A 57671-nucleotide genomic window follows, 5' to 3' on the forward strand; every position below is an offset into this window, starting at 1 on the left:
AATTCAGTACGATAATTAAGCGCAGGTCCTACAGCGACAGGATCGAGTACCCATGGGGTTTGTGTTTGCTGAGCTTTAGCTGCTGCTAATAACATACTTGTGGCTATGCTGCTGTGAATGGTGCCAATATTAATCAGTAAACTATCGGCAATGGTAACAAATGCCGCAACTTCTTGCTCGGCAATAACCATTGCCGGTGATGCACCAATAGCAAGTAGTACATTGGCGGTGAAATTTTGGACTACATCATTGGTTATGCAATGCACGAGTGGGCGTTGTTGTTTAATGTGATGGATAAAAGCAGTTGCTTGGTTGGTTTTGAATGACTTGACTGCTGGCATATTTCTCCCCTCCTTATATTTTATATATGTTGGGAAGAATTGACCAATTTAGTGAATTTATGGCTTAGACTTCCCTACGCTGGCATAATCCAGATCAGGTTCAACGGGTAAAATCTCAGTTTTTTGTTGAAACAAAAAACACCCCGAGTCGAAATTTATTTAATTATTATGGACTGATGATCTATTTTTAACAAGTTATTGTAATAATTTTTCAATGTCCGTAATTGCCTTTCTATCTGGCAAAAATATGATTAGATGATCATTGTCTTCTATCATTAAATCGGTATTAACGATAATGACATCTTCACCGCGCACTACAGCTCCAATGGTTGCACCAGAAGGCAGTTTTAAGCCATTAATATTTTTGCCAACGAGTTTTGATGTTTCACTACGACCAGTGGCAACAATTTCGACAATTTCGGATTCACCTTGTCTTAATGATACGACTTTAACAACGCCTGTTTGTCTTACATGACTTAACAGCTCTGAAATCGTAGCGTGCTGTGGGGAAATTGCAATATCAATCACACTATCATTAATCAGTTCAAGATAGGCTTGGCGTTGAATCAATACAATCACTTTTTTAGCTCCCATCCTTTTAGCAAGCATGGAGGACATGATATTGGATTCATCATCATTGGTAACAGCAATAAACAGATCAGTAAGTTCGACTTGTTCTTGTGAAAGTAATTCTTGATCTGATGATTCACCATGTAATACTGTTGTATTAACGAGTTGCTCAGCGATTAATTCGGCTCGCTCAGCATTTCGCTCAATTAATTTGACGTGATAGTCATTTTCTAAACGTTTTGCTAAAGCGACAGCCACGCCACCACCACCACTAATAATGATACGTTTATAGGGCTTTTCTAACCGTTGTAACTCACTGGTCACCGCTTTGATATTGACGGGTGGGGTTATAAAGTAGACCATATCACCGGCTTCAATAAGGGTGGAACCAAGCGGGCGGATAAAGCGATTTTTACGATAAATTGCCACGACACGAGCTTCAACATGTGGTAAATGCTCTTTAAGTCCAGATAATTCACTGCCAACTAACGCACCGCCATAATAGGCAGTCACAGCCACTAAACAGACACGATTATGATAAAAAGACGCAAATTGTAGCGAACCAGGATATTGTACTAATTGACTAATATGATTAGTGATAAGGTTTTCTGGGGCAATGATATGATCGATATTAATACAATCTTTATTGAACAGCGGGTAATTTTCGTCATTGTATTCAGGCGCTCGAATGCGTGCGACCTTTTGTGGGATTTTAAACATAACATGACCAATTTGGCAGGCCATCATATTGACTTCGTCAGAATTCGTTACAGCGACAAGCATATCCGCTGATTCAGCACCGGCATTTTCTAATACTTGAGGATAGGATGATTTCCCACAAATCACCTGTAAATCGAAACGTTCTTGTAGAGATTGTAATTTGTCATGGTTTTCATCAACCACAGTAACATCGTTTTGTTTTTCGGTAACGAGATATTCAGCAAGCGCACTACCTGTTTGTCCGGCACCAAGAATAATAATCTTCATAACTAACCTGTATAGTTAAATGGCTTTAATTGTTGCCAATTTATTTAGTCTATTAAAGCCATTGCATACTGTTTTATTTTTAGTAATAATCAATTATTGATTTGGCAATTATACAAAACCGATTGCATCATAGACTTTTTTCAAAGTTGGTTCGGCCTTTGAACGTGCTTTTTCGGCACCTTCTTGCATGATTGAAAACAGATAACTTTCGTCATCCCGGTACTGATGATACTTGGCTTGTAAAGTAGTTAGCATATCGATGACTTGCGTTGCAACTTCGGTTTTGAGATGGCCATACATTTTGCCTTCAAATTCTTTTTCAAGCTCGGCAATCGGTTTACCTGTCACGCCAGTTAAAATATCAAGTAGGTTTGAAACACCAGCTTTATTTTTTATGTCGTAACGTACCACTGGCGGTTCGTCAGAATCGGTCATCGCACGTTTGATTTTTTTCTCAATATCTTTAGGATTTTCGAGTAATCCAATCACATTATTGCGGTTTTCATCTGATTTAGACATTTTTTTAGTTGGCTCTTGCAGTGACATAACGCGGGCGCCCACTTTGGCAATAAATGGCTCAGGAACAGTAAATATATCGCCATAAAGTGCATTAAAGCGCATAGCAATATCACGCGATAATTCAAGATGTTGTTTTTGATCGTCGCCAACAGGTACTAAGTTGGCTTGATAAAGCAAAATATCGGCAGCCATCAGCACTGGATAATCAAACAAACCGGCATTAATGTTTTCAGAATGACGAGACGATTTATCTTTAAATTGAGTCATACGACTGAGCTCACCAAAATAGGTGTAACAATTTAATGCCCAGCCTAATTCGGTATGTGCTGGGACGTGTGATTGTACAAAAATAGTGCTCTTTTGGGGATCAATGCCGCAAGCTAAATAAAGCGCTAATGTATCTAATGTGGCTTTGCGTAGTTTGTCGGGATCTTGGCGTACAGTGATCGCATGTTGATTGACGATACAATAAACGCAATCATATTCACCTTGCAGAGCCACCCAATTTTTTAACGCACCTAAATAGTTGCCAAGTGTTAATTCTCCTGAAGGCTGAGCGCCACTAAATACAATCGGTTTACTCATAATTTGTTCCTAATTTATGCTAATTATTTTTTTGCATCAGCTTTTGGCTGAGGTAATAATGTTAATATGTCTTTAAAATCATCTAATAAAAAATCAGGGTTGCTGGTTGCGATCGAAATACCATAGTTATAGCCATAGCTTAAGGCGATGGTTGGACAGTTAGCATTTTGAGCGGCGGTAATATCATTTTTAGAATCGCCAACAAAAAGTAACTGATCACTAAACAATCCAAATGTAGCCATTACTTGATACAACGGCGCTGGGTGTGGTTTTAATTTAATCACATCACCACCACCAAGTACTAACGAAAAGTACTCTTTTATACCTAAGGAAGTCAGCAAGGCCGGTAAAAATTGAGCAGGTTTATTGGTCACTAATGCCAGCGGATAATGATTATCATGAAGCACTTTTAGGGTTTCTTTAACATTGGGAAACAGTTTCGTTTCTGCATCAATAACTTTATCATAATGCTGGTTAAATAGATTTTTAGCTTTTGCAAGTAGCTCAGTTGATGGATCAACTTGAATTGCTTGAAATACTCGCTCGAGCATGATATCAATACCATTACCGACAAAATTTTTGACTTGTTCATTGCTAATTGTCGGTAGATTCAGCTCTGCCAACATATTTTGTGTAGCCAGTGCCAGCCCCGGCACACTATCAACCAATGTACCATCTAAATCAAATGCGATTGCTTGAATATCTTTTAGTTTATTCATGTATAACTCCTGCTAACTCTTTACGCATGGCATCAATGACGGTTTTATAATCAGGCTGGCTAAATATGGCGGAGCCTGCAACAAACATATCGGCACCTGCTTTGGCTATTTCCGCAATATTTTCAACTTTTACGCCACCATCAACTTCTAAACGAATATCGCGCCCAGATTCAATAATACGCTGTTTGGTTTGTTGTAATTTCTTAATTGTGGAAGGTATAAACGATTGTCCTCCAAAACCTGGATTAACACTCATTAATAAAATAATATCAATTTTATCAATAATATAATCTAAACAATCAAGCGGTGTGGCAGGGTTAAGCACAATACCTGCCGTGCAGCCGTGATCTTTAATTAATTGTAAAGAGCGATCCAAATGAATAGTCGCTTCTGGGTGGATAGAGATATTGGTTGCGCCAGCTTTGGCAAAAGCGGTGATGAGTTCTTCAACCGGTGATACCATTAAATGGACGTCAATAGGTGCGGTAATGCCATAGTCTCGCAGTGCTTTACAAAACATAGCTCCCATGGTTAGATTTGGTACAAAATGGTTATCCATGACATCAAAATGGATAACATCAGCACCAGCATCAAGCACTTTTTGAGTGTCCTCACCAAGACGAGCAAAATCAGCTGATAATATTGATGGGGCAATAATAAATTTTTTCATAACCTACCTCTAATAACTCACCTTATATTCAAGCCTGATTATGACTTTTTATATAATGCTAAGATCTCGTCGATTTTTTTACGACCTTCACCTGCACAGCTAATTGAACGTCGCATTTCTGCTTGATAAAGATGACTAGCTTTACTATAAAGGCTCATTGTGTAATCAGTATAATGATTAGACACTAATACCGGTATATCTTTTTTATATGCCATGGTTTCAGCCAATTGTGACAAGTTTTTATGTTCTTCAAATCCAAAAATATTTGAATAATAAGCAGTAAAACCCGCTGATTCATTTGGAGATACATAGGGCGGATCACAATAAATGACCGAATTTTTTTTCGCTTTCTTCATCACCTCGTGATAAGGTGCGCAAATAAACTGTGCTTTTTGCGCTTTTTCCGCAAAAAAATAGAGTTCTTTTTCAGGAAAATAAACGGTCTTGTAACGCCCAAATGGTACGTTAAATAGTCCTTTGTTGTTATAACGACATAAGCCGTTATAACCATGCCGATTTAGATAGACAAATAATAGTGATCTAAAATACTGGTCTTGGCTGCGATTAAATACTTCTCGAAGCTGATAAAACGCTTCAGGTTGATTATTTTGAGCGACAAATAGCAATTTCAAGTCATGGATAAATTGATCAGGACTTGATTTTAGCAATTTGTATAATGAAATTAAATCATGATTAATATCCGCTAAAATATAACTTTTGTAGTTGGTATTCAAAAATACGGAACCAGCGCCGACAAAAGGTTCAATCAGTTGATCACCTTCTGGCAGATATTGTTTAATTGTTTCCACTAGCTCATATTTTCCTCCAGCCCATTTTAAAAAGGCTCGGTGCTTCTTCAACGGATGCTCCTATTTGTCGTTGATCGGATAAATAAACGATATTCTTTGCTATTTTGATGCTTTTTCTTTATTAATCGTTGCACCCGATTTAACCCATGGTTTGTCTTTTTGTAGTGCACTTGGTAAAGCCTTGATTGCTTTATGTGCTTCATCTACTGATGAATAGTTGCCTTTGATTAAAATAAACCATGAACCATCTTTATGTTTAGTTTCATAAATATGGTAATCCGTTATATTGTTTTGTTTAACGAATTTTTTTAAACCTTCAACTGATTTAGATGCACTAAGCTGAATGACATAACGATCATTTTTTATCTTAATGTTTTTTCCTAAATCACTATTTTCATCTTTACGACTAGCTGAGTTTTTATTATGGCTATTTTTTTTTGTATTGGTTGATTGTGTAATATTTGTATTACTAGACTTATTAGTATTAGCTCTGCTATTTAATATTGTCGCAGAATGACCATTTACTCTATAACCCCTATTTTGATTATTTGCTGATGAAGTTAGGCTATCATTTGTCTCATCATCGGATTCAAGTGGCTGTTGCATATTCGCTTGATTTAATGCATTGTCTGAAAGCACTTCCTCTATCGAATCAGCAATTCTAGTTTGATTTTCACTAATCCCAACATTATTGGTTTCTTCTGTTGAAGTGACACCATTAACCTCTGGTGGCGTTAATGGTGTTGCTTCTTTTTTACGAGCAGAATGAAAGATAATCAAGCTAAGCAATAAAAGCATCACAATTGCTAAACAAAAAATAATTAATTTTTTCTTTGGAAAATCTTTAAAAAGGTTTGGCAATTTTAATGAAAGCGTAGAGTCCTTACTAGGTTGTTCTGATATATAACGGTCATCTTTATCTACACGCATACTTACTCCTTAACCTATCAAAAGATTTATTGCTTTATGATTAGCCATTATCCCTAAAATAAATGACTTAAATCTGCTCTATTTTATCAATAATATAACTTGCAACACCTTTAGCACTTTGTTCATCGGTTTTAATTGTAATATCGGCAATTTCTTCGTAAAGTGGTTCGCGCTCACCGGCAAGCTCTTCGTAAAGCTCTCGAGGTGTGTTACCACCTTGTAATAAAGGTCGACGTTTATCTTTTTGTGTTCTTGCCATTTGTTTTTCAATGGTTGTTTCAAGATAGACAACAATTCCTCGAGCGGATAATCGATTGCGTGTCTCTTTAGATAAGACAGAACCTCCGCCAGTTGCAAGAACGACACCCTGTTTTTCAGTCAATTCATTAATGACTTTTTCTTCTCTGGCACGGAATCCGTCTTCCCCTTCTAGGTCAAAAATCCATGCAATATCGGCGCCGGTACGTTTTTCAATCTCTTGATCCGAGTCAAAAAAATCCATACCTAGTTGTTGTGCAATTTGTCGGCCTATTGTGCTTTTTCCTGCCCCCATAGGGCCAATTAGAAAGATATTTCGCTTTTCTGCCATTGTAGTTTCATCATCTATTAATTTTGGTTAAAATATACAACACAATATCAATTTGATGTGATTCAAAAAACCAAACCAGAATTCAATTGTGTAACTTTTCTTTGATCTCCGTCTAACGACAAAAATTTAGGACGGTAATTATCTCAATAGATAGCACCTTTTGGCAATAGGTATTTATCAATAGTTTTAGCTAATACCAGCTTGATGCAAATCATGGATGTTTAACGCGCCTACTAATTCACCTTCACTGTTAACCACTGGAGCGGCGGTAATATTATGATCATTAAATGATTTTAACGCTTCAACCGCTTTCCATTTTTCAGGGATGCGATGCCCTGGGCTGGTCATAACGTCCATAATGCTATCTTGTAATGTACCATTTTTTAATAATAATCGGCGTAGATCGCCATCGGTAAATACACCCGTTATTTTATTATTATCCTGACAGATTGCAACTAAACCTACACCTGTTCGACTTAATTCTAGCATGGCATCTAACACCGTTGCCGTTTGTGAAACTTTAGGAATTTGATCGCCAGTTCGCATTACATCCCTCACATGATTGAGTAATTTGGCACCTAAGCTACCAGCAGGGTGAGAGCGTGCAAAATCTTCTTCTTTAAAGCCTCGTGCGCGCATGACAGCAATTGCTAGCGCATCGCCCATTAATAACGTGTTGGTTGAACTTGATGTTGGTGCAAGCCCCATTGGACATGCTTCTTTTTCAATTGAAATATCAAGAATGGCTTGGGCTGATTTAGCCAGCGGTGAATCTAATCCTCCAGTAATAGCAATAACGGGTACTTTCATTTCGGCAAGAATAGGTAAAATTAAATTAAATTCCTTGGCTCGGCCTGAGTAAGAAATTAAAACAGCTACATCGTTTGGTGTTACCATTCCTAAATCGCCATGCAAGGCTTCTGATGGATGCATAAAAAATGCTGGACTGCCTGTACTGGCTAATGAAGCCGCAATTTTTTTACCTATATGCCCAGACTTGCCAATACCTGAAACCACAACTTTACCTTTGGTGCTTAAAATAAGCTGACATGCGTTAACAAAATCGTTGCCTAGTCGATCTGGTAATTTTTGTGCTTCGTGTATCTCTAATTCAAGAAGCTCTCGACCATATTGTAATAATTTATCCATTTCAATTAGCCTATTGAATAAAAAAGTGAACGGTTAATCTATAATCGGTAAATAAAGGCAAAATGATTATAAAGCTAAATTAGTATCAGTTTAACAATTAACGGGGGAATATTCAAAGAAGAAAGCCTATTTGTAAAAAACTTTCAGGAAAGTATGCTTTTTAGTATGAATATCTATCCCTCCCTTAAACTTTAATCATTTAAACTCCCAAAATAACTTTAATTCCCAAGATAATTAAAATGATCCCAAGTAATTTATCAATTATAAATTGAATTCTAAAATAACGCCGTTGCACGCTTTGCGTTTGAAAAATAAACACCACAAAAGGCCACCAAAAAACGGCTTCAATCCCAATAATCATTGCAACGATAAGCTTATCCATCGTTGAGGATTCGGCATCAAGTACTTGAGTAAAAATAGCTAGAAAAAATAAGGTTGCTTTAGGATTAAGTAAATTACATAAAAATCCTTGTATAAAGGCTGATTTAGCCGAAATTGACGGTTTGTTTTGTTGCTTACCTATATAGGTCGTATTTGGTTTTGAGGTAATTAATGCCTTTATACCAAGCCATATTAGATAAGCAGCACCTGCATAACGTAAAGCATTATAAAGTAGCGGTGTGGTAGTGATGAGTACTGCAATGCCTGCAACACAGTAGCTCATATGAACTAAAATGGCTGTGATGACACCTAAACAGGTGAGTAAAGCCAATTTACGGTTATAACTCAAACTATTTTTTAGTATTAAAAAGAAATCAGGTCCAGGTGAAATCATTCCTAAAAAGCTGATTGTGGTGACTAAAATGAATGTATCAGACGTCATTTTGTTTGCCTATTTGAACACTTGGGCTGAATTATTGATTGTTGCAATGGTGGATTTATTTTGTTCAATAAACTGTTTTTTATCAAAATTAGGCTCGGTTAAATAGTCTGTCAAAAATTTGGCGTTACTTTCAACTTGTGCGCCGTTTAAAATTAAACGCGGCAAATCTATTTGATAAATGGTTTGATCAGACGTTTTTTGTAGATCTTGTGTGCGTGCATTTGTTAATAAATAAAGTTTGCGCTCTTTTTTTGAAAGACGATTGATTGTTGGTGTGCCAGAACCCATCATTAAATGATCTGGAAAAATGTAAAATACCGTGTTTTCCAATAATCCTTTATCTTTTAATTGTTGGATAAAAAGTCCTAAGTTATGATCTAACGAAGCTGCAACAAACGACATATTATCCGTCTTTGGTGAAATAACCGATCGCATTCGTTCATCAGCAAAACCATTTGGTGCATGGGTTGAAACAGTTGAAACAAACAAAGCAAAGGGTTTATTTGTTTGGCGCATGTCGCTAATTTGTTTTTGTGCAACATCGAAAATATCTTTGTCATACAACCCAAAAGGTGCCGGTGGATATTGTCCAACATAGTTTTTTTCGGAAATAACTTGCATACCAAACAGCTCAGCAGTATGACCAATGCCAGCAAAATCAGGGCTTGCCATGACATAACGGGTTTGATATCCCGCTTGTTTAAGCACATCCCCCAAACTGACTAAGTTTGTTTTATCTGCACGCATTAATGGTGATGTGGTATAGCCGCCAATTAAAAAAGGCATACCGGTCATATAAGTGTACATTGATGCGGTAGTCCAAGTGCTACCAGGGCTCATTGGCATATTAGCGAAAAAGGTATAATTTTGACGTAGTTGTCGTAAATTTGGCGTTATATCTTCAACATCAAAAAAGCCTTGTTCAAACGATTCCAAAGATAGCACAATAATATTTTTACCCTGATGGCTAACAAGCTGATTTTTGTTGGTATAGTTAGTCATGTTGAGCGATTGTAACGCTTGTTCAAATGGCTTACGAGGTGCGCTCGTGACTTGATAGATTTCGTATAAACGGCTGAATGGGCCATTGTGATAACTAATTGATGCTATTGCTAAAAAGCTTAATAACAAGCGGACTGCTAAATGACATTTGCGTTTGCACAAATCAGCGAGTTTTGTTAGCAAAAATATAAGGGTAAAAAAGACAACAATAACCAATACAGCTTGCAATTTAAAAATAAATAGCCCTTCGATGATGTCATTAATGTTTAAATTTACATAAAACTGATAATCAATAAAGCCACCACTAAAGTAGATAGAAGTGAGCTCCATTACAATAAAAACCGTCAGCAAAGTTATGGTTAAAAGTTGCCAATTTTTCTGTTTAAAAAGCGAGGCAAAAACAATTGTAATAATAAAAAGGGGTAAAATAATTAATGTCGATAATGGCATACGATCTGTTACTCAATTTATTCAAAAATCAATTTTGCCAAAGTATATACTTAATACACAAAAAATAAAAATATCGGCTAATATGTAGAAAAACACCGAGTTGTTTACGCTGCATGATTAAAATAATTTGCTAAAACTGCATAAGGCATTTTACCAAAAATCGCTTTATGCGTTTTTATTTAATTATGATTATTAATAAATAACTTAAGTTTTAATTTCCTATCTTTTGAACCGCTAAATATTTGCGGATAATGCCATATAACTATTAAGGGAAGTATTACGCTTTCTGCTTTTCCCCAGTTGTGTGAGTGAGTTTTTCATTTATATAAGAATTATCCCTTATTTTATTGGTGCAAAATTAGAGTAATTTTTGTAAAAAATATTCAGGATTCTATACCGTTTCATTGTAAAATTATTTTAAATTTAACTAGTTATAGATTTTAATCGATAAAGCATCAGGTTGCTTAAATGACTTGTTTAGCAAAGGTGTTTAGCCGCTATCAGTTACTGGTTTAAATAACATAACTAATTAATATTAAACAATATTTATTTAACAATTTTTTAAAACAGGTTAAATTTTACATTAAAACAGGGTATACTTTAAGGCAGCAATTCACTACCTAATTTAATGGCACTTGACTATATCCAATCACTCTTTTATCTAATCAAACGCCCAAATCAAACTAGCTTAAGTGAGGCAAAAAGTCTGCTTGAAAAAGCTAAAATAAGTCACCGACAAGATGCCTATCCTGTCATATGTCTGGTGGTGAAATGCGCCGTATTGCGATATTGTGAGCACTAATTTGTAGACCTCAAATAATTATTGCCGATGAGCCAACCAGTGATCTTGATGAAGAGAGTGCAACCGAGATTATGCAATTACTTACTCAAATTCATCAACAAGGTACAGCGTTATTGATTGTTGCTCATGATCATGATATTGCTGGTTATAGTCAAAAATTGATGAAAATATCAGCCGGACAGTTTGTTGATTGAGTTAGTAATTTATTAATTCAATTTATCCTATATTAACAGCGGATTGCAACCCATTTCGATCATAATTTTATTGAGTTTTAGTAATGGCAAGCCAACCAATGAATTAATATCATCGCCTTCTAGTTTATCAAACAGAGTAATGCCCAGTTCGTCACATTTAAAACTGCCTGCGCATTGTAGTGGCATCTCTTTAGCAATATAAGCATCAATTTCCGCATCGTTTAATGAACGAAAGGTCACTTTAAATGGTTCGCAAATGCTTGTTGATTGCATTGATTGCGTATTAATAACGGTCATTCCCGTATAAAAATAAAAGGCTTTACCACTGCTGTTTTTGAGTTGTGTGCGTGCGTTTTCAACAGTATGTGGTTTGCAAACGATTTGATTATCTAAGACACCAACTTGATCCGATCCGATAATTAAGCTATTCGGGTAGTCTGTCACTAATGATTGTGCTTTAAGTTTTGCTAGCCGAACCACCAATTGCTGAGCTGATTCGCCGACTAGCGGTGTTTCATCGCATATAGGTGGCACACAATCGAAAGGGATAGCTAATTTTTCAAGTATCTTTTTACGTGATGGTGAAGTCGAGGCTAATATGATTCTCATTTTAATTATCTCTTAAAATCCAAGCTGAAGGATGCGCATTAAAACCGATATGGGCATAATAATCAACTGCCTGTGGTGCAGCTAGTAGAGTAATTGAACATGATTTGTCAGTATTGTTTTTCACTTCTTTAATTAATTGCTTTCCGATGCCTTGTCGTTGATAATTTTCATCCACCGCGAGATCTGCCAAATAAGTGATATAAACAAAATCCGTTAAACAACGCGCAATGCCAATCAATTTATCATCATGCCAAGCAGTTACCACCAAATTAGCATTATCTAACATAGCTTGAAAGCGTACGGTATCGGTAAGTGGACGACGCTTGCCTAATGAACAATGACAATAAAGGGTGGTGGCTTGTTCGAGTGTCGGTTTGACATCAGAACGATAAATAATGCAATTCATGTTGATCTCCATCATAAAACGAATAAAAATAATTAAGGATTACATTTAAAATTAGTATCATACTAGCTAGGTAAAACCTATTCTAGTTTCGCTGAATATATAATCTAATCTATAACAAAGCAAGGAGGGGGTTATGTACAAAAAAATTTTAGTTCCTATCGATGTGCTTGAAGATGAATTAACTAAAAAAGTCATTCCACATGTAGAGTGCTTAGCCAGATTGTCTAATGCTGAAGTCATCTTTTTTCATGCCTTGCCTGTTTCATCGGCTATTATCAATGCTTATTCTTTTGGATTTGATGAATTTAAAGATCATGCAACAGTACAAACAGAACAATACCTCCATCAATTAATGGATTCGATTAATTTGCCGCATGAACATTTATCTTTTTCTATCGCATTTGGTCATCCAAGGGATGAAATCCTTGCATTAGCTGACGAAATCAAACCAGACTTAATTATTTTAGGATCACGCCGTCCTAATATTTCAACGCATCTTTTAGGATCGAATGCTGCTGGGGTGGTTCGTGGTGCTCAAACTTCGGTATTGGTGGTCAGATAGATTTTAGCTTATATGTTGAGTATGATTTTGGTTGTTATTTGCTGTTGTAATCTAAATTATTTTTAATCAGTATAGCTAGGCAAACGGGGGGAATGTACAGTAAAAATGACCCCCGTGAAAATGATTAAGTTTTTAATTTTTAGTCAATTAACGTTTAATGTTTAAAAAAAATAATCAACCAATTCACTTTATAAGGCGCTTATATCACTGCAAAAGAATTTCAATATGCTTTGAATTTTCAGGTGGTGAGTCGGTTATTAACGACGTTTGATGTTAATAGATAATTGAAAAAATAAATTAAATAAAAATATTAACTAAATTTTTGTGTGACTTTGGGTTGATATTTTATTAAGTTAGTATAAAACTCTGATATTTTTTAGTATTCAAAACCGAACTACAATAAAAAACACTAAAGCAGCCACGATGTTGATCCTTTTCTTTGATATAAATTAAAAAATTTTATAAAAGCTACATTTACAAAACCATGGCAACTTATTTATACTTTCCATAGATTTGATGAACAAAAAATTTCCATAAAATAAATATAGATTGTAATCAAGGATTGAAAGCATGCGAAGGAATAGCCGTTTGATGGCCTGTCATAAATTACAGGTAATTACAAAACAAAAACTATCCGTTTTAAGTTTTTCTAATTCGCAAATATTTTGCGATTGCCATTGCTCAAAATCAAGGTTTCTATCTTTCCTTATCAGACGACAATTTATCGGTATTAGCTTGTTATTAATTTTTAATAGCAATGTTGTAAGTGCTGTAAATACGGAAAATACCTATGTTGTAGAAACAGCTAATGTTATTATGGGTAGCGCACCTTATATAAGTTTTGATGGAGGTAGAACCAAAATATCAAGCACTGAAGATACGCTTTGGATGAGTTATAAAATGGGTAATAAAACTTTTCGATATACCCCAGCAAACAATCCCTCGTCACCACAAAATCCTATTTTATTACCAGAGTCGTTCAAAACGTTTGCCGATATTGATTCGGTCGTGCCTAAAAATTAATCAATACCGGATTGGGCAGAACTTCATGAGCAAGAAATACAATTTAATAGCCGTGACAATAGAGAATATTTTTTTGATGATGATGGCGACAAGATTAAGTCAGGAGCCGGCGAGCTAACACTAATCATAGCTGATAACGGAGATCATCTAGTTGATGAAGATTGGTGGATAAGTGAGCCTCAATTTGGTTATAAGCGTAGTGATCCTATTGATCCTTGCCGTTATAGCTATAGATTGATTTTAAAGTCTAGCATTTCATCAGTTACGACCGAATTAGGGATACCATCTGAGTCTTCAGGGGTGCCTGAAAATGTCTGGAAGCAGGACAGATGGTCTTTTGAGAAACTATTTATTGTACATGTTAAACCTACAGTTTCTAATCCCTACGTCTGTTGGGCATTTCCAATATACCAAGATCCAAGAGCTGATCATATAGGAAAGGAGTGGAAATCAGGCACTATTGATATTGACGATCCAAACGATATTTATTTGTATAGAGGGCGAAAGAGAGGGTTTTTACTGCAAAATATTAACCAGCCTTCGTCTAACTTTCCAACCATTGCCGGCGATTCTTTACAGTTTACTTTAACCGTTGCCGGTATCTTGCATAACGAACTAAGTTATAGTAAACAGCCAGCAAATTCGAATATTAATTTAACTATTAATGGCGTGGGTGAATATGATGATATTACGTACTATGGTCGATTCCCTAATGAGGCTATAATTACTCTATTAGGACCCAAAGAAGGGCAATCAGACACATCTTTCACCCCTACAACTTTTATAATTTATGCTGATAAAGCTAAAACTAAACCTATATATAGTTTTACAATCAGTCAATGGATCATTAAATCAAATTACAATCAGCCAACATTTAAAGAAAGTAGTGCATACTGTGAACGTATAGGGTATAGACTTCCGACTATACCAGAGTTAACCAATATGAAAAATCCTAAACTGGATTGGAATCAAGGTTATCCTCCTAGTCGTGAGGAATATGTGGCTCAAGCTCAACTTAAAGGGGGATTCTATCCTGAATGGGGGAGTCGAGAATTATGGCGACTTCCTTGGGGATCAAATACTGAGGTTTGGGTAAGCAATCATCATAAAAATGATAACTATTACTTAGTTGATTCGTATGGACGAATATCTTCAAAGCCAATGACAGCAAAAGCGGGACGGACGTTTTGTATCTCACCGTAATATTGAAAAGGTAGTTTTTCTGCAATAAAAAAAACGAATAAAATTTATTTGGTTATCATTTTAATTTTTAGATGAAATCAACCGCCATGTAGGCGGTTTCATTTATTGATGTTTCACAATAAAACAACAGTGAATCTGTTTGTTACGTTTAAAATCAAGCGATAGCGTTTTATTGGTAATTTCTTGATAGGTTAAACCTAGGTTTTGCATACCAACACTATCCATTTTAAAACCACGCTTATTATTCGAAAAGATAATTGTTCCATTAGGACGTAACAAGCGTTTTAAATCGGTCATCAATTTTAGGTGATCACGCTGAACATCAAAGGTTTCGTGCATGCGTTTCGAGTTTGAAAATGTAGGCGGATCGATAAAAATTAAATCGAATTGCTCATCAGCCTGAGATAAATAGAGCAAACAATCAGCCTGAATTAATCGATGTTTTTTACCCGTTAAACCGTTTTGTTTTAAATTGCGATCAGCCCATTCCAAATAGGTGCGTGACATATCGACCGTGGTGGTTGATTTTGCTCCGCCAAGTCCGGCATAAACTGTTGCGCTACCTGTATAGGCAAATAGATTTAAAAAGTCCTTGCCGGCACTCATTTCACCAATCATTTTTCGTGCTAAGCGATGATCTAAAAACAAGCCGGTATCTAAATAATCGGTCACATTGACCCAAAATGCGGTTTTGCGTTGATTAATTGGGTATTCATGTACTAAAAAATAGTCCTGCTTTTGCCCAAGCTTTTGGTATTGCTGTTTACCTTTTTGCTTTTCACGCGTTTTTAATACTAGCTGATCGGCAGTAAGTTCAAGTACTGACATGGTTGCATTGATAATATCAAAAAGTCGCTGGCGCGTTTTTTGTGGATCAATATTTTTAGGTGCGGCATATTCTTGCATTACTATTTTATCTTTATAACGATCGATAGCAACGTTGTATTCAGGTAAATCCGCATCATAAAGTCGATAGCATTCTAGCTGTTCTTGAGCCGCCCATTTTTCTAACTTTTGTCTATTTTTGCGTAATCGATTAGCAAAGTCTGTAGCTGGCAACGTTGGATTATTGATTGGATGTTCAGTGTTACGCTGAGCAATGACATAATTTTTTTGTATACAGTCCAGCGGACCATTTTTGGCTTTGAATTGTCTGTCTGCTCGCATTTGTAAGCAATCTAATAATTGTGGTGCGCCGCTAAATAGCGATAATTTCCACCCACCAAAATTTTGTTTAATTTGTTGACCGAGTGCCGTATGCAAAGCAATAAGTGCTGGCTCACTTTCTAAGCGTTCGCCATAAGGTGGATTGCTAATAATCATACCGGTTGTTTGTGCTAGTAATGGATTACTTAATTGCGTTACATCTTGCACTGAAAACGTAATTAAATCACCCACACCTGCTTGGATGGCATTTTGTTTGGCTCGTTCAAGTACTGCTGAGTTATTATCGTAACCAATAAAAGGGGTATTGGGTTTGCAAACATTTTGTTTGGCTGAAAATAATAGCTCATTCCATAAAGTTGGATTAAAGCCTTTCCAAGCAAAAAATCCCCATTGTTTGCGTTGTAATCCCGGTGGGATTTTTGATGCAATCATAGCGGCTTCAATCAGTAGCGTGCCCGAACCACACATTGGGTCAAGTAATGGTTCATCACTTTGCCAACCTGAACGCATAATAATGGCAGCAGCAAGGGTCTCTTTTAATGGTGCTTGCCCCGTTTGCTGGCGATAACCACGCTCATGTAAGCTATTACCACTCAAATCTAAAGACAGTGTGACATGGTTTTTATTTAAATAAGCATGAAGCCGAATATCTGGATCTTGCTTTGCTACATTGGGTCGTTGGTTGGTATTACGTAAAAAATGATCGACAATAGCATCTTTGATCTTAAGTGCACCATATTGGCTATTACGAATAAACTCATTAACACCAACAAAGTTAATCACAAAAGCGTTATCGACAGCAAAAATATCAGTCCATTTAATATTGAACACGCAAGAATACAGATCTAAATCGCTATAGATATCAAATTCGGCTATTGGCAATAAAATACGCGATGCTAAACGTGACCATAATAGTGATTGATATAAAGTTGTTTCGTTGGCATCAAAATAGACACCGCCTTGCGTAATCTTACAATTGGTTGAACCAATTTGTTCTAACTCTTTTTTTAATAACTCTTCAAGCCCGCGAGATGTGCTGGCAAATAGCGTTTTCATGCATAATCCACTTTACAATAAAATTGCTGGCATTATACCGACTAATTGCAATAGTGGGAAATAAAGGCTGAATTTAACAAGAATATTGTTTAATGAGTGATAATAATTTTGTAAGGAAGTTTAATGAAATCTATACATTTAAGTACAGATAAAATTTGTAATTTTACTTATCAAAAAATATTTGATAAGTGCATTGATTTTATTTTTTTGTGGATTCTGGAGGTTGCACTGTTTTAGAGAGTAATGACAATACTTTTCCATTCTCAAGATAGGGTGATAGTGGTAGTTTTTATAATTTTGATGACAAATAGTCAAAACAAGCCAAAGCAGAATCAGCCCAATATAAAGCTGATAGGGCTGAATTAGGTTTAGTCAAATATTAAAAAGTCAGTATGAACATTATTGGTTAACCAAACGCCATTATCAGCTAGATAAAACTTAAAGCCTTGTTGATGCATTAGTAAGGCTTTTACCTTTAATACAATAGATTTACCGTGGCGTTTCCCTACAGTATTAGCTGTCTGTTCATTAATAGATAAATGGACATAATGGCGATCACCTGCAATTAATCCTTGTTTTTTTATTGAATCAATAAAGCGCGTTGCTGTACCATGATATAAAAATTCGGGTGGTACTTGTTCAACATACTTAATTTTAACTTGTTGAGTTGAATGTCCTTGTGCTGCGCGTATTTTTAAACCATCTTCTGAAATCATAAAACGTCTTTTATCGCTTGTTTTGACAACTTCTTCGATTAATTCTTTGGTAAGTGATTCACCATGTTGATTAGCTTGTAGGATCAAGATATTAATATCGACCCATCCTTCAGTATCTAAGGTTATACCAATAGCTTCTGGTTGATGTCTTAAAATATAACTTAAAAATTTACTCGTTTTATTTAATTGATTGTTCATGTTTTATATCCTTTATTCTTCCTATCAACTATTATAGATCTTATCAATCCCTTTAAAAACTCGTAAGTCATACCCTTTTATAGCCGATTGTGGTTTAGGGATAGGCTTGTTCCCTTGAGCTATGTAACTGACAACATAAAATTTATACTGATATTAATTGCATTCCTTTTGCAATGGTTGGCTTTTCCTTTTGCATATCCAATCAATAAATCATTTAAAAACAAATATTTTTTATTTTAACGGTATAGAATCCTGAATTATTTTTACATGTGTAGTATCGGAAGGCACGATTGCTATTTGCGGTGAAGACGATCACACGCATTTGGTAAGTAAAATGGGTATGAAACGTTAATCATGCCCAATTGCATAGTTTAAATCTACAAGGCAAGTTCCACAATCGACGTTAATCAAAATAAGTTTAGTAAAAACCGTGCATCTCAAACATTAATAAAACATCGATTCAGCGTTAATGATTGTACAATGTTTAATGGGTTTTATTGTGCCTTTAATAATGTCACACAGTAAGGTAGCTGACTGTTTCCCCATTTTAAACAAAGGTTTACAAATTTTGCATAAACTATCTAATTCATTGTATTTAAGTTCTTTAGAGGCACTAAAATACGATATCGTAAGTGGTTTAGTCAGTTTTGCTTTACTTTCATTGGCTTGATGTAATGTTCCCAAAACCATGCAATCAGGTGAACGATGATGTTGCTCTTTAAAATGATTTTCGTGTAAGTAATTTAAGCTAAAGTTATCGGCACAAATCACAGCAGTGGGTGTTTTTGTGCCGTTTATTAATTTTTTAATAGCTGATCTAGCATGTTGATAGGTAAAGCAGCCTTGAATAATATACCTGGGTTCGATAGTAATATTTGCGCGTAACAAAGCTTGCTTATAACCTTGCTGCAAAAGTACTGAATTCATCGTTTTGTCATCATTAAGTAAAATGGCAATTTGGTTATGATGATTATCAATCAAATATTGCGTCATTTGATACCCAATGAATAAATGGTCAAAGTGAACACAAACAAAATCAAGTGAAAAATGATTAACTAATACAATGGGGGGTAATGTGCTTTTATAAGAGAACAGTGTTTTTAAGTATGGGGCATCATTGATAATAATAATCCCATCAAAGGCATTTTGTGCCACATAACGAATAATATGATGGATATCACTTTTTTTATTATAAGGAAACTGCAGATAAAACAGTTGATACTGTTCTTCTTTTAAAACTTGCTCTAAACCAATATTGATTAAGCTTTTTGAAAACAGTTGGTTATCAATAATTAATATTTTTTTACTATTATGTATTGGTTGATAAGGGTTGAAGTTTTTTGATGTGTCCATATTTAACGCCTCAATAGCTTGATAAACACGTAACTGAGTTTGAGGCGATGTCAAATGTGGCTTTTTTAACACTCGAGAAACTGAAGCAACAGAAATATTGGCTTTTTTGGCAATCGTTGATAGGGTAATTTTTGTCATAATTACGCTTAAAAGTGGATTAAAGTGACTTATTACTTTACCGATATCAGGTTGATTTGTAAGCGATCAAATTTTGTTTTGTCGATCTATGTTCCAAAATATCTATGACAGATATCTAAAGAAGTTTAAATGGATATGTTTTATTAAAGCATGGCATAAATAATATAACCATATTATATAGTGTGGACGATCTACTTACTTGAATAAAAGAATGATTATTAAAAATTTAGATACAGATTAGTGTTTTATTCTATTAACAAAAAAGATAGAATCAAGCCATACTAAAATAAAATGGATAAAAGGAATTTTATATGAAACTGAAATTTTTATTGGGTGCAATTTTATTTATGTTTAGTTATTGTGCCTGGGGGCAATTACTTGATATTAACCCTAAATATTGTGGTGAACCATTTTTTATGAGTGTTGATATGCACCAATTGCAACAAGATTGCGCTAGAAACGAAGATGAATATCATCAACTCGATAAAAAAGAAAAGCTAAAATATGATAGCCGTTGCCCACTCAACAATTTGAAATTTGATTTTAAACAGTTAGATAAATTAATCGATGATGATCCTATTGTCTATAATGGTAATGATTTTCAACTAAAATTAAGCATTAGCCCAACTAATCCTAAGAATAAAAACGAGGAAGATTTACCTAATTCAGGGCGAGATATTACGTTATCTTTAATCAGCAAAAATCAGGTAATTGATAAGCTTTTTTTAGCAAATAACTCTTTTTCTAATAATCCTACTCTTTGGAATGGCTATCAGCATTACTATATTGCCCCAAGTGGCGATATTTACACATTATTGTCAATAAAATCAGAACCGATTGAGTCTGAGTCAGGGACGTTTCCTACATTATGGAAGCATTACAATATTGACTCGAGTAATATGAAATTTGGGCTTAAAGAAATGCAAATTAACATGCCAGAAGCAACTTATCAAATTATTTATCCTAACCAATTTAATACTAAATTTCACGAAGGTGCTGTTGAATATGGTTTAACATTAGAAGAGTCCATTGCACTGTTTAATCAATCAGCTAAAAATGGATCTTCTGATTATAGTCTTGATTTTAGAGTCTATCGTTATTATCAAGATCAGCTAAAAGAGAAAGTAAAGCAGCTTGATAATAAAAAACAACAGCAAGATTCATTGCTGGCATTGGAACAAAATATAAATACAGCGTGTTTAATTACACCAGCGCCGATTTATGAAAGTGATATTGAACCTTATTTAGATAAAGTTTTGACTTGCTTAATTGATCAACATCGGCAGGCAATCAAACACGTGGAAGATGAGTTAGCCAATTAGTATTATTTGGCAATCAATATAATAAGTAAGTATAAATTTTATTAGTAAAGATAATTCGTTATTGGTGAAGACTAAAAAATTCTCTTATTTGTTTGAATAGTCAAATAACCTGTGAAAATGTAAACTGCTAAATTCATTTTCGAGTATTATCAAAAGCTCAGTATCAACAAAGCCATCTTAATGATGGCTTATCGTTTTAATGTTCAGAATCACAGTCAATTAAAATCTATTCATCTAATGCTATTGTCATGTATCTTTTTCCGCTATCTTTGACAATATAGTGATATAATTACCGCTAAATTTTTTATTGGGTTTATAAATATGTCTGCATGGAATATTGCTATTGTGGGGGCGACAGGCCAAGTTGGCTCTGCGCTAGTTGAGTTGCTACAGCAATGTAGTTTACAAGACGGTAGTCTAAAAATTGAAAATCTCTATCTAGTAGGTAGCGATAACAGTGCTGGTGAAATTGTTCGTTTTGCTGGCAAAAATTTAACAGTGATTGACAGTACACAAATGGACTGGAGCGAGTGCCATTTTGCTTTTTTTGTTGCTGATGCTAAAACCAGTGAAAAGTATGCGCAAGTCGCAGCACAATCGGGGTGTATAGTGATTGATGCAAGTGGTTATTTTGCTCAGCAAGATCATATTCCATTAGTGGTACCTAAAGTTAATAATAGTGTATTGACCGAATACCGTAATGAAAACATTATCGCCGTTGCTAGTGCCACTGTATGTCAGTTGTTGCGTTGTGTTGCTTCGTTAACTGATATGGAATTATTAACAAATTTACATGCGACTAGTTTTATCCCAGCATCATTGTATGGCAAATCTGGCGTGGATGAACTGGCAGGGCAAAGTGCTCGCTTGTTAAATGGTATGCCGGTTGATAATCAACTGTTTGATAAGCAATTAGCTTTTAATCTATTACCGGTATCGCACGAACATCACGATGCAATACTCGGAGAAAAATCCCAAGTTGATCAAATCCGTAAAGTATTGAGTAATTATGAACTTCCTGTCTCTATCGAGTCAGTGATTGTGCCCGTGTTTTATGGCGTGTCACAAGCCATTAATGTATCAAGTAGTTTGCCAATTGAATTAGATATGGCACGCTTTGATGAATTTGGTGTTGAAGTGCAAGGCGATAATTTGCCAACGCCAGTGACCGAAGTCAGTACCGAATCAGAACACAATTTGGTTATAAAATTGGCGAATTTAAGACACAGTTATGGTCATTATGAACAAATTCAATTTTGGTCAGTGGCCGATAATATCCGTTATTTAGGGGCATTGATGTTAATTGAGACGCTTGAGATACTGATTAATGACTACCTGTAAAATTGCCCTGGGTATTGAATATGATGGCAGTGGTTATTTTGGCTGGCAACGCCAGCAATCTGTCGATTCTATTCAAGAGCGGCTAGAATCTGCGTTATCCATTATTGCTAATGCGCCAATCAACGTATTTTGCGCCGGTCGAACCGATGCTGGCGTGCATGCGACAGGACAAGTAGTGCATTTTGAAACCCAAGCTGCGCGTTCACCGAGTGCTTGGACAATGGGGGTTAATTCGCATTTACCTGATAATATTGCCGTGCGCTGGTCACAAATAGTTGAGGATAGTTTTCATGCAAGGTTTAGTGCGACAGCTCGACGTTACCGTTATGTGATCTATAATCATCGCTATCGCCCTGCGATTTTAGCTAAAGGGGTGTCACATTATTATTTGCCATTAAACGAAATATTAATGCACCAAGCTGCGCAGTATTTATTAGGTGAAAACGACTTTTCATCATTTCGAGCGGCTCAATGCCAATCAAGAACGCCTTGGCGTAATATTCATCACATTGAAGTGATAAGACAAGGTGCATATATTATTGTTGATATTAAAGCCAATGCATTTGTGCACCATATGGTACGCAATATTGTGGGGAGTTTACTTGAAGTTGGTGCGGGTAATCAGCGTCCAGAGTGGATTGATGAACTTTTGCAAGCTAAGGACAGAACGCAAGCTGCCGCAACAGCAAAACCAGAAGGATTATATTTAGTTCAGGTGGATTATCCATCCGAATACCAAATACCCGATCCGAGTTTAGGTCCATTATTTTTAAAATAAGCAACGTAGCTTAGCAATAAATTCAATTTAGAACAAAAGATGAATGTAATGAATACTGATCGAACAAGCACAAACAAAGATTATAAAAATCAAGATACGAAAAAATCAAATCTGCACAATATCAAGCTTCCACCGCACTCGATCGAAGCTGAACAAGCGGTACTGGGTAGCTTGATGCTTGATAATCAACGTTGGGATGCGGTATCTGAAATGATCACTGAGCGGGATTTTTACTCACGTCATCATCAATTGATTTTTTCTGAAATGCATACCTTGGTCAGCAAAGGGACACCAATTGATTTAATTACCCTTTCTGAAAGTCTTGAAAGTAAAGACCTATTAGCCGATGTAGGTGGTTTTGCTTATTTGGCGGAGCTTTCTAAAAACACGCCAAGTGCGATTAATGTTGTTGCTTATAGCGATATTATTCGCCAACAAGCGATTTTGCGGGAATTAATCAGCGCATCAAATGATATTGCTGATAACTGTTATGCCACCGAAGGGCGCGATAGTACCGAAATTTTAGACTTGGCGGAAAGTAAAATCTTCCAAATTGCTGAAAGCCGGACTAAACAAGGCGAAGGCCCAAAAAGTATTACCGAAGTCTTAGAAGCAACGGTAGCTAAGATCGAAGAATTGTTCCAACGCCCGCATGATGGTGTGACAGGGGTTTCAACCGGTTATATTGATTTAGATAAAAAAACGGCTGGTTTACAGCGTTCTGATTTAATTATTATTGCAGCAAGGCCATCAATGGGTAAAACCACATTTGCCATGAATTTGTGTGAAAATGCTGCCCTAGAGCAAGAAAAGCCAGTATTAATATTCAGCTTAGAAATGCCATCAGAACAAATTATGATGCGTATGTTAGCGTCACTTTCGCGTGTTGACCAAACCCGAATTAGAACAGGGCAACTACAAGACGATGATTGGGCAAGAATTTCAAGCACTATGGGCTTATTGCTGGAAAAGAAAAATATCTATATTGATGATTCATCAGGCTTAACGCCAATGGAGTTACGCTCAAGAGCCAGACGTATTTATCGTGAGCATAAAGGGTTAAGTATGATTATGGTCGATTACTTACAATTAATGCGTGTGCCGAATATTTCTGAAAACCGAACATTAGAAATTGCCGAAATATCGCGCTCACTAAAAGCCTTGGCGAAAGAGTTACAAATTCCTGTTGTTGCACTTTCACAGCTTAACCGTAGCTTAGAGCAACGTGCTGATAAAAGACCGGTTAACTCAGATTTACGTGAATCGGGATCTATTGAACAAGATGCCGATGTGATTATGTTTATCTATCGTGACGAGGTGTATAACGAAGCATCTGAACATAAAGGTATTGCCGAAATCATTTTAGGAAAACAACGAAACGGTCCAATTGGTAAAGTACGATTAAAATTCCAAGGTCAGTTTTCACGTTTTGATAATTATGCAGATAACAGTAAATATCTGGATGATGAGTAAAAATTAAAAGTAATAAGCATCAATAACAGCGTAAATAGGGTTACAACTCTATTTACGCTGTTTTTTATCGCCATTAAAAAGCAGTTTTAAAAGCGGTTTCAATAGTAGAAAAAAAATCACTTTAACGGTGCACTTTTTTGTGAGCAACAAACAGATAAGTTTGGGCAAATAAAAAAAGAGTTGCTTGTAAAATAACGATACAAGCGCTGGTTGACGCATCTACATAGTAACTTATCAAGGTTCCCATCACCGTTGAAAATGTCGAAACCAATACGGCAATCACTAACATCCATTCAAAGCGTTTACTTAACGAAAAAGCAGTTATGCCCGGTGCTATCAACATCGCAATAACTAAAATCATCCCAGCGACTTTTAATGATCCTACAATAGTTAAAGCCAGAACACTCAACAAACCGTAATGTAGTAACTTAACGGGTAGTCCTACAACTTTAGCCTGCACAGGATCGAAGCAATAGAGCATCAGATCACGGCGTTTAATAATAATTAAAAGCGACACAATTACAGCAATAAAGATGATCTGTTTAAGCTCGTCATAACTGGTGCCAAGCACACTACCAAATAGAATATGATTTAAATGTTGCGACGTATCCACCTTAGAAAATAATACTAAACCGAAAGCAAACATCCCTGAAAACACAATCCCCATGACCGTATCTTCTTTGATGCGACTGTTTTCTTTAATATAACCTGTTGCAACCGAGCAAAATAGACCTGAAGCAAAAGCACCAATGATAATCGGGATACCTGCTACATATGCCAGCACAATGCCGGGTAAAACCGCATGCGAAATCGCATCCCCCATTAACGACCAGCCTTTTAACACTAAAAAACAAGATAGTAGGGCACACACAATACCGGTTGCTAACGAAGCTAAGATTGCGCGTTGAATAAGAGGAAGAGTAAGCGGATAATAGATATATTCCCAAAACTCTGTCATACCTGCCTCCCCTTATGTAAACGGCTTTGGCGGATCCTAAGGCGATTTACAATTAACCCTTGCTGCGGAGCAAATAAGAATGCAGCAATAAATATTAGCGTTTGCAACGTAACAATAACGCCACCAGTTTCACCATTTAAAAAGTAACTGATCCAAGCACCAATAGCACTTGTTACAGCGCCAATTAGCACCGAAATAATCAATAAGTGCGAAAATCGGTTAGTCAATAAGTAAGCGGTTGCACCAGGTGTAACAACCATAGCAATTACTAAAATGGCGCCAACAGTTTGCAGTGCCGCAACAGTGCAGGCGCTTAAAATGGTAAAAAATAGGATTTTTAATGGTAGTGGTTTTAATCCAATGGATCGGGCATGGGTTTCATCAAAAAAAACGACTAACAAATCCTTCCAAAAAAAGAAAAGTAATATAAATGACACCAAAATAATGATTTGCACTTGCCACATATCACTATCATCAATCCCTAGAATATTACCAAATATAATGGTTTGCGCATTGATTGATGTTGGATTGAGCGAAATAATTAACAAACCGACAGCAAAAAAGGTTGAAAAGATAAAACCGATAATGGCATCTGCTTTTAATCGCGTAAAGGCACGTACGAGCGTAATTGCCAGTGCAGCGAGTAATCCGGTAAAAAAAGCACCAACAGAATAAGGCACCCCCAACGCATAAGCCCCTGCAACTCCCGGCACAACAGAATGCGAAAGCGCATCGCCCATGAGTGACCAACCTTTTAACATTAAAAAAGCCGATAAAAAAGCACAGGCAGCACCCACAATACTACTTACCCAAATTGCTTTTAACATAAAACCGTAGGTGAATGGTTCAAGTAACAGTTCCATTTATTATTACCCTTTTGGTTCATTATCGTGATGGTTAACTAGCAAATCTCGATGAGGTGAGTCATGCTTACCTTCCCCATAAAAAATTGCAGCACGTTCATCATCGGTTAAGATCGATACTTTACGAGGATCTTCATCATCGTGCAATTGTTCGCCCGACAAACTCAGATAACGCAGCGCACCACCAAAGGTAGTCATTAAATTTTGTGGTGTAAAGGTTGTTTTAGTTGGACCAAAGGCCAAAACAGTTTGATTAATTAATACCACTTGATCGCAAAATTCAGGCACACTACCTAAGTTATGAGTTGAAACTAAAATCAAATGGCCTTCTTTACGCAGATCTTTCAACAGATCAATAATGGCATTTTCCGTTTTAACATCAACCCCAGTAAAGGGTTCATCTAACAACAGCACTTTACCTTGCTGAGCTAACGCTCGAGCTAAAAATACCCGTTTTTTTTGCCCACCTGATAGCTCACCAATTTGACGATGCTTAAAATCGAGCATATTAACGCGTTCAAGGGCAAGATCGACCTGTTTTTTATCTTCTTTACTTGGAATACGCAAAAAGGACATATGTCCATATCGCCCCATCATGACCACATCTGATACGAGCACAGGAAAATCCCAATCGACTTCTTCGGTTTGTGGCACATAGGCAATGATATTTTGTTTTAAGGTCTGCTTAACTGACATATCATTAAATGTGACATGACCACGAGTTGGACGAACCATGCCCATAATGCTCTTAAATAACGTCGATTTACCGCTACCATTAACGCCGACTAACGCGCAAATAGTGCCACCATTTAAGCGAAAGCTAGCATCATAAATTGCGGTATGACCATTATTATAAGTCACGGTGATATCATCAACATTCAAGCAAATTTGAGTCATTATTTTTCAAATCCTTTAGCGATAGTTTCAACGGTCACTTTGAGTAGATCAATATAAGTGGGTACAGGGCCATCTTTAGTTGAAAGTGAATCGACATATAAAACGCCACCATATTTAATATTGGTTTCTTTACTAACTTGTTTGGCGGGCTTATCTGAAATAGTACTCTCACTAAAAATAACAGGAATATCATTTGCTCTAACTAAGTCAATTAAATGCCTAACTTGCTGAGGGGTGCCTTGTTGCTCAGCATTGATTGGCCAAAGGTAAGCTTCTTTCAAATTATAGTCACGAGCCAAATAACTAAACGCACCTTCACTGGTGACTAACCAACGCTTGGCTTCAGGAATTTTAGCTAAACGCTCACGTAATGGTGCATCAAGTGCTTTGATTTTAGCAATATAATCGGCTGCATTTTTATTATAGATCGTGGCATTTTGCGGATCATATTTAACAAACGCTGCACGGATATTTTCAACATAAGTTAAAGCCAACGTTGGTGACATCCAAGCATGCGGATTCGGGTTACCTTTATAACTGCCTTCTTGAATTGGCATCGGCTCAATACCCTCTGTCACGACAACCGAAGGTACATCTTTAACGTCTTCAAAAAAACGTTTAAACCAAAGTTCTAAATTAAGACCATTCCATAATACTAAATCGGCAGAAAGCACTTTAGTAATGTCTTTGGGGGTGGGATCGTATTCATGAATTTCAGCCCCGACTTTGGTAATTGACTCAACATCAGCAGCATCACCAGCAACATTTTGCGCAATATCTTGAATAATGGTAAAGGTGGTTACCACTTTAAATTTTTTTTCTACCGCATGGGCAGATGCGCACACACCCATTAAAATAATCAACGAGGCTAAAATAGCGCTTAAAATTTTCAAAAAATTGAACTTCATTAGCGACTCCTTGCGTTTAACATATAATCAAATAGCGAGACACGAATGATTAGCCGTAACAAATCAAGAAAATATCTTTTTTATTTAATTACTTGTAATGATGAAACATGATGACTAATTCATAATAACAATTAACTTAAACGTTAATGATAATTATTATTATTTGAGAAATAAAAGTCAAATCCTTTTTAAAACTTACTATTTCTATTAACTGGTTACCTAGTTATGTCTTTAATTCATTTTATATAAAACTAAAATAAATAGTAGCTAATTCCATCTATTTAAATGATAGTTACAGTAGAAAAAAATGATCAAATGAATTGGCATAAACCACATATTTTTAACTATGTGGTTTATGGATTTTAGGGAAATGTGAAAGTAATTTTATTGGTAAATCGTTAATTTAGAAAGAAAAACGATATCCTCCATTGACTTGTAATAAATCAAATCGGCTACCCGGTGAGCTTTCTAAATCCAAATAAATATTATGTTGTTGATTCAACTGTGCAGTTATACCTACCCCATTATTCCACCAATTGCCTTTGAATGAATGCTTTTCTTTACTTGTATTTAATTTATAGTAAGTATCACCATTAAATTCTCTAACAATTCCTGTTTTAGCATAGATATTGATATTATTGTTGTCTGAATTGATCTCGTATCCAAATAATGCAGATGCTCGACCAATTAACGAATTATAATTGCCTAATTTTACTTTAAGTCCGTTGGTAGCATTAATTGATGTAGCATTTTGGTGACTGTAAGACAATTGAGATTGGGGTTCAATATAAAAATCATTCAATTTAAATTTCTGACCTAGCTCCAAAGATAAACCAAGTCCATTGGTATGACCTGTTCCTTGAACATGATTATTGGCTGTATCTTTAACCTTAAAGTGATTTTTTTGACGAGCATATTTGGCAACACCATCAACATAAAATCCGTCATTGTTTAAATAAGTTGCGTAAAGACCAGTATTAAATGATTTTAAAGATCCGTCCCCTTTGCGATAATCTGGATCACCATAAGTTTGTCCAACAAAAGCACCGACTACAAAAGGTGAGTCTTCAGATAACTGTTTATCTGCACCAAATTGAAATCCATGATAGCTCATATCAAATTTACTTAATTTACCGCCAGAAAATGAATCCAACTTACCAGAAAAACCGCGTAACCAAACATCACCAAACTGTCCACTTGTTCGAATATCACCAAGGCGTTTGAGTAAAGTTTGGGTTTCAATATAGCTCATTAAATAATTACTGTTAAGAAACCCAGCACTAGCCATTGCTGATGAAGTAATAGTAGGATGAGCTGTTAACACATAATTGTTACCCTCTTTATTTAGGGAATATTGATAACCACCAAGTTCAACATTATGATTTGTCTTAAACTCAGCAGTACTTGTGGCATTATTATCAATTTCGACTAAAGTTAATTTTTCTTTACCTGTGGTATTAGACGCTCCATTATTTGTTAAATTTAGGGTATGAGTTCCCTCTGCGGATATGGGACGGTTTGTGTCAGCTGATTTTGAAATAATAATTTTATCGCTTTTCTCTGCAGCAATGTCGGTACGTAAATCAAAACTTGATTCACCTTTTAAATTCTCAATGGTTAACTCTACATAGTTACCATTAGAATTATCATTAACAAATTTTATCGAACCTTGTCCAGATAGTTCGGTAAGATAAGAATCTTCATCGGTTATTTCCCAAGAAGCGCCTTTGGCAAGATTCATTTTTATAACTCCAGTGGTATCAGGATTACCACTATTAGGATCATCTGGATCGCCAAATCCTGACACTCGACCTACAATTTTGGAACCGGAGGCTAAATCTAATATAATTGTTCCTCCAAAGCTTGCATCGATATCGCCATTAATTATTGATTTATTATTGATTCTTAAGACCCCATTTTCAATAGAACTAATATTACCATCAATAAATGATTTGCCATTTAATGTTAAATTTCCATCAGAAATAAAAATAGTATCTGACCATTCACGATCGTTAACGCTTAATGTTGTTTTTCCATTAACGATGATGGTTGAATCTCCAAGTAAAGAAATTGCATCAGAATCATGTCCTTGCATATGAATTGTAAGATCACCATTAAAAATAGTGGAAGATGTAGAAGGAGTTGAAGGAAAAGAATCTAGCCCTGCAATTGTTACGCCATCTTCTATGCGATTAGCTTCTCTTTGGATATTGATCGTGACATTTTTTTCAAAAACAGTATTGCTATTAGCAAATATAAAGATACCTGAAGATATTTCCCCATTGACTTTGTTTAAATTGTGAGTAACAGGAATATTAACTTCATTTGTATATGTCTGATTTCCTTGTAGCTCAAGTGCATTTACTACTAATGGTGTGGCTAGGGATAATCCTAAAATTATTTTATTTTTCATCTAATAATTTCCTTTCTTCTATAATTAATGGCAGTCTAACAATAAAACAATTATTGTTCAATAATTAATCTCAACAGGATTATTACCTTATAGATTTTTAACAATATCATTAATTAGTCATTTTGACTTGAATCTTTAATTAACGAGAGTATAAGGGTAAATAAATAGTTCCTTTTTAATCCAAATAAAATAGGGGGGGATTAGTATGAAATTACGAAAGGTGATGATTATCGGCGTGGGTAATGTTGGATCAACAACAGCCTATACATTGGTTAACCGAGGTATTTGTGAAGAAATCACACTCGTTGACCTCAATAAAGAGCTAGCCTATGGACATGCGCAAGATTTATTAGATGCCGCAGCTTATCGACAAAATATGGTCAAAGTTAGCTTGCGTGAATCGACTGATTGCGCTGACATAGATATTGCCATTATCACCGTTACATCAGGCATTGCCCAAAAAAGCCGAGCCGAAGAGCTTGCAGGAACCTCAAAAATTATTGCCAGCATAGTACCTAATATGATGAAAAATGGTTTTAAAGGCATATTTTTAATTGCAACCAACCCTTGCGACGCTATCACATATCAAGTCTGGAAACTATCAGGGCTACCGCGTCATCGCGTAATTGGTACAGGGGTATGGCTTGATACGGTACGATTACGTCGATTATTGGGCGAAAAAATGGACATAGGACCACAAAGCATCGACGCCTTTATTGTGGGCGAACATGGTGATTCACAGTTTCCAGTTTGGTCTCATTCATCAGTTTATGGTATTAATTTAAATGATTTACAAAAAAACAAAATAGATTTTGACGAAGTGGGCAGCCAAGCTCGAAAAATGGGCTTTGAAATTGCGAATCGAAAACACTGCACCGAATATGGTATTGCCAGCACTATCACAGAAATCTGCCAACATATATTCACCAATAGTCACCGAGCATTAGCGCTCAGTTGCATTTTAAACGGAGAATATGGCTATAAATATGTTGCTATTGGTGTACCGGCGATTCTTGATCAACATGGAATCAAAAAAATCATAGAGCTTGATTTTACCGAAAGCGAAAAACAGCTATTTGAAAAAAGTATTAATATTGTTAAAGGCTATATTGATCATATCAAATTACCGTAGTACAAGTTGTTTTTATTATTGCTCAATTGGCGCACTAACCTAGCGTTATCCATTGGTGGCGTCATTGTATGCACAATACGCCACGAACAAGGTTTTTATTACTATCATAGAAGAAATAGTTTTGGAGTATAACGGCTAATCTTCTAAGATGATTTTAAGTTGGTTTTTAAGTTGATGATACTCTGCATCACTTAAAAAATGGTAACGGGTATCTCTGATATAGCCGGCAATTTTTTTATATGTATTAAGATGCTCAGATACGGGATAGCAAGCAATATAATCATTAAAAGCAGCAACATCGGCAATGTCTGCAAACTGCTTTTTATCGAGGTTGTTTAAATAGCCTTTAAGGTCAAGGGTTTGGCAGTTTGGCGTATGTTCTTCTCGCCAGAATTGATTGTTTTTAAACTGGTAAGTTAACTTTGCATTCTTTTCATAATCATAATGATTATCTTTGACATCAATAAAATAACCTAGTTCATAATTGGCATTGATATGCACATAAAATAAATTATTAAGCACTAAAGATGAATAAAAGAACAAATGATCTTCATGCCCAGTTTTAGCTGACAAAATAAGCGCATCTAAATATTTTCCGTTTTCATCGAAGGCATTGAGTATGGTTAAATCCTCCATAATGCCTTCACCTTCACTATCAAAGGTAAAACTATAGAGTACAAATCGAATATTATTGATTTCAAAACGACCAATAGCGGTGAGATCTTTTAATGTAAAATAACGTCGTTCTTTATCTAGGGGATTATCATAATATTGATAATCATCATCATCAAAATGAAAAAATTTGCTATCTACAAATTTACCTTTAGGTAGCGAATGAGTATCAAACGGCATAGATAACACAGGTAAACTTTGGTAAAAATCATCAAAAGTGGCAAAATGCTCTCTATGTTTATATTGAGATGATGCAGTTTGAGTATTAGCGAACGTATAATTAGTATTAAACCAACTAAACAACAATATAGTTAATAACAATGGTATTTTTTTCATGGTTGTAGTTTTCCTTGTTATTTCCTTTTATCAGTGGGATATTGCACACTATTATTTCTTATTTTAATTTTGCATATTAAATCGATACTCTGTATAGAGTTATTAAAATCAATCACAATCAACATGCAACCTTTTTTTAGCACATTGCACACACTCAAACAAATAACCAACAAGCGCCCCGTCTTTCGATAAAGACGATTTTATCAATTCATCGGGATAGTCTTGGATGTCATCTAAGATTTCATCAAAATAGGGTTCAATATCTTTGGCACCAACATAACCAATAAAAGCACAAGGTTCATTACAATGTGATAACCAAACTTCTTGTTGCCATGATGAATAACTTGGGGTTTTTAATACTATTTCGTCTAACATTTCGGGCGGGACATCTTCTACACCATAATTATCATTGAATTGACCCTGATATTTTTCTGCAGCCGACCCATCGGCAATACACCATGGGCAGATATAATCAGGATCTTCAACACAATAAGGTACCAAATTATATTTTATTGTTCGTTTTTGATTACAAACGGAACAAATCCCCTCTTCATTAACAAAAATATCGAGTTGATATGCATTTGGATGATATTTAAACGTAGGCAGGCACATCTTAAATTCCTTCAATATTATAATAGTAATTATTATTATATAATTTAAGTGAGTTTGATACAAAATGATAAAATATTACAGCATGTTAATTAATGATTTTATCTAACTGATTATTGTGGAAACAGACGTTTAAACCGTATACTAAGGTTATTTATGAAAAATAGGATATTAGCAATTTACCATTGTTAGTTATTATTCATCAGGAATAGACAACGATTATCTTATGACGTTCCTCATAATCATAGTTTATCATTCTGGGTTGATGATTATGGCGGTGATGCAATCTATTTTTATAGAAAACAAAAAATGAAAAAAGTTAACAGGGAGTTATCTACCCTCAAAATATATATTCTGTAATTAACGTAAAACTTTATCATTTAACTGTTTCGATCATTTTTAACAAGTTAATGCTAAACATCTAATTTGAATTTATATATAATGTTGACCCAATAACTAAGATTTTAGATATTAACTTCGGAGCCCTCTCATGCAGCAGTTTCGTCCTATCCGCCGTGCTTTACTTAGTGTGTCCGATAAAACCGGTATTTTAGAGTTTGCCAAAGCCTTATCAGAACGAAATGTGGAACTTCTTTCAACAGGGAGGACGGCAAAATTGTTAATGGAAAACCAGATACCGGTAACGGAAGTTTCTGACTATACCGGATTTCCTGAAATGATGGATGGGCGAGTTAAAACGTTACATCCCAAAATTCATGGCGCCATTTTAGGGCGACGAGGGATTGATGATGACGTGATGCAACAACATCAAATTACGCCAATCGATATGGTGGTTGTCAATCTTTACCCATTTGCACAAACGGTTGCTAAAGCCAATTGCACGTTAGAAGACGCCGTTGAAAATATTGATATTGGTGGCCCAACGATGGTGCGATCTGCTGCCAAAAATCATAAAGATGTTACCATTGTGGTTGATTGTGATGATTATGCCAATATCATTAACATGATGGATGATAACCAAAATTCCCTTTCTTTTGAATATCGTTTTAACCTTGCTATAAAAGCCTTTGAACATACGGCTAAATATGACGGCATGATTGCCAACTATTTTGGGCAATTAGTCCCCCCTTATATGGGCGAAACCAATGAGCCATCGGGCGAGTTTCCTAGAACGTTAAATCTACAATTTATTAAAAAACAGAATATGCGTTACGGCGAAAACGCCCATCAACAAGCGGCTTTTTATGTTGAACAAGATGTCAAAGAAGCCTCGATTGCAACGGCAAAGCAACTGCAAGGTAAAGCGCTTTCTTATAATAATATTGCTGATACTGATGCTGCACTTGAATGCGTAAAATCATTTGACGAGCCCGCTTGTGTGATTGTAAAACATGCCAACCCTTGTGGTGTTGCCGTTAGCGATAACATTTTAAACGCTTATGAAAAAGCCTTTAAAACCGACCCCACTTCAGCTTTTGGTGGCATTATTGCGTTTAATAGAGCGTTAGATGCTAAAACTGCTCAAGCGATTGTTGATAAACAATTTGTTGAAGTGATTATTGCACCTTCAGTTAGTCAAGAAGCACTGATCATCATTCAAGCTAAAAAAAATGTGCGCGTGCTTGAATGTGGTGAGTGGTCAACATCAGCGTCAGCAAGTTTAGATTTTAAACGTGTCAATGGTGGTTTGTTAGTGCAAGATCGTGATTTAGGCATGATATCGCCAGATGCATTAACGGTAGTCACCAAACGTAAGCCAACCGACCAAGAGCTTTCTGATGCGCTATTTTGTTGGAAAGTGGCTAAATTTGTTAAATCAAATGCCATTGTTTATGCAAAAGATAACATGACAATTGGTATTGGTGCAGGGCAAATGAGCCGAGTTTATTCCGCAAAAATCGCTGGCATTAAAGCGCAAGACGAAAATCTAGACGTTGCTGGTTCTGTTGTTGCATCAGATGCGTTTTTCCCATTTAGAGATGGGATCGATGCCGCTGCCGCAGCAGGCGTCACTTGTGTAATTCAGCCCGGTGGATCGATTCGTGATGACGAAGTGATCCAAGCGGCCAATGAACACAATATTGCAATGATATTTACGCATATGCGCCATTTTAGGCACTAATTTTAGACCTTAATAGGGCGACCTTGTTTATTATTAAAAAGACATCATTAAAGGATCTTTTATGAAAGTTTTAGTCATTGGTAATGGTGGGCGCGAACATGCACTTGCTTGGAAAATTGCACAATCACCATTGGTTTCTAAAGTCTTTGTTGCGCCAGGCAATGCCGGTACTTCCCTAGAGCCTAGCTTAGAAAATATCAACATCAAAGCTACCGACGTAAGTGGTCTGCTTAGTTTTGCTCAGCAAGAACAAATCGATTTAACTATAGTGGGGCCCGAAGCCCCGTTAGTAATTGGCATTGTTGATAGTTTCCAAAAAGCGGGATTAAAAATCTTTGGACCAACTAAAGCCGCTGCACAACTTGAAGGGTCAAAAGCCTTTACTAAAGACTTCTTAGCTCGCCACAAAATCCCCACCGCAGAATATCAAAACTTTACCGAAGTTGCTCCAGCCATTGCCTATATTCGTGAAAAGGGTGCACCGATTGTGATTAAGGCTGATGGGCTAGCCGCTGGTAAAGGGGTAATTGTTGCTATGACAGTGAAAGAAGCCGAAGACGCTGTCCGTGATATGCTAGCTGGTAATGCCTTTGGTGATGCTGGTCACCGAGTAGTGATTGAAGAGTTTCTTGATGGTGAAGAAGCCAGCTTTATTGTCATGGTGGATGGCAAAAATGTCGAACCCATGGCAACAAGCCAAGATCATAAACGAGTTGGTGATGGTGATACAGGATTAAATACTGGTGGTATGGGGGCATATTCGCCAGCACCAGTGGTGAGTGATGCTGTTTTTAAACGAATAATGGATGAAATCATCTACCCGACGATCAATGGCATGGCGCAAGAAGGCAATGTTTATGTTGGCTTTTTATATGCGGGTGTAATGATTGATAAAGAAGGTAATCCAAAAGTTATTGAGTTTAATTGCCGATTTGGCGATCCCGAAACACAACCAATAATGATGCGAATGCAATCGGATCTAGTCAAACTCTGTTTGGCTGCGCTTGATGGCAAATTAGATACCGTAAAATCAAAATGGGATCCAAGACCTGCATTAGGAGTAGTCCTAGCAGCAGGCGGTTACCCAGGTGAGTATAATACCCAAGATGTGATCCTTGGACTACCGACAGAATCAACCGAAGATTGCAAAATTTTCCATGCGGGTACCAGTTTAGAAAAAGGTCGCATTTACACCAATGGCGGGCGTGTGCTATGCGTTACCGCATTAGGCAATACAATACTTGAAGCGCAACAGCGTACTTATGAGCAAATAAAAGATATTTATTGGCATGGCTGTTTTTATCGTAAAGACATTGGTTATCGTGCGATTGAGCGGGAACAAAACAAATAGCGGTGATTGGTTGTTTTTTGAAAAAACAACCAACTACTATCTAAAAATCAGTCAGAAAACGTATTGATTTATTTTTTTAAGAATTTTTTCAATTAAAACCTCTGCCAACCCTTTTTTTAACGATAATTTAAAATTAAATAAAATCAGTATATTAACAAATAGCTCAAAAAAAGGGTTTTCAAAGATGAAATTGTCGTTTATCTTTATACAGCAGGACTTATCGAATCTTAAGTTCTACTTTAACGCCGTATAGGCGGTTTAGAAACGATCCCCGTCTAATTCAGCCCGTGCTAGCCACTTTAACGCCGTATAGGCGGTTTAGAAATTTTTGCGGCCATGACTAAACCGCCGCCCGTTCTTTAACGCCGTATAGGCGGTTTAGAAAATTGTAAACAAAAATTTGCTGATTGTATTGATCTTTAACGCCGTATAGGCGGTTTAGAAAATCATCCCAACACCCATGCCAACTAACCAATACTTTAACGCCGTATAGGCGGTTTAGAAATCCCCTTTTTCTCCACTAATTTTAATCTTTACCTTTAACGCCGTATAGGCGGTTTAGAAATGATGGAAATTAATGTAGCGTTAAACCGCCATCTTTAACGCCGTATAGGCGGTTTAGAAAACGTTCGAAATTAACATGGCTCGTCATTGCGCCTTTAACGCCGTATAGGCGGTTTAGAAAAGCGATGCAAGCAACAGAGCGTTATTACATATCTTTAACGCCGTATAGGCGGTTTAGAAATGCCTCTGCTGCGAGTATTGATATTTCGTGATCTTTAACGCCGTATACGCGGTAATTAAAATAAAATCATCAAGATAATTATAAAAACAAAATAACTTCCCAAAATAATTGGCTATATTGTTTGTCTTATTCCGGTGTCAGAATATGACGCTAATATAGTGAGTTAGCACGCTAAACAAGGATGTTTGGTTAGGCTATGCTTTGCCGAGAGCCAAATTTGTTTGGAATAAATTCGAACATCTAAGCAAAGCGAAGATGGCCTCGAAGAGGCGAGTATCAGAATGATACGAGTAATTGCGCTGGGCAGTCAAAGGTCACATTCTACAGCCTTGCGAGGGGGTTTTTAGGAGATTTGGCCAAAAACGTTCTCATTATTTGGGATTTTGATTCTTATTGTTTTTTAAGTCTAGTATCGAATACTGACACAATCCTACTTTAAAATAGATTAACAACTCTTTGACGCTTGTTTATAAATTGAATCTTCATTTTAAGTTATAGCACTCTATGTTATGCTAGCGCTAATATTAGTCACAGGATATCCCTTATGATAAAAGATCCATTTTTTGATCGCGAAGCTGAGAAGTATGATTCCCCTATTGCTAGCCGTGAGCTTATTTTAGATTACCTTAAACAAGAAGCAAAACCGGCAAGTTTAGAAAAAATTGCCCAAGCTGTTGCTATTAAAGATGAAGAACAAAAAGTGGCGTTACATCGCCGCTTGCGGGCTATGGAGCGTGACGGGCAAGTTGTGTTTACGCGCCGTAAATGTTATGCCTTACCTGAAAAATTCGATATGGTTAAAGGCAGTGTAATTGCGCATCGTGATGGATTTGGTTTCTTACGCGTTGAAGGGCGTCTTGAAGACTATTTTTTATCGCCAGAGCAAATGAAAAAAGTTTTACAAGGTGATGTGATCTTAGCGCAGCCAATGGGCACTAAATACCGTGGAAAAATGGAAGCACGGGTTGTACGCATTTTAGAACCGCGCAATAATCAAATTGTTGGGCGATATTTTGTTGAGCAAGGCGTTGGTTTTGTTGTGCCTGATGACAGCCGTTTAAACTTTGATATTTTAATTGCTGGCAAACCTGATCGCACGGTTCGTATGGGAACGGTGGTAGTGGTTGAGTTACAGCAACGTCCGGAACGTCGTCAAAAAGCCGTTGGCATCATAAAAGAAGTGCTTGGTGAGATCATGGGGACTAATTTGGCGATTGATATTGCACTGCGAAACCACGAAATTCCTTATGAATTGCCACAAGCTGTTGAAAAAGAGATGAGCAAATTCACCGAGCAAGTGCCAGAAAGTGCTAAAAAAGGTCGAAAAGATCTGCGTCAATTACCTTTAGTTACTATTGATGGTGAAGATGCGCGGGACTTTGATGATGCGGTTTATTGCCAAAAAAACCGTGGTGGGGGCTATCGTTTATGGGTGGCGATTGCCGATGTAAGTTATTATGTTAGGCCTGATAAAGCCTTAGATAAAGAAGCCTGCTTGCGTGGTACATCGGTTTACTTTCCATCACGAGTTGTACCAATGCTTCCCGAAGTATTATCTAATGGACTTTGTTCGTTAAATCCACAAGTTGATCGTTTATGTTTAGTTTGCGAAATGACCGTGTCGAACAAAGGGCGATTAACAGGATATGAGTTTTACGAAGCGGTGATGAATTCACATGCCAGATTAACCTATACTAAAGTAGCTAAAATTTTAGAGGGTGATAAAGCGCTACGTCAACATTACCAAGAGTTAGTGCCACATCTTGAGAATCTGTATGGATTATATAAAGTGCTTGATAATGCACGGATTGCACGCGGTGCGATAGGGTTTGAATCAGATGAGCCAAAATTTATTTTTAATGCCGATAAACGTATCGAAAGTATTGAGCTTGCGCAACGTAATGTCGCACATAAAATTATTGAAGAGTGTATGATTTTAGCCAATGTTTCGGCTGCAAAATTAGTGATTGATGCGCAAGTGCCATCATTATTCCGCGTGCATGACCGGCCAGATGAAGATCGAATGAGCAATCTGCGCAGCGTATTAAGTGAACTTGGCTTATCGCTGGGTGGTGGCGCTAGTCCAAAACCGAAAGATATCGCCGAATTAATGACGGTGGTTGAAACGCGTCCTGATCATGATATGTTGCAAACGGTAATTTTACGCTCCATGAAGCAAGCCATTTATGATCCTGAAAATCGGGGGCATTTTGGTTTAGCGCTTGAGGAATATGCGCACTTTACCTCGCCAATTCGTCGTTACCCAGATTTGTTATTACATCGAGCGATTAAATGGATTTTAGCTGACCAACAGCAAAAAACTAGTAAGACTGGCGGACATTGCTATACCACCAGCGAAATGCTCTATTTTGGTGAACATTGTTCAATGACCGAACGGCGTGCTGACGAAGCCGTGCGTGATGTAGTTGATTGGCTCAAATGTGATTATATGCAAGATCATGTCGGTGAAGTATTTAACGGTACGATTTCAAGCGTGGTTAATTTTGGTTTCTTTGTTCGATTAGACGATTTTTTCATTGATGGTTTAGTGCATGTTTCCTCGTTAGAAAACGACTATTATATTTTTGATGCTTCGCACAATCGTTTAATTGGTGAAAATACACGTTTTACTTATCGTTTAGGCGATAAAGTGCAAGTAAAAGTGGATAATGTTAATCCAGAAGAACGTAAAATTGATTTTTCACTGGTTGGCAGTAATAATAAGCCAAAACGCCAAGGTAAAACAGCAAAAGAGAAATCTAAACAATCTCAAACCGATCAGCATGTTGATTTGCCGCTTAAGCGAAAACGCAAAAAATCAACTAGCGAAAGTAGTGCTAAGCCAAGTAACAAAAAGAAGGCTAAATCAAGCGCTAAACAAAACACGAAAGTTGAAGTGAAAGCAAAAAGTAAAAAACGTAGCAAATCGAAACCAAAATCAGTTAATAAAACAAAAGAGTAGCAAATAAATGAGTGAAACAGTTTATGGCCTGCACGCCATTGAAGCATTATTAGCGCGTTCGCCAGAAAGAATTATTGAAGTATTTATTATTAAAGGGCGTGAAGATAAACGCCTTATCGCCGTTGTGCGTCAATTAGAGCAACTTGGCTTGCCAGTCAAAATCGCTAATCGCCAATGGTTAGATGAAAAATCTAAAAATGGGGTACATCAAGGTATTTTAGCCATGGTTAAACCAAGTCGAGGTTATCAAGAAAATGATATTCCTTTACTTATGGAAGAGCAGCCAAACCCCGTTATCTTAATTTTAGATGGTGTGACCGATCCGCATAATTTAGGCGCTTGCATAAGAACCGCTGATGCCGCGGGTGTGGATTTTATTATAGTGCCAAAAGATCGCTCAGCACCCCTTAATTCCACCGCACAAAAAGTAGCGTGTGGTGCAGCTGAAAGTGTACCGGTGGTTAGAGTGACCAATTTGGCACGCACGATGCGAATGTTACAAGATGAATATCAAGTTTGGATTGTGGGGACTACTGGCGAGGCAGATAGAACGCTTTATCAAACTGATTTTTATAAAACATCAACAGCGACTCCACTTGCTTTGGTGATGGGTGCGGAAGGTGAAGGGATGCGCCGTTTAACAAAAGAACATTGTGATGAATTAGTGAGCATCCCCATGGCTGGCATTGTGTCATCACTTAATGTGTCGGTAGCAACTGGTGTTTGTTTATTTGAAATTGTTCGGCAAAAATCAGCCATCAAAACCTAATCTCAATGGTCATAACCGTATTGGTTATCTCAATACGGTTATGCCTAATTCTATAAGTAATTTTGCTAGGCATGTCATAGAATTGACTAACATAATAACAGCATTCTCATTTTAGCTTGCTTATCTTTATTTGTAGGAATTACTCGCATTGTTTACAGTCATTTGAGAAACTACAGCAATAAATATACATAAAAAAAACAAACTAACACGTTATCACCGACAAGCGATCTAGCGCTTATATCACAAAAAAGATAACCGCAACTAGTTGGACTAAACCCTTTATAGTCACCATCTAACTATTGATAACATGCTAGACAAAGCTTGATTGAAGCTATTCGCTCCTTAACCAATAAGAAAGAATGTTATAAAACTATCAATTACAACATTGAATGTCTGGTGAATGTTGAAAAATTTATTGAATATAAAATACGAAAATAAGCTAGGTATTTACCTTGTTGTTCACTTTTTAGATTATATTTTTGTAAAAAATATTCAGGATTCTATACCGTTTCGTAATTAATTGTGAATTTACAGTATCTATTTATTAAAACGTGTGATAACTATCGTATCAATCAAATATTCACAAAACCGCTTACCCTTAAATGCATGGGAAAGCTGAAAGCGATAGCGACTTTAATAAAGATGTGGTGTTCACTTTTAGGTTATATTTTTGTAAAAAATATTCAGGATTCTATACCGTTTCGTGATTAATTACGAATTTGCAGTATCTATTTATTAAAACGTGTGATAACCGTCAGATCAATCAAACACTCACCAAACCCGCCCGCCAACAAACGAATGCGAAAGCCGAAAGAGAGTCGCGCTTTAATGTCAATGTGGCATCATCAGCAAATATGCGAAGATTCAAAGAATAGAAAACAAAAGTTGAAGCGATTTTCGGTAAAATGTCTTATTTATATTCTTTCATCTATACTTAATTTATGAAGTCAATAGGCGAATAAGCTTATGCGAACAAGAACCATTGAGTTATTTAAAAAATTTATTTCTATCGACTATTCGATCGCCGCCTAGATGTTGTCGGAAGAGTATCAAATTAGTGCGCGAACTATTCACAATGAACTCCAAGAAATTAATCAATCTTTAATTCAAAGGCAGTTTTCTTTAATTTCAACAGTGGGTAATAAAGGTGTTAGATTCAACAAGAATGTTTACGCTTATTGGTAATAATGAAACTCAAATATCACATAAGGGGTAGTAGCTAAAACATATATCAACATTGCTATAGCGTAATTATTGATCAAATCATAACAATTATTTAATCAAATTATTTACTGACAATTAATATTTATAATCTGTTTTTGTTTATTTACAAGCCATTTATCTTATTTATAATTTTGCTTATCTCTTTTTATATTTTATATAAAATAATCCAAACTTATTTAACACAATTGAATTAAGGAGTGACTCATGCCATTTGTCAATGCCTATGTCTCGGACGAAGATGCTAAAAAATATGATTTAGATAATTTATGGAATAAGTACAATCCTTGGTTCATTCATATGCCTGAAGTGTTGAACAGTTTTGACGTTCACCAACACGCTTGGTGTTTGGATAAGGAACGAGGGTATTGGTTATTTTATTGTAATTATGCGCGGAATTATGAAGGTCCTTCTGATAGACCTGAACCAACGAGTAAGGAGGTATTTATCCTGCATGTGAATGGCCAGAATATTGAGTTTATTTTGGACTCTAGTGATTTGGATCCTAGTGAGTCAGTATCTACTGACTTATATCCGATACAATTTGCTTGGGAAATTGTGTCAATGAATCCCAGTTGTTTGCCTACTATGTCGAAGGTGGATTTATTAACCATTTTAAAAGAGGCGTTAACTGTCTATAAATGTAGTGGACTTAGAAATATGGAAGCTAATGATAAATCATTTTTTAAATTTAATTTTTAGTATTTTGTAAGCTAACAAGATAATCAATTTTATTTGTAATTCAGCTTATTATTTTTATATAAAACAATCCAAACTTATTTAACACAATTGAACTAAGGAATAACTCATGCCATTTGTCAATGCCTATGTCTCAGACGAAGATGCCCAAAAATATGATTTAGATAATTTATGGAATAAGTACAATATCTGGCCTAATCATAAAATGCCAAACCTATTAAACAGTTTTGACGTTCACCAACACGCTTGGTGTGTGGATAAAGCACGAGGATATTGGTTATTTAGTTGCGGTTATGTGCATAATTATGATAGTCCTTCGGGTATACCTGAACCAACTAGTAAGGAGGTATTTATCCTGCATATTAATGGCCAGAATATTGAGTTTATTTTGGACTCTAGCGATTTGGATCCTAGTGAGTCAGTATCTACTGACTTATATCCGATACAATTTGCTTGGAACATTGTATCAATGACCCCGAGTAGTTTACCTAGTATGTCGAAGGCAGATTTATTAACCATTTTAAAAGAGGCGTTAACTGTCTATAAATGTAGTGGACTTAGAGATATGGAAGCTAATGAGAAATCATTTTTTAAGTTTAATTTTTAGTATTTTGTAAGCTAACAACATAATCAATTATTATACCGGAGGAATAGGCCAATATGGTGGGATTGGCTAAAGAGGAAGCGGAAAAACTATTATTTAAGGTCAAGGATGCCAATGGATTACGTGATTTAATACAACAATTAGATATAAAAACAACCATTCTCTGAAATGTTCTAAATTCAACTCTATTTATTCCCTCCCAAATATAGACGTACGCTTCAATAGCATTCAAATATTGTACTAAAATAATATATTACTCAATCAAAGCTTAGGTTAATTGAAACCGAAAAATAGTAGCTAAAATATACATTAATATTGTTTGTGATCAATTATTAAGCAAATTATAATAATTATTTAATCAAATTATTCACTGATAATTAATACTTATAATCTGTTTTTGTTTATTTACAAACCACTTATCTTCTTTATAATTTTGCTTATCTTTTTTTATATTTTATATAAAATAATCCAAATTTATTTAACGCGATTGAATTAAGGAATAACTCATGTCATTTGTCAATGCCTATGTCTCGAAAGAAGATGCCCAAAAATATGATTTAGATAATTTATGGAATAAGTACAATCCTTGGTTCACTCAAATGCCTGAACTATTGAAGAGTTTTGACGTTCACCAACACGCTTGGTGTGTGGATAAGGAACGAGGGTATTGGTTATTTAACTGTGGTTGGGTGCTGAATTATGATAGTCCTTCGGGTCTTCCTGAACCAACTAATAAGCAGGTGTTTATCCTGCATGTTAATGGTCAGAATATTGAGTTTATTTTGGAGGCTAGCGATTGGGATCCTAGCGATTTGGAAGCGATCGGTTTGGAATATGCTAACTCCTTTCCTATACAAATTGCTTGGAATATTGTGTCAATGACCCCGAGTTGTTTACCTACTATGTCGAATGCAAATTTATTAACCATTTTAAAAGAGGCGTTAACTGCCTATAAACGCGGACTTAGAAATTTAAATGATAATAAGAAAGCACTGATTAGATGTAATTTTTAGTATTTTGTAAGCTAACACTATAATCAATTATTATACTGGAGGAATAGGCCAATATGGTGGGATTGACTAAAGAAGGAGCGGAAAAACTATTATTTAAGATCAAGGATGCCGATGGATTACGTGATTTAATACAACAATTAGATATAAATACCCATGGCAAAACAACCATTCTCTATTCGGGGATGTTAGATTCTGGAGTACATACATCAGAGATTATCAAGAAATTAAAAAATAATTCTTCTCTTCGTCTTATTGATAATACCGAAGCTGCTAAATTTTTATCTGATGCTGGTGTAAATGGTTCGCCTTTAAATCGCAAATTAAATCAGATATTTGGCGAAGGTAAACAGGAGCAGTTATCTAATAAAGCAATTGAGTTCCTTTTTGGCTCAAACAATAATGGCACCCGTCAACCTAATGGCGCATGGGATGCTATTTCTAAACGCTTTGTTGATGGTGCAGTGGGTGATGTTCGTGTACTTGGTGGATTTGGAATGAACTCGGGGCGGGTTTTTGGTGCCACAGAATTACCGGCATTATTAAATAATCCCAAAGTGACGTCAGTCAATGGTATTCCAACATCGGTATTAAAATCTATCGAACAAACCGAGGGAATTGGGCGAGCTTTTGAGCATATTAAAAATATTGCGGGTTTAGATGCAGCAGGAACTAAGTTAGCGCCAGATAATGTTAAATCTTGGTTAAAGCTTAATGAGCCTGACGGAAAGTTAAATAGTGAGTATATTAACAATCTTAAAGATACTTATCATAATTTATCGCCAGAAATGCGAAAAAGTGTTAATCGAACATCTAAATATCTAGCGTCAGCGGGTGAGAAAATTGCAAAACGTCTGCCTATTGTGGGTTATATTATGACGGGGATCGGGCTTGGCATTGCATCGGCAGAAGCTCAGGCTGCACTTGATAGAGGCGATGCTGATGAGGCAAGAGGAATCTTACTTGAGTTTGGTGTTAAAGAAATTAGTGGCAATATATTAGGGGCATTGGCTGGAACAGTAGCTGCTGTAGTTGCCGGTGCAGCCGGTGCGCCAGCTGCTGCCGTTATCGGTATCGGTTTAGGCGCAGCTGTTGTTGCAGGTTTGCTTTCTGATGCGATGGTAGATAAGTTTGCTGATCTATTCCGAGATAACGATGGAAATGGACTAATTGATCTTATGGATAAGTTAAATGGTCTACTTAATGGTGTTGGAAACGCTATTATGGGACCTATTTCATCATTATTTCCTTCTATTCCTGATGCTGCTAAAACAGCATTCTCTCCTATTATTATTGATCTTGATCGTGATGGTGTTGAGACAATTAGTAAAGATAAAAATATTCATTTTGATTTAAATGCTAACCAATTTGCCGAAAATACTGGATGGGTTGGTGCTGATGATGGATTGTTGGTGCTAGATTTAAATGATAATGGTGTCATTGATGATGGAAGAGAACTGTTTGGTGACAGCTCATTACTACAAAATGGCAAAACAGCTAAAAATGGGTACCAAGCATTAGCCCAATATGATGAAAATGGTGATGGTGTTATTGATGCTAAAGATAGTATCTGGCAAAAATTAAAAATATGGCAAGATAAAAACAGTAATGGTCTTACCGATGAAAATGAGCTACTTAGCTTAGAACAAGCGGGGATTTCCTCGATTAGTACAAAATATTCAACATCAAATTATGTGGATAGTAACGGAAATGCGCATCGCTTAACCGGTGAAATCACCTACACCGATGGAAAAAAAGGACAATCTACCGATGTTTGGTTTGCAACAAATCAAGCAAATACTATTTATACTGGTGAAAAACACTATATTGACGAGGTAAAAAAATATCCGTCTGTACGTGGATTTGGTAATCTTGTTAACTTATCTCTTGCTTTAAGTAAAAATTCGGAATTAAGAAATTTACTCGATAAATTTATTGCTAATCCTGTAACAACTGACATTCTACAGGTTATTGATGATATTATTTTTAGCTGGGCCAATGTGAATCAGGTCGATCCGAATAGTCGAGGTAATATAGACGCTAGAAAATTAACTGTATTAGAAATCATTACAGGGGAAAAATATACTAATATTTATTATGGTAATAAAACTCCTCCTGTAGGTACTGTTGCTACTAATTTATTAATGGCAGAATATAATAAATTCAAACATTATGTTATGGCCAACCTTTTATCACAAACCGAATTTAAAGATGCGTTTAAATTATTAAAAATAGATATTAATAATGGAAATGTTGTGATTAATTTTTCAGGATTAGAGAATCATCTTGATCAGATAACTGATCCGACAAAAAAACTTTTATTGAAAGAAGTTATTGATGGTTATTTGACATACAGTAGTTCTGATGAATATTATCGGTCAATTAAAAATAAATTGGGTGAAAATACATTAGCGGGTAATAATTTTTATGTATTTGGCTTATCGGGTCATGAGTCAATTTGTGATTCATCAGGAATGGATAAGCTATTATTTATGAATAACATTAAAGCTGAAGATGTTAGATTTTCACGCCAAGGGACTGATATAAAGATAACATTAATTGACGGAAAAAGTAGCATCACCTTTAAGAATATCTTTGACAATGCAACCTCTGCAACCGCTAGAATTAATGCTAGTAACATTATTGAAACGTTTGTATTTGCCGATGGTACAAAATTAACGTGGGATGAAGTGTTAAATAACCGCTTACAGATGTTCGGTACGGATAATGACGATATCATTTTAGGGAATAAAGGCAATGATATCTTATCGGGCGGTAAAGGGAACGACTTTTTATCGGGCGGAGCAGGAAACGATACTTACCTGTTTAACTTGGGCGATGGTCACGACACGATAGATAATCGAGGCGAGTTAAAGAGCAATGGTTTCTGGAATTACAGAAAATCTGATGTTGATAAGATCCGTTTTGGTGATGGTATTCGTGCTGACATGTTAAGTTGCTCTAGAAGAAACAGCGATTTAGTTATCGCTATTGATAGTCAAAATTCAATTACCATAAAAAATTGGTTCTCAACGGGGCAGACTCAATTAGCGGCGAGAGTTGATTTTTTTGAATTTGCAGATGGCTCTCAACTCAATATTTACAATTGGTATAATAGCAATCCAGTTATTACATCAGGCACAGCAAAAGATGAAACATTGTTAAGCTCAAATTACAATGATATTTACCGATTTGGTCGTCATAGTGGACATGACCAAGTGACTGAATTAGGCGGTAACGATAAGTTAGAATTTGTTGATGGTATAAAGCCGAGTGAAATTAGATTTTCACGCCAAGGCGCTGATATAAAGGTAACATTAATTGGTGGCAACAGCAGCATCACCCTTAAGAATATCTTTGACAATGCAACCTCTGCAACCGCTAGAATTAATGCTAGTAACGTTATTGAAGAGTTTGTATTTGCCGATGGCACAAAATTAACGTGGGATGAAGTGTTAAATAACCGCTTACAGATGTTCGGTACGGATAGTAACGATACCATTTTAGGGAATAAAGGCAATGATATCTTATCGGGTGGTAAAGGGAACGACTTTTTATCGGGCGGAGCAGGAAACGATATTTACCTGTTTAATTTGGGCGATGGTCACGACACGATAGATAATCGAGGCGAGTTAAAGAGCAATGGTTTCTGGAATTACAGAAAATCAGATGTTGATAAGATTTGTTTTGGTGATGGGATATCAGCAAAAATGATTGATATTAAAAAATCGGGCACAGATCTTTTATTAAAAATTGGTGACGATTCTATTACGATTAAAAATTGGTTCTCAACTAGGCAGGAAACTAAATTATCTTCCCAAATTGATATTTTCCAATTTGCGGATGGTTCATCGTGGTTAGCAGGTGATATTAATGCTCATATTAACGATGGTATACCACTACCTGTATTTTCATCAAATGCATCTATATCTAATTTTTCATTAATAACGCAGAGTGTAAGTGCTTTTGTTGCATCAGGTGATGATAGTAGTGATGTGGTAACAGGTGAGTTAATGCTGGCTAATCCATTATCACATTTTACCCCTTCAAACAAAGTCTAACCAATTTTTAGATTTTATTATAATTATCAAAAGACAGCTGATAATAGCTGTCTTTTATTTGGAAGTTAAGTTTGTTTTATCGATCTGCATAGTGAAGGATTATTTTGGAAAAATTGATGCAAAAAGAAAAGTATAATGATTTATGGCTAGGATTTACGATTATCGCTCAATTTTATGGAGTAGCAGTAAATATTAAATCATTACAAGAACATTTTTATCTTGATGATGAACATGATATCTCACTCCAGTTTGTTAGGGCTGTCAAAAAAACAGGGTTAAAATGCCGCTATATTGATAAACTAAATCTCAATAATAAAATTTCGACCCCAATTATTGTCCATTTAGAGCAGCAAGGTTATGTCGTTTTATTAGCTGTTAAAGATGGACAATGGTTAATTCAATCTCCCCATAAAAAACAGCCAGAAGTGATAGTTCCACAGGTACAAGAAAAAATTAGCGCATTTTTATTTACCAAACGAATCACATGGGAATCTATTAATCGAGAGTTTAATATCCAATGGTTTTTTCAAGCTTTTATGCGTTATAAAAAACTAATTGGTGAAATTTTATTAGCTTCATTTTTTATCCAAATTTTAGCCTTGGTTACACCGTTATTTTTTCAGGTAGTTGTCGATAAAGTACTCGCTCATCAAAGCTTAACAACATTAGATGTATTAGCTATCGGAATGTTTACCATTGTGATTTTTGATGTAATTTTAGGCGGGATACGTAATTATCAAATGGCGCATACCTCGCAACGTATTGATGTAATGCTCAGTTCGTTACTATATAAACATTTACTTTCATTACCTTTAAGCTACTTTAAATCCCGTCAAGTTGGTATTACCGTTGCTCGTGTTTATGAGCTAAAAACAGTACGTGAATTCTTAACAGGGAGTGCAATGACGCTTTGCTTAGATATTCTTTTTGCAATTGTTTTTTTTGTAATTATGGCATTTTACAGTATTCCACTGACATTAATTGTTTTAGTTTCATTGATTCCTTACATTTTGTTATCAGCTTTTATTACCCCAGTGTTACGTAGACGCCTTGATGAGCAGTTTCAACAAGGAGCAAAAAATCAAGCATTTTTAGTTGAAAGTATCTCTGGTGTTGAGCAAGTTAAAGCAATGGCAGTTGAACATCATATGACGCGTCGTTGGGATGAACAAATTGCCTATTTTGTGACAAGCTGTTTTAAAACACAAAATTTAGGGAATGTTGCAGGGCAAATATCTCAACTCGTTAATAAAGTAACGAGTGTTGCTATTTTATGGTATGGCGCTAATTTAGTGATTGAAGGCAAGTTGACTGTTGGTGGACTGGTTGCTTTTAATATGTTCGCAGGACAAGCAACAGCCCCTGTATTGCGATTAGTGCAGTTATGGCAAAGTTTTCAGCAGGTTTCGATTTCAGTAAAACGATTGGGTGATATATTAAATGTTCCCGCGGAGCGGCAGCAAGAAAATAGCAGTGTTTTGAAGGAAATCAAGGGACATGTCCGTTTTGCTAATATCTCTTTTGCTTATAGACCAGATGCTACGCCTGTTATTCGACAAGTGAATTTATCGGTTAATGTTGGTGAAGTTATCGGTATTGTTGGACGCTCGGGGTCGGGTAAAAGTACATTAACTCGGCTGGTACAGCGGCTTTATACCCCGATAGAGGGGCAAGTTTTTATCGATGGTATTGATATTGCACAAACTGATCCCCAATGGTTACGTAAACAAATCGGAGTGGTATTACAAGAGACGCAGCTTTTTAATGGCTCTATTCGTGACAATATTGCATTGGCGGTTCCTGATGCTCCACTTGAAGCTGTGGTTAATGCTGCAATAATGGCTGGTGCCCATGATTTTATTAGTGAATTTCCATTAGGATATGACACGCCAGTTGGCGAGAATGGGGGGCAATTATCTGGTGGACAGAAGCAACGAATCGGTATTGCTCGAGCATTAATAACAAATCCTAAATTGCTTATTTTTGATGAAGCAACCAGCGCGCTTGATTATGAATCAGAGCAAATTATTCAAGATAATATGGCAAAAATTTGTCATGATAAGACGGTTTTTATTATTGCTCACCGTCTATCAACAGTTAGACACGCTAATCGTATTATTGTGATGGAAAAAGGTGAAATTGTTGAACAAGGATCTCACCAAATGTTATTAGAGAAAAAAGGGATCTACCATAAACTTTACGATTTACAGAGTGGGAGCCGTTGATGAAACAAAGATACCGCGAGTTTTTGCCTGCTGTATTAGAGGTTCAAGAGACACCACCATCGCCCCTTGGTAGATTGCTGTTATGGGTCATTATTGTGTTATTTGTGATTGTCGTTTGCTGGGCCTCGTTAAGTAAAGTTGATATTGTTGCCACGACTCGAGGAAAATTAGTTGTCAACGAGCTATCAAGACCTGTTAACACTTCGGTCACGGCTGAAATTATTGCAGTATTGGTTAAAGAAGGCGAGCATGTTGAAAAGGGACAGTCTTTAATTAAGTTAAATAGTAAATCATTAGCAGCACAACTAGAAGAGAATATATTACAGCAACAGATTAATCGCTTTCATATTGCAAGATTAGCTTTACTATACGAACACTATCTTAATCGTCCTGCGCCATTGACGCTATCTACTGAGTTACAAACAGAGTCGCCAATACTTGCCAAGCAAATTTCTATGCTGCTCCAAGCTGAAGTTGAAGATGATTATAACGAAAAAGAGGTTTATAAGTTAAACCAACAAATTTTAACGGCTCAGATAGAAAATTATCAAGCTCAAAAAGAGATGGCTGAGAATCTATTACCGATTTATGAAGAGCAACATCGGGCGTTGGATTTGCTCTATAAAAAAAAGATGACAAGTAAAGATAGTTTACTTGAGGTTAAAAAAAAATATTTAGAAGCAAAATTTACTGTAAGCACCGCAGAAGCGAAAGTGAAAGAGATGCAAGCAAGTTATGCTCAAATTGATACACAAGTAAAGTCTCGTGTTTCCGATAAAATTAAAGAAGTTGAACAAGAGAAAATACAAAAACTGAATGAAAATCACATATTATCCGTACAACAAAAACAGTTAGAGGCGCTTATCGCACAGTATGAATTAAAAGCGCCGATTGCAGGGATTGTAGAATCGTTAGTTTATCGAGATGCAGGCGCTGCGGTCGAGGCTCCTCAAGAGCTATTGAAGATTGTTCCTGAAAATGAAAGACTGATAGCAGAAGTTTGGGTGAGTAACCAAGATATCGGTTTTTTAAGAAAAAATCAATTTGTTACGGTAAAAGTTGATACATTTGATTTTACGCGTTATGGTTGGATTGAAGGCAAATTATTAACTATTTCTTCCGATGCTATTGAAGACAAAGACTTAGGGCTTGTATATAAGGCTGTCATTGAATTAAGTAAAAACCACTTAATTATTGATGGTCAACCAGTTAATTTAGAGCCCGGAATGTCCATTTCTGCGGAAATAATAACAGGACAAAGAACGGTATTAAGTTATTTATTAAGCCCAATGATGGAAGCTTTGGATGACGTTGGTAAGCAACGTTAATACATTAATCTTTAGCTGCTCAAACTTAATCTAACAGACACTAACTATTCATCGGAATTCATTTTAGCAAAATGAATGTCCGATGGATAAAAAATTCTCCAATTGTTTTTCCACTACAAGCACTTTTGCCTCTAACCAAGTTTGCTAAGGCTTTTTATCATAACAATACTACCTGAATGGGCTCTTTCTTTATTGTAAAATTTGAGTTATTGCTCAATATTTTAGGGGATAGTTACAGTTACATAATATTTATACATAATTTTTAAAAATATATGAAATTGATATAAAAAAACAATCTTAAATTATGGAGATTTATGAATAAAATAAGTGATTTTGCTTAGTGTATGCAGTTATATTGCTCAATATAGCCATTTTGATAAAGGTAGGCTAATTTAACTACAATCTATGGTAATAATACTGAGTATCCCTGCGGGTGAAAGCTTTCTTGTGAATTTTTTGCCGTTACCGATCTGTATTTTTGTCGGTAGTTGTAGCCAGCAATCTAAAGTGCCGACTAAATTTGCCGGCATTGTTATTTTAAGTACTAGCTTTTTATTAGGTCAACATCAATCCCTAGCCCTTTGGCAATTCCAGATCCATAATCAGGATGCACTTTGTAGAAGTGTTTGAGCTGTCTAATTTGAATGTCTCGATTTACGTTTTTCATTGAGCCAACGATATTATCAATAAGCAGTTGTTTTTGATCGGGATTCATTAAATTAAATAGTGCGCGTGGCTGTGAGTAATAATCCCCATCCACACGATGATCATGCCTATCCATTGTCCCAGCAGGTACATGCATTGGCGGTTCGGCATATTGTGGTTGCTGTTTTGGTGCGCTATCGACGCTATTAGGCTCATAGTTAGGGGCATTATCAGGGGTATAAAAACGCATTGCGCCATCGCGTTGATAATTATGCACAGGGCATTTTGGAGCATTGATCGGCAATTGTTGATAATTAGTACCAATACGATAGCGGTGTGCATCGGCATAAGCAAAAATTCGGCCTTGTAGCATCTTATCTGGTGATAAACCCGTTCCAGGCACCACATTGCTTGGTTCAAAGGCAGATTGTTCAACTTCCGCAAAATAGTTTTCTGGATTACGGTTGAGTTCCATCACGCCAACTTCAATTAATGGATACTGTTTTTGTGACCAAACTTTAGTGACATCAAACGGATTTTCAGGATGGTTATTGGCTTGCTCTTCGGTCATAACTTGTATATAAAGCCGCCATTTTGGATAGTCTCCACGCTCAATGGCTTTGAACAGATCTTCTTGTGCAGAATCTGGATTGGTTCCATCTATTTCCGTTGCTTTTTTAGGATGGATATTTTTGATCCCCTGTTCGGTTCGAAAATGCCATTTAACCCAAGTTCGTATGCCATCTTTATTAATTAAGCTATAGGTATGGCTACCATAACCGTGCATATGACGATAACCATCAGGAATACCACGATCCGAAAATAAAATAGTGACTTGATGAAGTGATTCTGGCGATAAAGACCAAAAATCCCACATCATTTGTGGATCTTTTAAATTAGTTTTGGGATCACGCTTTTGCGTATGAATAAAGTCAGGAAATTTGAGAGGATCACGAATAAAAAATACCGGGGTATTATTGCCTACGATATCCCAATTGCCTTGGTCGGTATAAAACTTGACTGAAAACCCACGGGGATCCCGTGCTGTATCAGATGAGCCTCGCTCTCCTCCTACTAACGAAAAGCGAGCAAAAATTGGAGTTTGTTTACCAACACTGGCAAATAGGCTAGCGTAAGAATATTGGGTGATATCATTGGTGACAGTAAAGGTACCATGCGCGCCAGAACCTTTGGCGTGGACTCGTCGTTCAGGGATATTTTCACGGTTGAAATGAGCAAGTTTTTCGATAAGCTGAAAATCATCTATCAACACAGGACCTTGGGGACCGGCAGTTCGAGAGTTTTGATTATCGGCTATTGGGGCACCGTTATTATTGGTTAGTTCTTTTTTTTCTGACATTGCAACACTCCTTTATATGATATTGAAAAAGCCTTGAGGGATAAATACTCAATTTTTTTTTGAATATTGTGTCCCAGAGACTTTGTTTGGGACTTGTAGAGCGTGATAAAAAAGATCATATTTAGATGATCTTAGCTACTTTAAAAAAATCTATTTTACTTTTCAAGTAGAATATTTTTGATTTGAAGATTAATAAATATTGGTTTGCAAAACATTAAGTTGTTTCAATAAAACCTTTAATAGTTATTTCATACCTGTTCAACTAACATAATCTATTAGAAACGTCGAACTGTTTATACTGCATGTTTTAAATAGTTATCTAAATATTATTGAAAATTTTACACAAAATCGTTTAATCTTTTTCTTGTGCATCTTTAAATACTTGGTATATCACATCTTAGTCAAAGCGCTTATCGCTCTTTTTACTTCAAAACAAATAGGTTTAATGACGGTTTATCCCTATGTGTATAGGGAACAGCGAGCGCTAAGCGATAGCGCTGCTCGTTCGAGCGGTTTATCCCTATGTGCATAGGGAACAGACTAATAATATTAATGAATTAGCGATGAAGATCGGTTTATCCCTATGTGCATAGGGAACAGGGCTTAGGTAGGGGGGGATCAAATCTCTGTAGCGGTTTATCCCTATGTGCATAGGGAACAGACCAATTATAACATTTTGTTTTATAATTAAAATATTTTAGTTTAAATTTCTACCAACTTTTTTAATTATTCTTAAAATAACAATCATTTTATAACACATTGTTTTTATTAAATTAATATTAAAAATAAGATAGAGAATATTACGATTTTTTTATTCTACCAATTAATCTTTAAATTTCTTATAGTTATAGCATAGTTAGTGATACAACAAGGTATTTCTTTATTAAAAAAAACAATTTTTGTAAAAAATATTCAGGATTCTATACCGTTTAAGCGTGAAATTATTTTAAATTTAATGATTTAATAAATTTTATTGAGAAAGAATAAAGTTGCTTACATTGCTTGTTCAATAAAGGCGTTTAGATCCTTTTTTAGTTGCGATAAGGTTACCTTACTCCTTAAAAAGATTGTATGAATTAGTGTAGCCGATTCAATGTTAGCTCTTATTTGAGCTGGTGCAGGGAGTACATTTGTTTGGGGATGGATCAATAGTTTTATGGTGTATTATAAATCTGCCAATATAGATGACGGTGAATACTGGCCACAATGGATGGTTGAAGCGTTTAATGCCACATCGCAAGCAAAGCTCGCCGAAATCAAACAACGGTATCATGTAAAATAATAAATTAAAATAAAATAATAAAAGGCGTTTGATATCTGAAGTTTTTATACCAGCATAATTTTTCCGTTTTTATAAAAAGTTGAATGAGTCATACCATATTTACGGCAGAGCTATTTAATTGGAATGCATACTCTATATCCTTTTAAAATAGATACGATTTGAGAGGATTTTCTATTTTCGGTTCAGTTTATTTTAGAGGGGGAATGTATATTTTCAGTGCAAAATAAAACAATTTAAGCATAGATGATTTCGGGTAATTGAACATCCCATGGTTTGTTATCTAGCTGTTGTACTTTTTGGCAAGCAAATGCAAGCCCAATAGGTAAAATTTGTTGGGTTTGATAATCTGCTAGTAATCGGTCATAAAATCCGCCTCCCATGCCCATACGATAACCTCGTTGATCAAAAGCAACCAATGGTGTAAAAATAATATCAAGTTGGCAATAAGGACGTACATTTAATACGCTTAATTCTGGTTCTAATATACCAAATTTATTTTTTATAAGTTGAGTTTGGCTAGTATATTTTAAGAAGAGTAAATGTTTGGAGGAAAATGGGTGAATAATAGGTAAATAAACAGATTTATTTTGTTGCCATAAATAATTAATTATAGGTTGGGTTTCGACTTCGCCATCAAATGATAAAAATATAGCAATATTTTTTGCAGCATTAATCGCTTGGTGACGGGCAATTTTTTGATATATAGCTTGTTGTGCAATCTCACGTTCATCGGGAGATAATTGTTGTCTTTTTTGACGGATAATTTGCCTAATATTCATCAGTTTTCACTGTTGCTGCAAGTTCGGAAGAACACTCCAAGATGTCGTTAGGGTCGTAACCCTTGAACCCAAGGTTCAAGGTGAACATCGTGTTTTAATTTTTAGGTTTCCTTACAAGTAAGGCATACACACCAACTAAAAGTCACTCCGTTCTTAAGTTAAGAATATCGGCTCAGGGGACTAACCCGCATCGCGATCATCTCAGAGATGGATACCATAATACAAAATTTAACGGATCATACAATACCATTTGTATTAAATTTACAATTTAAATGGTTAATTGTTGGGATTTAAGGCAGAATCAAGTAATTGCTGTAACATTTTAAGCCGATTACCAAACTCATTGCTTTTTTCTTTTTCTTTGGTTAATTCATAAGAAATGTTTAGCGCGGCAGTCATAATAAGTTGATCGCTACCAACTTGTGGAGACTTTTCTCGTAAATTTGTTAAGCGCGCATCAAGATCCTTTGCTGCACAATTAAGTGCGTCGACTTCATCAACCGGACAATTAAATTTTAATGTTCGTCCAAAAATTTGAATAGTGACAGCTTGAGTTTCCATATTTAACCTATTGATTCATAAAATTATTAATTTTATCGATAATGTGCTTTTGGTCTAATCCCATCTCTTGTCTAATTTCGCTTTGCGCTCCTTGAGAAATAAACTTATCAGGGAGTCCAATATTTAAAATATCACATTTTATTTTTTTCGATAATAAATATTCACCGACACCGCTACCGGCACCGCCTTTAATACTATTTTCTTCAATAGTGACAAGTATATTATGAGTTTGGCTAATGTGCAAAAGGACTTTTTCATCTAATGGTTTAACAAAACGCATATCAATGACTGTAGCATTGATTTGCTCAGCTGCTTGTAAAACTTCGGTAAGCAAAGTGCCAAAATTAAGTAAAGCAATATTCTTACCTTGTCGGCATAATTTAGATTGCCCTAAAGGAATTACGGTTAATGGTGTTAATTGTGTACCAGTGCCTTCCCCTCGAGGATAACGCACTGCCGCAGGTCCATGATGTAAATAGCCTGTGTACAGCATTTGCCGACATTCGTTTTCATCACTCGGTGTCATAATGACCATATTAGGTACACAGCGTAGATAACTTAAGTCAAATGCACCTTGGTGAGTTTCGCCGTCGGCGCCAACGATGCCAGCACGATCGATGGCAAATAATACAGGTAGGTTTTGAATGGCAACATCATGAATAACTTGATCGTAAGCGCGTTGCAAAAAAGTTGAGTAAATGGCGACAACGGGCT

47 protein-coding genes, 1 other RNA gene, 1 CRISPR repeat array and 1 riboswitch (2 of these 50 cut by a window edge) are annotated in these 57671 nt (G+C 36.0%); of the genes, 20 read left to right on the forward strand and 28 right to left on the reverse strand.

Translation table 11 applies throughout. The annotated features are described in order from the left end of the window. From thiM to ACYIAL_RS01555, 11 genes are all read right to left on the reverse strand, one after another. Nucleotides 1-341: the start of a hydroxyethylthiazole kinase gene (thiM, locus tag ACYIAL_RS01505; protein ID WP_483747932.1), read on the reverse strand. Its footprint begins 445 nt before the window's first position; 341 of the gene's 786 nt are visible here — the first part of the coding sequence; it begins with the start codon at nt 339-341; its stop codon lies off the left edge, out of view. A 54-nt stretch (nt 342-395) separates the two neighbouring features. Continuing rightward, a riboswitch (TPP riboswitch) is annotated at nt 396-497 on the reverse strand. 39 nt (nt 498-536) lie between these two features. Then, nucleotides 537-1898 carry a Trk system potassium transporter TrkA gene (gene trkA / locus ACYIAL_RS01510; protein ID WP_483747931.1) on the reverse strand — a complete coding sequence of 454 codons (1362 nt, stop codon included), beginning with the start codon at nt 1896-1898 and terminating at the stop codon, nt 537-539. A gap of 108 nt (nt 1899-2006) precedes the next feature. Next, nucleotides 2007-3002 carry a tryptophan--tRNA ligase gene (trpS, locus tag ACYIAL_RS01515; protein ID WP_174797609.1) on the reverse strand — a complete coding sequence of 332 codons (996 nt, stop codon included), beginning with the start codon at nt 3000-3002 and terminating at the stop codon, nt 2007-2009. Nucleotides 3003-3025: 23 nt separating this feature from the next. After that, nucleotides 3026-3721 carry a phosphoglycolate phosphatase gene (locus ACYIAL_RS01520; protein ID WP_174797610.1) on the reverse strand — a complete coding sequence of 232 codons (696 nt, stop codon included), beginning with the start codon at nt 3719-3721 and terminating at the stop codon, nt 3026-3028. Then, on the reverse strand, nt 3714-4391 hold the full coding sequence (rpe, locus tag ACYIAL_RS01525; RefSeq protein WP_174797611.1) for a ribulose-phosphate 3-epimerase: 678 nt from the start codon (nt 4389-4391) through the stop codon (nt 3714-3716). Before rpe ends, ACYIAL_RS01520 begins: the two co-directional genes overlap by 8 nt. 38 nt (nt 4392-4429) lie before the next feature. Beyond that, nucleotides 4430-5251 (reverse strand): Dam family site-specific DNA-(adenine-N6)-methyltransferase, encoded by an 822-nt coding sequence (locus ACYIAL_RS01530; protein ID WP_174797612.1) that lies wholly within the window; start codon nt 5249-5251, stop codon nt 4430-4432. A gap of 48 nt (nt 5252-5299) precedes the next feature. Beyond that, entirely contained in the window at nt 5300-6130 is an 831-nt protein-coding gene (locus ACYIAL_RS01535; RefSeq protein WP_174797613.1) for an SPOR domain-containing protein, read from the reverse strand. A 67-nt stretch (nt 6131-6197) separates the two neighbouring features. Next, nucleotides 6198-6719, reverse strand: a complete 522-nt coding sequence (aroK, locus tag ACYIAL_RS01540) for a shikimate kinase AroK (RefSeq protein ID WP_065638066.1) — start codon at nt 6717-6719, stop codon at nt 6198-6200. 186 nt (nt 6720-6905) lie between these two features. After that, nucleotides 6906-7868: an arabinose-5-phosphate isomerase GutQ gene (gutQ, locus tag ACYIAL_RS01545; protein WP_483750787.1), complete on the reverse strand. Its 963-nt coding sequence runs from the start codon at nt 7866-7868 to the stop codon at nt 6906-6908. Between the two features lie 199 nt (nt 7869-8067). Continuing rightward, nucleotides 8068-8691, reverse strand: coding sequence for a LysE family translocator (locus ACYIAL_RS01550; RefSeq protein WP_483750788.1), 624 nt, complete (start codon nt 8689-8691; stop codon nt 8068-8070). A 9-nt stretch (nt 8692-8700) separates the two neighbouring features. Further along, on the reverse strand, nt 8701-10143 hold the full coding sequence (locus ACYIAL_RS01555; protein ID WP_483750789.1) for an LTA synthase family protein: 1443 nt from the start codon (nt 10141-10143) through the stop codon (nt 8701-8703). Between the two features lie 873 nt (nt 10144-11016). Between ACYIAL_RS01555 and ACYIAL_RS01560 the strand changes: the two genes are divergently transcribed. Further along, complete coding sequence (locus tag ACYIAL_RS01560) at nt 11017-11139, forward strand: hypothetical protein (protein WP_255458453.1); 123 nt, start codon at nt 11017-11019, stop codon at nt 11137-11139. 27 nt (nt 11140-11166) lie between these two features. Here the strand turns inward: ACYIAL_RS01560 and ACYIAL_RS01565 are convergent, their stop codons facing one another. After that, nucleotides 11167-11748 carry a Maf family protein gene (locus ACYIAL_RS01565; protein WP_174797617.1) on the reverse strand — a complete coding sequence of 194 codons (582 nt, stop codon included), beginning with the start codon at nt 11746-11748 and terminating at the stop codon, nt 11167-11169. A 1-nt stretch (nt 11749) separates the two neighbouring features. Further along, nucleotides 11750-12154 (reverse strand): GNAT family N-acetyltransferase, encoded by a 405-nt coding sequence (locus ACYIAL_RS01570; RefSeq protein ID WP_174797618.1) that lies wholly within the window; start codon nt 12152-12154, stop codon nt 11750-11752. A gap of 133 nt (nt 12155-12287) precedes the next feature. On the opposite strand from ACYIAL_RS01570, the gene ACYIAL_RS01575 reads away from it, so the two are divergent. The 3 genes from ACYIAL_RS01575 (at nt 12288) to ACYIAL_RS01585 (ending at nt 14942) form a co-directional block, all read left to right on the forward strand. Further along, nucleotides 12288-12716, forward strand: a complete 429-nt coding sequence (locus ACYIAL_RS01575) for a universal stress protein (protein ID WP_174797619.1) — start codon at nt 12288-12290, stop codon at nt 12714-12716. A gap of 735 nt (nt 12717-13451) precedes the next feature. Further along, a complete protein-coding gene (locus ACYIAL_RS01580) occupies nt 13452-13739 on the forward strand; it encodes a hypothetical protein (protein WP_483750790.1) in 288 nt (95 codons plus the stop codon). Between the two features lie 234 nt (nt 13740-13973). Continuing rightward, a complete protein-coding gene (locus ACYIAL_RS01585; RefSeq protein ID WP_483750791.1) occupies nt 13974-14942 on the forward strand; it encodes a hypothetical protein in 969 nt (322 codons plus the stop codon). A gap of 102 nt (nt 14943-15044) precedes the next feature. Here ACYIAL_RS01585 and rlmKL read toward each other — a convergent pair whose 3' ends face one another. The 3 genes from rlmKL to ACYIAL_RS01600 all read right to left on the reverse strand — a co-directional run bounded on the left by rlmKL (nt 15045) and on the right by ACYIAL_RS01600 (nt 19570). Further along, complete coding sequence (gene rlmKL / locus ACYIAL_RS01590) at nt 15045-17165, reverse strand: bifunctional 23S rRNA (guanine(2069)-N(7))-methyltransferase RlmK/23S rRNA (guanine(2445)-N(2))-methyltransferase RlmL (protein ID WP_483748279.1); 2121 nt, start codon at nt 17163-17165, stop codon at nt 15045-15047. 368 nt (nt 17166-17533) lie between these two features. Next, a complete protein-coding gene (gene kptA, locus ACYIAL_RS01595; protein ID WP_483750792.1) occupies nt 17534-18079 on the reverse strand; it encodes an RNA 2'-phosphotransferase in 546 nt (181 codons plus the stop codon). 444 nt (nt 18080-18523) lie between these two features. Then, on the reverse strand, nt 18524-19570 hold the full coding sequence (locus ACYIAL_RS01600; protein ID WP_483748281.1) for a LacI family DNA-binding transcriptional regulator: 1047 nt from the start codon (nt 19568-19570) through the stop codon (nt 18524-18526). A gap of 311 nt (nt 19571-19881) precedes the next feature. Between ACYIAL_RS01600 and ACYIAL_RS01605 the strand changes: the two genes are divergently transcribed. The 4 genes from ACYIAL_RS01605 (at nt 19882) to dnaB (ending at nt 24484) form a co-directional block, all read left to right on the forward strand. Beyond that, nucleotides 19882-20892, forward strand: a complete 1011-nt coding sequence (locus tag ACYIAL_RS01605; RefSeq protein ID WP_483750793.1) for a hypothetical protein — start codon at nt 19882-19884, stop codon at nt 20890-20892. Nucleotides 20893-21213: 321 nt separating this feature from the next. After that, nucleotides 21214-22233 carry an aspartate-semialdehyde dehydrogenase gene (locus ACYIAL_RS01610; protein ID WP_483750794.1) on the forward strand — a complete coding sequence of 340 codons (1020 nt, stop codon included), beginning with the start codon at nt 21214-21216 and terminating at the stop codon, nt 22231-22233. Next, a complete protein-coding gene (gene truA, locus ACYIAL_RS01615; protein WP_174797626.1) occupies nt 22220-23011 on the forward strand; it encodes a tRNA pseudouridine(38-40) synthase TruA in 792 nt (263 codons plus the stop codon). Before ACYIAL_RS01610 ends, truA begins: the two co-directional genes overlap by 14 nt. 48 nt (nt 23012-23059) lie before the next feature. Then, nucleotides 23060-24484 carry a replicative DNA helicase gene (gene dnaB, locus ACYIAL_RS01620; RefSeq protein ID WP_075508148.1) on the forward strand — a complete coding sequence of 475 codons (1425 nt, stop codon included), beginning with the start codon at nt 23060-23062 and terminating at the stop codon, nt 24482-24484. Between the two features lie 121 nt (nt 24485-24605). Here the strand turns inward: dnaB and ACYIAL_RS01625 are convergent, their stop codons facing one another. The 5 genes from ACYIAL_RS01625 to ACYIAL_RS01645 form a co-directional block, all read right to left on the reverse strand. After that, nucleotides 24606-25442, reverse strand: coding sequence for a metal ABC transporter permease (locus ACYIAL_RS01625; RefSeq protein ID WP_483748284.1), 837 nt, complete (start codon nt 25440-25442; stop codon nt 24606-24608). Then, a complete protein-coding gene (locus ACYIAL_RS01630) occupies nt 25439-26305 on the reverse strand; it encodes a metal ABC transporter permease (protein WP_174797628.1) in 867 nt (288 codons plus the stop codon). The genes ACYIAL_RS01625 and ACYIAL_RS01630 overlap by 4 nt, the downstream gene beginning before the upstream one ends. Before the next feature lie 6 nt (nt 26306-26311). Beyond that, a complete protein-coding gene (locus ACYIAL_RS01635) occupies nt 26312-27202 on the reverse strand; it encodes a manganese/iron ABC transporter ATP-binding protein (RefSeq protein ID WP_174797629.1) in 891 nt (296 codons plus the stop codon). Then, complete coding sequence (locus ACYIAL_RS01640) at nt 27202-28053, reverse strand: metal ABC transporter substrate-binding protein (RefSeq protein WP_238786558.1); 852 nt, start codon at nt 28051-28053, stop codon at nt 27202-27204. The genes ACYIAL_RS01635 and ACYIAL_RS01640 overlap by 1 nt, the downstream gene beginning before the upstream one ends. Before the next feature lie 460 nt (nt 28054-28513). Then, nucleotides 28514-30523, reverse strand: coding sequence for an autotransporter outer membrane beta-barrel domain-containing protein (locus ACYIAL_RS01645; RefSeq protein WP_483750795.1), 2010 nt, complete (start codon nt 30521-30523; stop codon nt 28514-28516). A 205-nt stretch (nt 30524-30728) separates the two neighbouring features. Here ACYIAL_RS01645 and ACYIAL_RS01650 point away from each other — a divergent pair, with 205 nt between their 5' ends. Next, nucleotides 30729-31655, forward strand: coding sequence for an L-lactate dehydrogenase (locus ACYIAL_RS01650; protein WP_174797632.1), 927 nt, complete (start codon nt 30729-30731; stop codon nt 31653-31655). A 135-nt stretch (nt 31656-31790) separates the two neighbouring features. Here ACYIAL_RS01650 and ACYIAL_RS01655 read toward each other — a convergent pair whose 3' ends face one another. Both ACYIAL_RS01655 and ACYIAL_RS01660 read right to left on the reverse strand, forming a co-directional pair. Further along, nucleotides 31791-32663 carry a hypothetical protein gene (locus ACYIAL_RS01655; RefSeq protein ID WP_174797641.1) on the reverse strand — a complete coding sequence of 291 codons (873 nt, stop codon included), beginning with the start codon at nt 32661-32663 and terminating at the stop codon, nt 31791-31793. Nucleotides 32664-32771: 108 nt separating this feature from the next. Further along, nucleotides 32772-33275, reverse strand: coding sequence for a CbrC family protein (locus ACYIAL_RS01660; protein ID WP_174797642.1), 504 nt, complete (start codon nt 33273-33275; stop codon nt 32772-32774). 487 nt (nt 33276-33762) lie between these two features. Here ACYIAL_RS01660 and purH point away from each other — a divergent pair, with 487 nt between their 5' ends. The 10 genes from purH to ACYIAL_RS01710 all read left to right on the forward strand — a co-directional run bounded on the left by purH (nt 33763) and on the right by ACYIAL_RS01710 (nt 52330). Then, nucleotides 33763-35355 carry a bifunctional phosphoribosylaminoimidazolecarboxamide formyltransferase/IMP cyclohydrolase gene (purH, locus tag ACYIAL_RS01665; protein WP_483750796.1) on the forward strand — a complete coding sequence of 531 codons (1593 nt, stop codon included), beginning with the start codon at nt 33763-33765 and terminating at the stop codon, nt 35353-35355. Nucleotides 35356-35416: 61 nt separating this feature from the next. After that, complete coding sequence (purD, locus tag ACYIAL_RS01670) at nt 35417-36706, forward strand: phosphoribosylamine--glycine ligase (protein WP_174797644.1); 1290 nt, start codon at nt 35417-35419, stop codon at nt 36704-36706. 237 nt (nt 36707-36943) lie between these two features. Beyond that, nucleotides 36944-37511: direct repeats of the CRISPR family, unit length 28 nt; unit sequence CTTTAACGCCGTATAGGCGGTTTAGAAA. 484 nt (nt 37512-37995) lie between these two features. Next, complete coding sequence (gene rnr, locus ACYIAL_RS01675) at nt 37996-40413, forward strand: ribonuclease R (RefSeq protein ID WP_483750797.1); 2418 nt, start codon at nt 37996-37998, stop codon at nt 40411-40413. 7 nt (nt 40414-40420) lie between these two features. Continuing rightward, on the forward strand, nt 40421-41182 hold the full coding sequence (gene rlmB / locus ACYIAL_RS01680; protein ID WP_483750798.1) for a 23S rRNA (guanosine(2251)-2'-O)-methyltransferase RlmB: 762 nt from the start codon (nt 40421-40423) through the stop codon (nt 41180-41182). A 1428-nt stretch (nt 41183-42610) separates the two neighbouring features. Further along, nucleotides 42611-43105: a hypothetical protein gene (locus tag ACYIAL_RS01685; protein WP_483750799.1), complete on the forward strand. Its 495-nt coding sequence runs from the start codon at nt 42611-42613 to the stop codon at nt 43103-43105. Between the two features lie 106 nt (nt 43106-43211). Continuing rightward, entirely contained in the window at nt 43212-43709 is a 498-nt protein-coding gene (locus ACYIAL_RS01690) for a hypothetical protein (RefSeq protein ID WP_483750800.1), read from the forward strand. A 503-nt stretch (nt 43710-44212) separates the two neighbouring features. Then, nucleotides 44213-44719 (forward strand): hypothetical protein, encoded by a 507-nt coding sequence (locus ACYIAL_RS01695; RefSeq protein ID WP_483750801.1) that lies wholly within the window; start codon nt 44213-44215, stop codon nt 44717-44719. 53 nt (nt 44720-44772) lie between these two features. Then, nucleotides 44773-48777, forward strand: coding sequence for a calcium-binding protein (locus tag ACYIAL_RS01700; RefSeq protein ID WP_483750802.1), 4005 nt, complete (start codon nt 44773-44775; stop codon nt 48775-48777). A 116-nt stretch (nt 48778-48893) separates the two neighbouring features. Next, on the forward strand, nt 48894-51002 hold the full coding sequence (locus ACYIAL_RS01705) for a type I secretion system permease/ATPase (RefSeq protein ID WP_483750803.1): 2109 nt from the start codon (nt 48894-48896) through the stop codon (nt 51000-51002). Next, the gene (locus ACYIAL_RS01710) at nt 51002-52330 is read left to right on the forward strand and encodes an HlyD family type I secretion periplasmic adaptor subunit (RefSeq protein ID WP_483748299.1); all 1329 of its coding nucleotides are present in this window, start codon (nt 51002-51004) and stop codon (nt 52328-52330) included. The genes ACYIAL_RS01705 and ACYIAL_RS01710 overlap by 1 nt, the downstream gene beginning before the upstream one ends. A gap of 544 nt (nt 52331-52874) precedes the next feature. Here ACYIAL_RS01710 and ACYIAL_RS01715 read toward each other — a convergent pair. After that, complete coding sequence (locus ACYIAL_RS01715; RefSeq protein ID WP_483750804.1) at nt 52875-54335, reverse strand: catalase; 1461 nt, start codon at nt 54333-54335, stop codon at nt 52875-52877. A 1156-nt stretch (nt 54336-55491) separates the two neighbouring features. Between ACYIAL_RS01715 and ACYIAL_RS01720 the strand changes: the two genes are divergently transcribed. Further along, a complete protein-coding gene (locus tag ACYIAL_RS01720; RefSeq protein WP_255458423.1) occupies nt 55492-55617 on the forward strand; it encodes a hypothetical protein in 126 nt (41 codons plus the stop codon). A 233-nt stretch (nt 55618-55850) separates the two neighbouring features. Here ACYIAL_RS01720 and ACYIAL_RS01725 read toward each other — a convergent pair whose 3' ends face one another. From ACYIAL_RS01725 to dxs, 4 genes are all read right to left on the reverse strand, one after another. After that, nucleotides 55851-56396 (reverse strand): 5-formyltetrahydrofolate cyclo-ligase, encoded by a 546-nt coding sequence (locus ACYIAL_RS01725; RefSeq protein WP_483750805.1) that lies wholly within the window; start codon nt 56394-56396, stop codon nt 55851-55853. A 30-nt stretch (nt 56397-56426) separates the two neighbouring features. Then, nucleotides 56427-56607, reverse strand: a non-coding RNA gene (ssrS, locus tag ACYIAL_RS01730) — 6S RNA. Nucleotides 56608-56672: 65 nt separating this feature from the next. Next, nucleotides 56673-56957, reverse strand: a complete 285-nt coding sequence (zapA, locus tag ACYIAL_RS01735; protein WP_065638104.1) for a cell division protein ZapA — start codon at nt 56955-56957, stop codon at nt 56673-56675. Nucleotides 56958-56964: 7 nt separating this feature from the next. Beyond that, nucleotides 56965-57671, reverse strand: the 3' portion of a protein-coding gene (gene dxs, locus ACYIAL_RS01740; RefSeq protein ID WP_483750806.1) for a 1-deoxy-D-xylulose-5-phosphate synthase. It continues 1150 nt past the right edge of the window; 707 of the gene's 1857 nt are visible here — the last part of the coding sequence; its start codon lies off the right edge, out of view; the stop codon is at nt 56965-56967.

The organism is Gilliamella sp. X-57, assembly GCF_057063565.1.

Coding starts and splice junctions, on each gene's coding strand:
- trkA (WP_483747931.1), bottom strand. CDS start 1,898: ATGAAGATTATTATTCTTGGTGCCGGACAAACAGGTAGTGCGCTTGCT.
- trpS (WP_174797609.1), bottom strand. CDS start 3,002: ATGAGTAAACCGATTGTATTTAGTGGCGCTCAGCCTTCAGGAGAATTA.
- ACYIAL_RS01520 (WP_174797610.1), bottom strand. CDS start 3,721: ATGAATAAACTAAAAGATATTCAAGCAATCGCATTTGATTTAGATGGT.
- rpe (WP_174797611.1), bottom strand. CDS start 4,391: ATGAAAAAATTTATTATTGCCCCATCAATATTATCAGCTGATTTTGCT.
- ACYIAL_RS01535 (WP_174797613.1), bottom strand. CDS start 6,130: ATGCGTGTAGATAAAGATGACCGTTATATATCAGAACAACCTAGTAAG.
- aroK (WP_065638066.1), bottom strand. CDS start 6,719: ATGGCAGAAAAGCGAAATATCTTTCTAATTGGCCCTATGGGGGCAGGA.
- gutQ (WP_483750787.1), bottom strand. CDS start 7,868: ATGGATAAATTATTACAATATGGTCGAGAGCTTCTTGAATTAGAGATA.
- ACYIAL_RS01550 (WP_483750788.1), bottom strand. CDS start 8,691: ATGACGTCTGATACATTCATTTTAGTCACCACAATCAGCTTTTTAGGA.
- ACYIAL_RS01555 (WP_483750789.1), bottom strand. CDS start 10,143: ATGCCATTATCGACATTAATTATTTTACCCCTTTTTATTATTACAATT.
- ACYIAL_RS01560 (WP_255458453.1), top strand. CDS start 11,017: ATGCAATTACTTACTCAAATTCATCAACAAGGTACAGCGTTATTGATT.
- ACYIAL_RS01565 (WP_174797617.1), bottom strand. CDS start 11,748: ATGAGAATCATATTAGCCTCGACTTCACCATCACGTAAAAAGATACTT.
- ACYIAL_RS01570 (WP_174797618.1), bottom strand. CDS start 12,154: ATGAATTGCATTATTTATCGTTCTGATGTCAAACCGACACTCGAACAA.
- ACYIAL_RS01575 (WP_174797619.1), top strand. CDS start 12,288: ATGTACAAAAAAATTTTAGTTCCTATCGATGTGCTTGAAGATGAATTA.
- rlmKL (WP_483748279.1), bottom strand. CDS start 17,165: ATGAAAACGCTATTTGCCAGCACATCTCGCGGGCTTGAAGAGTTATTA.
- kptA (WP_483750792.1), bottom strand. CDS start 18,079: ATGAACAATCAATTAAATAAAACGAGTAAATTTTTAAGTTATATTTTA.
- ACYIAL_RS01600 (WP_483748281.1), bottom strand. CDS start 19,570: ATGACAAAAATTACCCTATCAACGATTGCCAAAAAAGCCAATATTTCT.
- ACYIAL_RS01605 (WP_483750793.1), top strand. CDS start 19,882: ATGAAACTGAAATTTTTATTGGGTGCAATTTTATTTATGTTTAGTTAT.
- ACYIAL_RS01610 (WP_483750794.1), top strand. CDS start 21,214: ATGTCTGCATGGAATATTGCTATTGTGGGGGCGACAGGCCAAGTTGGC.
- truA (WP_174797626.1), top strand. CDS start 22,220: ATGACTACCTGTAAAATTGCCCTGGGTATTGAATATGATGGCAGTGGT.
- dnaB (WP_075508148.1), top strand. CDS start 23,060: ATGAATACTGATCGAACAAGCACAAACAAAGATTATAAAAATCAAGAT.
- ACYIAL_RS01625 (WP_483748284.1), bottom strand. CDS start 25,442: ATGACAGAGTTTTGGGAATATATCTATTATCCGCTTACTCTTCCTCTT.
- ACYIAL_RS01630 (WP_174797628.1), bottom strand. CDS start 26,305: ATGGAACTGTTACTTGAACCATTCACCTACGGTTTTATGTTAAAAGCA.
- ACYIAL_RS01635 (WP_174797629.1), bottom strand. CDS start 27,202: ATGACTCAAATTTGCTTGAATGTTGATGATATCACCGTGACTTATAAT.
- ACYIAL_RS01640 (WP_238786558.1), bottom strand. CDS start 28,053: ATGGGTGTGTGCGCATCTGCCCATGCGGTAGAAAAAAAATTTAAAGTG.
- ACYIAL_RS01645 (WP_483750795.1), bottom strand. CDS start 30,523: ATGAAAAATAAAATAATTTTAGGATTATCCCTAGCCACACCATTAGTA.
- ACYIAL_RS01650 (WP_174797632.1), top strand. CDS start 30,729: ATGAAATTACGAAAGGTGATGATTATCGGCGTGGGTAATGTTGGATCA.
- ACYIAL_RS01655 (WP_174797641.1), bottom strand. CDS start 32,663: ATGAAAAAAATACCATTGTTATTAACTATATTGTTGTTTAGTTGGTTT.
- ACYIAL_RS01660 (WP_174797642.1), bottom strand. CDS start 33,275: ATGTGCCTGCCTACGTTTAAATATCATCCAAATGCATATCAACTCGAT.
- purH (WP_483750796.1), top strand. CDS start 33,763: ATGCAGCAGTTTCGTCCTATCCGCCGTGCTTTACTTAGTGTGTCCGAT.
- purD (WP_174797644.1), top strand. CDS start 35,417: ATGAAAGTTTTAGTCATTGGTAATGGTGGGCGCGAACATGCACTTGCT.
- rnr (WP_483750797.1), top strand. CDS start 37,996: ATGATAAAAGATCCATTTTTTGATCGCGAAGCTGAGAAGTATGATTCC.
- rlmB (WP_483750798.1), top strand. CDS start 40,421: ATGAGTGAAACAGTTTATGGCCTGCACGCCATTGAAGCATTATTAGCG.
- ACYIAL_RS01685 (WP_483750799.1), top strand. CDS start 42,611: ATGCCATTTGTCAATGCCTATGTCTCGGACGAAGATGCTAAAAAATAT.
- ACYIAL_RS01690 (WP_483750800.1), top strand. CDS start 43,212: ATGCCATTTGTCAATGCCTATGTCTCAGACGAAGATGCCCAAAAATAT.
- ACYIAL_RS01695 (WP_483750801.1), top strand. CDS start 44,213: ATGTCATTTGTCAATGCCTATGTCTCGAAAGAAGATGCCCAAAAATAT.
- ACYIAL_RS01700 (WP_483750802.1), top strand. CDS start 44,773: ATGGTGGGATTGACTAAAGAAGGAGCGGAAAAACTATTATTTAAGATC.
- ACYIAL_RS01705 (WP_483750803.1), top strand. CDS start 48,894: ATGCAAAAAGAAAAGTATAATGATTTATGGCTAGGATTTACGATTATC.
- ACYIAL_RS01710 (WP_483748299.1), top strand. CDS start 51,002: ATGAAACAAAGATACCGCGAGTTTTTGCCTGCTGTATTAGAGGTTCAA.
- ACYIAL_RS01715 (WP_483750804.1), bottom strand. CDS start 54,335: ATGTCAGAAAAAAAAGAACTAACCAATAATAACGGTGCCCCAATAGCC.
- ACYIAL_RS01720 (WP_255458423.1), top strand. CDS start 55,492: ATGGTGTATTATAAATCTGCCAATATAGATGACGGTGAATACTGGCCA.
- ACYIAL_RS01725 (WP_483750805.1), bottom strand. CDS start 56,396: ATGAATATTAGGCAAATTATCCGTCAAAAAAGACAACAATTATCTCCC.
- zapA (WP_065638104.1), bottom strand. CDS start 56,957: ATGGAAACTCAAGCTGTCACTATTCAAATTTTTGGACGAACATTAAAA.